Genomic DNA, 55,955 nt, shown 5'->3' on the forward strand with positions numbered 1-55,955 from the left:
GGTCGCGTTGGAGAGCACGTTTTTCACGTACAAGCGCGTTTCGGTAAAGGGAATGGTTTCGGCAAAAATAGCCCCTTCCACCGGAGTGTTCAAGCGCGAGCGCCACTGGCGGGGACGTCCTGGCCCTGCGTTATAGCCTGCCGATGCCAAGACCTGCGAGCCATCCAGCTGCCCCAGAACCATGTTCAGGTAATTGGTACCCAGCACCGTGTTCACCTCGAACTCGTTCACACGGGAGGGAGAGAAGTCGCGCATATCGATCTTGTTGGCCACCCATTTGGCGGTGGCAGGCATCAGCTGCATCAAGCCCGACGCCCCGACTCCCGAGCGTGCATCGGTAATGAAGCGCGATTCCTGACGGATCAGGCCATACACCCAGGCCGGGTCCAGATTGATGGACTTGGCCTGCTCGGTTACGCGGCCTTCAAAGGGCGCGATAAAGCGCTGGCTGAAGTCGATCTCGTTCTTGGTCAACAGGGAGGTATTCACCACGCGATCATAGATATGCTGCTCGCGCGCGAACTCGGCTGCTGCACGCAACTGTCTGTCGTTCATGCCACGCAAGGCAAAGTTCCACTCGGGTACCGCTTCCGGACGCCAACCCAGCTTGAACAGCTCCACCGCACGCAGCAAGCCCGCATTGGTACGGGCATCCTGCATGTCCAACGGCGTCAAAGGCTGTGGCTGAGGGGGCAAGGAAGGTGTCAGACCCAACTCTTCTGTGGCCAGCTGACCGTAGAAGTTCAGATCACCCACAATGGACTGGAACTTGGCACGAGCCTGATCTTTATGACCCAAGGCTTCATGGGCACGCCCCGACCAGTACACCCACACCGGCTCGGCCTTTTGCGCATCGTTCATCTTGTCGATGGCGGCAGAGACATGCTTCCACTCGATGGTGCCCTGACGCAACTCGGCGCGCACTTGCCAGGCATTGTTGTAATCCGTCATGGGGGTACGACCGGAGCGGCGATACCATTTGGCCGCATCGTCTTCCACCCGCAAGGCACTGATCAGACCAAACTGGCCCCACACCCAATTCAGGTTTTCCTGAGGGATTTTGCCGGCCCAGGTACGGTCGATATAGGCCGCTGCAGCATCACGCTGACCACGACCCAGACGGGACAAGGCCAAGGACACCAGCTCCGGATTGACCGAACTGTTGTTCACATTACGATCCAGCCACTTCTGCGGCGAAGCCATCAAAGCGGTGTAATCCTTCATTTGCGGCGCAGTGAAGATAATCGCAGCCAGGCGGCGGGCCTGGGATGTGCGGTTATTTTCCAGAGCATCACGCATCAGATCACGGACCTGATTCTTGCTGATCACTTTACGGGCGTACAACTGGTCCAGTGCCGACCAGCAGGCCTGGCTTGGAGAGAACGACGCCAGCAAGTCCTGCACATCCACAGGCTGACCGGCCACGTTCTGTGCCGACGCTACTGCACACTTCACAGCCGAGGTAGGGGCGTGAACGGGGGCCAGCTCACGCACCAAAGCATAGTTGCCGGTACGCGCGGCCGCCACAATCCAGTCGGACTTCAGGCGATTTTCCAGGTATTCATCTTGATTGCCGCTCAGGAACAAACGAATTTGCTCATCGGGCACGGGCGTGGTCGTGTCCTGCAAAATCCGACGCAAGCGCCAGTATTCGGCGTAAGAACCCAGAACAGGATCATTCGCGGCAACCGGAGCCAGAGCATCGAGCGCCGTCCAGCGCTTGGCCTGCATGGCATCACGGGCGTCAATCAAAGCCTGACGGGCCGTTGGCGGCACAGGCGGGACTCGATCCCAGCGGCGCACGGCTTCTTTGGCAGGCTGCAACACGACAGCTTGCTTGGCAACGGCAGGATCCGGGGAATGGGTCTGGGCTTGCGGCGACTGCGACCCCGCACAGCCGACCAAACCCAGAGCAAACACCACCAAAGCGCTCAAGGGCGGGCGAGGAAGCATGGATGCCATGCCCCAAGCTGGTGTTTTCTGGTACTTTAGCTGGTTGATACCCATAGTGACGGCCTTTAGAAAATCACCCATGATTCAGAACGTAGAGCATAACGCAGCCGCGCTGCGCACGCGACTAAAAGACCTGCGAGCCGGGCAGCCCTCCATCGACACCAACCGGGGCGCTTTGCTGATCCGGGGCCGTCTGTTTACCTGGCTGGCCACCAACCGCAGCCGCCTGCGTGAACAGGGCCGTGCCGAACCCACCACCATTGCCGCTTTCTGGCCTATGGCCCAGGAGCCGGACTTGCGCCCACTGCTGCTTCAATGGGTGGAAGAGGAAGGCATCAATGTCTGTCTGCCCGTTGTCAAAGAGGCCGATGCCCCTTTGAGCTTTGTCGAGTGGACACCCGAGACCGAAATGGAAAAGGGTCGCTACGGCATCGAAATCCCCATTTCCACTAAAACCATGCAACCGGATATTGTCCTGGTCCCCACCCTGGGCTACACCAGACAGGGTGATCGTCTGGGGTATGGCAAGGGTTACTACGACCGGACCTTGGCGGCGCTGAAAGAACAAAACCACGCTTTTACCAGCATTGGTATTGCCTGGGCAGTGGGCGATTTATCCGGCCAGGCCTACCAGCCCGCCCCGCACGACCAACGCCTGGACAGTATTCTGACTGATAAAGGCTGGGCTGTGCCCGCTCCGGAACTATAAGTAACCCGCTACCACAAACTGTTTAATCCAGAACTCTGTTTACCAAGCAGTTGATTAAACCGGGTCAGATGCTGGCTAGTCAGTTCCCCATGAAAAAACCCGCCACATTCATTTGGCGGGTTTTTTATCGCGACGCGAAGTGCTTAGCGCCAGGTCAGATTCGGCAAGATAGCCATGCTCGCATCTGCCCCGTTCAGGGTGTACATGTGAATGCCAGGAGCGCCGCCATCGAGCAGGTCCTGACACAAGCGTGCCACCACATCGATACCGAAAGCACGAATCGATGCACGATCATCACCAAAATCGGCCAGTCGCAGTCGAATCCAGCGCGGCACTTCTGCACCGCACATGGTCGAGAACCGCAGCAACTGGGACGAGTTGGTAATGGGCATGATGCCCGGTGTGATCGGAATCGTGACTCCTTGCGCCTGGGCTCGCTCAACAAAGCTGAAATACGAGTCCGGGTTGAAGAAGTACTGCGTGATCGCACCGTGCGCACCTGCCTTGACCTTGTTCACAAAGTGACCCAGGTCGTCGCTAAAGCCTGTGGCCTGAGGGTGCATCTCGGGATAAGCGGCCACTTCGATATGAAAGTGTTCGCCATAGTTTTCGCGAATGAATGACACCAGATCGCTGGCATAGCGCAGTTCGCCCGCGTCACCACCCATACCCGAAGGCAAGTCACCGCGCAGGGCCACGATACGTCGTATGCCCTGATCGCGGTAATTGTCCAGCATCTCGCCAAGCTGCGCGGGTGCCGTACCAATGCACGACAAGTGCGGTGCGACATCAAAGCCCAGTTTTTGCAGCAGTGCTACCGCATCGACCGTGCCAGCACGGGTGGAGCCACCGGCTCCAAACGTCATGCTGACATAGGCGGGGTTCAAGCCCATCAAGGACTTGGCGGTGCGCACCAGTTTTTCCTGCGCCGCGATATCTCGCGGCGGGAAAAACTCCAGGCTCAAGGTTTGCTTGTTGCTCATTTCATTAACAATCCCGACAGCAGCCCGGAAACCAGACTGTAGACGATCGCCCCAATCAAGGCCCACCAGAAGCCTTCAACCTGGAAGCCTTTGAGGATGGAGCCCGCAAACCAGAACACCAAGGCGTTGAGCACCAGAAGGAACAAGCCCAAAGTCACAATAGTGATGGGCAAGGTCAGCACAATCAGCAAAGGTTTGACCAAGGTATTGAGCAGACCCAGTACCAGCGCAGCGATCAGAGCTGAGCCAAACGAGGCAACCGTAATACCAGGCAGGATGTAGGCGACAACCAGCAGGGCAACAGCATTCAGGATCCAGACAAGTAGCAAAGTCATGATAGGGCTCCAAGAATAGGCGTCCGAAGACGCCGGTGCGTTTTAGTAGCGGTAGTGCTCAGCCTTGAAAGGCCCTTGCACAGGTACGTTGATGTAATCCGCCTGCGCCTGAGACAAGGTCGACAAGTTCACACCCAATTTCTTCAAGTGCAAACGAGCGACTTTTTCGTCCAGATGCTTGGGCAGTACATATACTTTACCCGTTTCGTAGTTCTCACCACGAGTGAACAGTTCAATTTGTGCAATGGTCTGGTTCGTGAACGAAGCCGACATCACAAAAGAGGGGTGGCCAGTAGCACAACCCAGGTTCACCAGACGGCCCTTGGCCAGCAGAATGATGCGCTTGCCATCAGGGAAAATGATGTGATCAACCTGAGGCTTGATCTCTTCCCACTCCAGATCTTCCACCGAGGCCACGTCAATTTCATTGTCGAAGTGACCGATATTGCACACGATGGCCTGATCTTTCATGCGTTCCATGTGAGAGCGGTCGATCACGTGGTAGTTACCGGTGGCAGTCACGAAGATGTCAGCCTTGTCAGCGGCTTCTTCCATGGTCACAACGCGGTAGCCTTCCATCGAGGCTTGCAGGGCGCAGATAGGGTCAATTTCGGTAACCCAAACCTGGGCGCGCAAGGCGGCCAGTGCTTGTGCGCAACCTTTACCCACGTCACCGAAACCGCAAACCACGGCAATCTTGCCGGCAACCATCACGTCGGTCGCGCGCTTGATACCGTCCACCAGGGACTCACGGCAGCCGTACAGGTTGTCGAACTTGGACTTGGTCACCGAGTCGTTCACGTTGATGGCAGGGAAAGCCAGTTCGCCTTTCTTGGCCATCTGGTACAGACGGTGCACGCCTGTGGTGGTCTCTTCGGTCACACCCTTGATTTGGGCCAGACGGGTGGAGTACCAGGTTTTGTCGTTTTGCAGACGGGCACGAATGGAGGCGAACATGACGCGCTCTTCTTCGCTGCCGGGTTTGTCCAGAACGGACAGGTCTTTTTCTGCACGGGCACCCAGGTGCAGCAACAAGGTAGCGTCGCCACCGTCGTCCAGAATCATGTTGGCCTGTTCACCTGGCCAATCGAAAATGTCGTGGGCGTATTGCCAGTATTCTTCCAGGGTTTCGCCCTTGACGGCGAACACAGGCACGCCAGATGCGGCAATGGCAGCGGCAGCGTGATCTTGAGTGGAGAAGATATTGCACGATGCCCAGCGCACTTCAGCGCCCAGGGCAGTCAGGGTTTCAATCAGAACCCCAGTTTGGATTGTCATGTGCAAACTGCCGGCAATGCGCGCGCCCTTCAGGGGCTGGGAGGCAGCAAATTCCTCGCGGGTGGCCATCAGGCCAGGCATTTCGGTCTCGGCAATGGTCAGCTCGCGGCGGCCCCATTCAGCCAAGGAAATATCGGCAATTTTGTAATCGGTAAAAGTCACAGTCGGGCTCCGTTATACGGCACGCAGACTGCAGGGAGAGCAAATGAATTCTCACCAGCAGCCCGCCATGCAGGTCGTGGTGAGCGTCGTTCTCCAAGGTGGATACCACCTATCCATGCCCCGAGCCTGGCAAGACCGTGAGTCTTGTCGCAACGCCCCTCGAGGATGGCAAATGAATGTGGGTGATTGTACTCGTTTGGATCGTCTTGGGAAGACAGCCCCACGGGTAAAAATCATAATTTCTTCTCATGAGACTGGCACTTGCCCGTCCCACCCAGCGTTGCTGGCTGACTGGTTTCCCGGCCCCGACAACGCTGTCAAACTGCAGCAAAGCGCCGCCCGCAAGCGGCCTTTGCCTATCCGCACATCGCTTAGATAGCCTGACGCAAAGCCTGGGCCTTGTCCGTGGCTTCCCAACTGAACTCCGGCTCGCTGCGGCCAAAGTGACCATAGGCAGCCGTCTTGGTGTAGATGGGGCGCTGCAGATCCAGCATTTCGATGATGCCGCGTGGGCGCAAATCGAAATGTTGGCGAACCAGCTTGGCGATCTCGGTGTCGGGGATCACGCCTGTGCCTTCGGTGTAGATGGTGATATTGATAGGCTCGGCCACACCAATGGCGTAGCTCAATTGCACCTGACACTGACGAGCCAAACCGGCTGCCACAATGTTCTTGGCCACGTAACGAGCGGCGTAGGCAGCGGAACGGTCCACTTTGGAGGGGTCCTTGCCGGAGAAAGCACCACCGCCGTGAGGGCATGCGCCACCGTAGGTATCCACAATGATCTTGCGACCAGTCAGACCGCAATCGCCTTGAGGGCCACCAATCACGAACTTGCCGGTGGGGTTTACCAGGAAGCGGGTTTTCTCGGTCAGCAGGTCCGAAGGGAAGCATGGACGAATGATGTGTTCGATCACAGCTTCGTGAATGTCTTTCTGGGACATTTCAGGCGCGTGCTGAGTGGACAGCACCACAGTATCCACTTCGGTAGGACGGCCATCCACGTAGCGGAAGGTCACCTGGGATTTGGCGTCAGGACGCAACCAGGGCAAACGGCCATCTTTGCGCAGCTCGCTCTGGCGCTGCACCAGACGGTGGGCGTACCAGATAGGAGCAGGCATCAGATCAGGGGTTTCGTCGCACGCGTAGCCAAACATCAGCCCCTGGTCGCCAGCGCCCTGGTTCAGCAACTCTTCTGGGCTGCGATCCACACCTTGGGCAATATCGGGCGACTGCTTGTCATAGGCCACCAGAACGGCGCAGGACTTGTAATCAATGCCGTAATCGCCATTGTCATAGCCAATGCGCTTGATGGTGTCACGGGCAACCTGGATGTAATCCACGTTGGCGTGCGTGGTGATCTCGCCAGCCAGCACCACCAGACCGGTATTGCACAAGGTCTCGGCAGCAACACGTGCCTGAGGATCCTGCTCGAAAATAGCGTCCAGGATGGCGTCGGAGATCTGGTCAGCTACCTTGTCGGGGTGGCCTTCAGAAACGGATTCGGATGTAAAGAGAAAGTCGTTGTTGTTCACAGCGTAGCTTCCTTGAATAAGGGCTGATAATCAGCACGAGGTTGAACAAACTGCGTTGCACCTCGAAGCCAGCGATGTGGATACGATAGACGGGGCGCGACGCTTTAGCGGTTTATAGTGGGCAGTTTGCTGCCCGATCGCTCCGCAAGTTGTCGTTTAACTCAGCGATACAATCCATTTTAAGCGAAAATACGTATTTATTTCAGCAAAACTTCACACTAAAGGATTGCCTGGCCCATGCTCGCGGCACTTTTACGTCTGATGGCTCGTCTGCCTTTACCCGTTCTTCATGGGCTGGGCAAAGGAATCGGACGCCTGATTTACGCTTTTCCCGGACGCTACCGCCGCCGTCTGCAAAGCCACTGCCGACAAGCGGGTTACGACTCCCCCGCATTTTTCCGGCAAGCGGCCGGACAAACCGGCGCCATGATTCTGGAGACACCGCGCGTCTGGTTGTATCCGCAAGCCTGTCTGGCCCGCTGCACCGTCGATGATGTGGCCTTGCTGGAAGCCACCCATGCCGAAGGACGCGGCGTGCTGTATCTGACCCCGCACTTGGGTTGCTTTGAGATTACGGCACGTTATCTGGTGGGTTTAGGCCCACTGACCGTGATGTTTCGCCCACCACGCCAGGCCGTACTGGAACCCCTGATGGTGGAGTCACGTGAACTGCCCGGCCTGCATGCCGTCCCCGCCAATATGAAAGGCGTGCGCGAATTTGTCCGCGCGTTTCGCAAAGGTGAATCGGTAGGCATGTTGCCCGACCAGGTTCCCAGTGGTGGCGATGGTGTGTGGGCCCCATTTTTTGGTCGCCCTGCCCTGACCATGACACTGGCTGGCAAGCTGGCCCGTCAGTCCAATGTGCCTGTGATTGTGACCGCTGCCGAGCGCCTGCCTAAAGGGCGCGGCTGGCATATTCACACCTTGCGCCTGCCCGAGCCGTTGCCCGAAGACCCGACGGAACTGGCCACCCTGATCAACGAATCCATGGAAAGCTTGATACGCCGTTTCCCCACCCAGTATCTGTGGGGCTATAACCGCTACAAGATTCCCCACGATGCGCCCCCTTTGCCTGGCGATACCACCCCATGAGTTTTAATTCTTACCCGCTGCTCAAATCCGTTTTCACCTACTTTGGCCGTGCCTCGGTACGCACGCGCCAGCGTTGGGGTGCTGTGCTGGGCGGGCTGGTGCATCGCTTTGCCTCCCGCCGCCGTCATATCGTGCGTACCAATCTGGATCTATGCTTTCCAGACACGCCCGAGAGCACCCGTCGCGAGTGGGAAAAGCAGCACTTTCGCCTGCTGGCCCAATCCTATCTGGACCGGGGCCTGCTCTGGTTTGGTTTGCCCAGCACTATTCTGAACACTCTGCACCTGACGGGCGAAGAACACATCACCCAGGCTCTGGAACAGGGCCGCAAGGTCATGCTGCTGGTGCCTCACTTTCTGGGTATGGATGCGGCTGGCACCCGCCTGTCCATGTCCATCTCGCCCTTGGTTGCCTTTTACACTCCCCAACGCGACCCCCATGTGGATCGCCTGATGTATGAAGGCCGTAGCCGCTTCTCCTCCGTCCCGCTGATTTCTCGCAAAGACGGCATTCGCGGTCTGATGCGTGCGCTGCAAAAGGGCCAGCCGATTTATTACCTGCCTGATATGGACTTCGGCACCAAGGGCTCGGCCTTTGTGCCCTTTTTCAATGTCCCGGCGGCCACGCTCTTGTCCACAGCCCAGATCGCACGCAACCAGGACGCGCTGGTGATTCCGGTTATTTCCCGCGTGGACGCCGAGACTGGTCACTACCATATTCAGGTGCTGGAACCCATGTCCGACTTTCCGGGTGAAGGCAGCCTGGAAGAAGCCACGGAACGCATGAATGCCCTGATCGAAAAATATGTGCGCGAAGACCCGCCGCAGTATTATTGGGTACATCGACGCTTCAAAACCCGTCCTGAAGGTCAACCCGGCATCTACTAGGCCCCATCATGCACAGCCCCACCACACCCCAGCCCGCTTCCTCGCTTTGGCGTTTCAGCAAAATGCACGGCGCGGGCAATGACTTTGTCATGCTGGATGGTGTCAGGCAAAGCATTGAAATGACTCCCGAACGCGCCCGCGCGCTGGCGGATCGTCACTTTGGCATTGGGGCGGACCAGATCTTGCTGGTTGAAGCCGCGACCGAACCCGGCGCGGATTTCCGATACCGCATATTCAACGCTGACGGTGGCGAGGTCGAACATTGCGGCAACGGCGCTCGCTGCTTTGTCCGCTTCGTACACGAACAAGGCCTGTCCTCGGCCAACCCTTTACGAGCACAAATTCGCACCGGCATCATCAGTTTGAATGACGATCCGGAGCTTGGCGTGGATGTCATGATGGGCACCACCCGATTTGCCCCTGCCGATGTCGCTTTTGACCCTAGCGGGCTAGAACAGAAAACTCAGGGCGAAGATACGCTGTGGCTTCTGCCCGTACCCGATCAAGCCGAACCTGTCGCCCTGTCGCTGGTGTCCATCTCCAATCCGCACGCCGTGCAGGTGGTAGACGATGTGCTGCAGGCGCCGGTTGCCAGCGTCGGCCCCTTCATCGAATCTCACCCGCGTTTTGCTCACAAGGTCAACGCCGGTTTCATGCAGGTTCTGGACGCCCATCACATCAAGCTGCGCGTCTACGAGCGCGGCGCCGGCGAGACCCTGGCCTGCGGTACAGGCGCTTGTGCGGCTGTGGTGGCAGGCATACGGCGAGGATTGCTCCAAAGCCCGGTTGTCGTTGATACTCGTGGAGGCAGTCTGCGCATTGAATGGGACGGACAGGCGCTACGCATGAGCGGCCCGGCCCAAACCGTCTTTACCGGACAAGTCGATATAGATGCACTGTGTGCGTCCCTAGCCAGAAAGGAAACCTTCTAGACATGGATACCCCCAACAGCCTTAGCGCCGTGGAAGTGGCCCAGTTTTTGAAAGCCAACCCTGATTTCTTCGACGCGCATGCCGATGTTTTTTCCAAACTGATGGTGCCGCACCCCCATCAAAGCCGCGCTATTTCACTGGGCGAGCGCCAGATCATGCTGCTGCGCGAGCGCGGCAAGAAAACCGAGCGCCAACTGGCCACGCTGGTCGCCAATGCCCGTGGCAATGAAAAAATTTCGCGCCAACTGCACCAATGGAACTGCCAGATGCTGGCCGAGTCCGACCCGGCAGCCCTGCCCGCACTGATCTGCAGCAGTCTGGAGCGCATCTTTGAAATGCCCGTTGTCCGTCTGCACTGCTGGAATCCGGACGAAGTGCTGGCTGACGACGCCCTGGTCAGCTGGGCCTACACCTTGATCAACCCCTATTGCGGCGCTCGACGCGAACAGGAGTTTCTGGCCGATTTGCAGCAAGACGCGCAATCGGTGGCCATTGTGCCCTTGACGTTTCCGGAGTCGAACACCCTGTTTGGTCTGCTGGTTCTGGGCTCGCCTGAAGCCACGCGTTTTACGGCCGATATGGGTACGGACTTTCTGGAAGGCATTGGCGAATTGTGCAGCGCCGCCCTGCAGCGTTTGTACAAGCCCAGCAGTGTTGATCAAAGCGAATGTCCGGCCTGAAAAAACAAGATCACTCCCCGTCCGGGGACACGCCTCAAAAGCAGCCAGCCGCCCCCCAGGCCCTCAGCCCGGCCATGCAAAGCTGGCTGCATCAACTAAGCCACGAAAAACGCTATTCGGAACACACCCTTAGTGCGTACCGTAATGATCTGCGCCACTTGCTGGCGCAGTACCCAGGCACCGACCCCGACACACTGACTCAAAGCCAGTTGCGACAGGCTGCCGCCCGCTTGCATGCGCAGGGCCTGGCACCACGCAGCCTGGCCCGCATTCTGGCAGCCTGGCGTGGCTACTATCAAGCGCGCACTAAAGAACTGGGTTGGCCCTTGAACCCTGCAGCCAGCCTGAAGGCACCCAAGATAGGCCGCCCTCTGCCCAAGGCCTTGTCCGTAGACCAGACCCAGCAGCTATTGGACCGCCCCACCGCCCCCATTCAGGACGACCCGGTCAGCTGGCGCAATCAGGCCATGTTTGAATTGTTTTATTCCAGCGGACTACGTTTGTCCGAGCTGGTCAGCCTGGACACGCACTATCACCAGGACGCGCACTACCAGTCAAAAAGCTGGTTACTGCTGGATGATCGTGAGCTGGTGGTCAGTGGCAAAGGCGGCAAGACGCGCCGCCTGCCTGTCGGAGAGAAAGCGCTGCATGCCTTGCAGCAGTGGCTGGAAAAGCGCCCGGCTTTGGCATCACTGGCGACCAGCGCAGATGCCAGTGCGGCCCTGTTTCTGGGTGCCCGTGGAGCCCGCATTCACCCACGCGTGGTGCAGCAAGAACTGGAAAACTATGCCCGCGCCAGCGGCCTGCCAGTGCATGTCCACCCGCACAGCTTGCGTCACAGCTTTGCCAGCCATTTGCTGCAATCAGCACAAGACTTGCGGGCGGTGCAGGAACTATTGGGTCATACCAATATTTCCACGACTCAGATTTATACCCGTCTGGACTTCCAGCATCTGGCCCAGGCTTACGATCAGGCCCACCCTCGGGCACAACGCAAGAACCGGGCCAGTGACAAGCCGGAGGAGTGAATCAGGGCTGCAAGGCCTTGACCAACTGGTCTGTATTTGAGCGCATCATGCCCAGGTAGGTATCCACGCCCGAGCCTGGGGCTCCCAAAGCATCGGAATACAAGGTGCCACCAACTTTGGCGCCGGTCTCCCGTGCCACTTGCTCGACCAGTTTTGCGCTGACCGTGTTTTCCACAAAAATGGCCTGAATCTGCTCGCTACGCGCTTGCTGGATGATCTGCGCAATATCACGGGCTGACGGCTCCGCCTGGCTGGATACCCCCACCAAGGGAATGAAACGGATGTCGTAGGCCTTGCCCATATAAGAGAAAGCATCGTGCGAGGTGATGACCTTGCGCTTTTCCACAGGCACCGCCTGCAGGCGGGTTTTGATGGAATCGTCCAGCTCCTGAATGCGCTGTGCGTAATCCTTGGCGCGACGCTGGTAGTACTCGGCATTGGCCGGATCAGCCTGCTCCAGACCTTTGCTGATATTACGAACATAGATCTGTGCCAGGCCCAGGCTTTGCCAGGCGTGGGGGTCCTGGCTGCCGTGCTGATGACTATGGTCATGCCCGCCGTGGGACTGTGTATCCTCTTTGGCGTGGGTCTGCTCATGGTCGTGGGCATGCTCAGGTTCGGAGTCGTGACCGTGGTCATGGTCATGGTCATGGTCATGGTCATGGTCATGGTCATGGTCATGGTCATGACCAGCATGATCCTCGTGTCCGCCACCTTCAAATGCCAAAGGCGTAATACCTTCTGTCGCCACGACTTGCGGCCCTTTATAGCCTGCTGCCTGCTGCAAGCGTGGCAACCAGGTCTCGAACTCCAAACCATTGATCACCAGCAGTTGCGCGTTAGCCAAGGTCTTTGCATCACTGGGACGCGGCTCAAACGAATGGGCATCCCCATTGGCGGGCACAATCGTGCTGGCCATAACCTTGTCGCCGCCTATCTCCTTGACCATATCGTTCAAAATCGAGAAGCTGCTGACCACACGCAAAGGCTCCGCCTGAACCGACAGGCTGGCCGCCAGCAAGCCCAGGGCCAGCACCGTGCGGCCTGAGTAAATGTCTCGCATTTTCATCAATCGTGCTCCAAGAGAGAGGCCATGCGCCGACGCCGTGCACGCCATTGGGAATAAGCACGCAGCAAACCGCCTTGGGGGCCAAAGGTGATAGAAAGAAAATAGAAGGCGCCGGCTGCCAAAATAATCGCGGGCGAAGCAGGCACGTTGTAGTAGTACGAGAACAGCAGGCCCAGATAGGCGCTGATCATGCCCAGCAAGGCCGCCACCAGCATCTGACGACCAACGGAATACACCCAGAATCGGGCCGAGGCAGCGGGCAGCATCATGATCCCCACCACCATCAAGGTTCCCAGCACCTGGAAGCCAGCCACCAGCGTGATGACCAGCATGAACAAGAACAACATATGAACGACGGAACCGCGCCCGCCTTGCGTGCGCAAAAAGATCGGGTCCATGCACTCCAGCACCAGAGGCCGGAATACCAAAGCCAGAATAATCAGCGTAACCGTGGTGCTGCTGGTCACCAGCAGCAAGGAGGCATCATCCAGGCCCAGCACCGTGCCAAACAGCACATGGATCAAATCCATATTGGAGCCGCGCAAGGACACCAGCAGCACTCCCAGCCCCAGGGATACCAGATAGAAGGCCGCAAAACTGGCGTCCTCCCGTTGTGGTGTCAGGCGGGCCACCAGTCCGGCCAGCAAGGCGACAACCAGGCCGGTAATCATGCCGCCTATGGCCATCGCGCTTAAAGACAGGCCCGCCGTCAGAAATCCAACCGCCACACCGGGCAGGATGGCATGTGCCATGGCATCACCCATCAGGCTCATGCGGCGCAACACCAGGAATACCCCCAAAGGTCCGGCCGCTGCAGCCAGGGCGAAAGAACCAGCCAGTGCGCGCTTCATGAAACCAAAGTCCATGAAGGGGCCAAACAGCACATCAATCAGCGCCATCATAGGTAGTCCCCCGCACACAAATGGCGAGCCAGATGCAGGTTCTCGGGAGTTAGCACCGCTTCAGTTTCCCCCCAACCCACTACCTGACCGGCAAGCAGCACGGTTTGCGGAAAACAGCTACGCACCATATCCAGATCATGCAGCACGGCCATCACGGTACGGCCCTGTTTGTGCCAGTCCAGAATCAGGTTCATCAATTCGTCCGAGGTTGCACGGTCCACCGCGGCAAAAGGCTCGTCCAGCAACAAGATCTGGGCGTCCTGCATGATCATGCGGGCAAACAGGGCTCGCTGTAATTGCCCACCCGACAAAGTGCCAATGGAGCGACGCGCAAAGTCGGCCAGCCCCACCTGCTCCAGCGCATGACCAATGCGTTCGTGCTCGGCTTTGGGGAAACCACCCCAGGCGCCCACACGCTTCCAGGCTCCCATGGCCACCAGATCATGCACCGTCACCGGAAAACTTTTGTCCAGATCGCCCATCTGCGGCAACAAGGCCAGCTGATTCAGAAAACCGCTGTCGACAGCAATGCGCCCTTTCAGGGGATTGATCTGCCCGGTCAGCCCTTTGAGCAAGGTGGATTTACCAGCACCGTTAGGCCCGACGATAGCCGTCAAAGAGCCTCGGTTAAAACAGCCGCTGATATCACGCAGAGCGATTTTGTCTTTCCAGCCCAGCGCGACATGCTCGAGTTCGATCAAGGTTTGATGTGAACTCATGCCCTTACCACGCGCCCAATGCCCAGGCGGTCAGTAGCCACAGGGCTCCTGCCACGCACAAAGCGCCCAGTACGCGCTGTCCGGCCGAGGCCAGCAAGAGCGAACGACGAGGTGCCGGACTGCGGAAAGTCGAGGGAAATTGAGGACAGGACATGAAACAGGGATAATGCGGCTAGATTGGGAATAATTTAATTTTCCAAAGATGTTATAACATAACAAACAACCCATCAAGCGCCATGCCTGTACATATTCTTACGCCCAACGCCATTGAAGATCAGCTCGCTACCGCTGAACAGCTTTGTCTGGAACGCGGTAAACGGCTGACTTCAATTCGCCGCCAGGTGCTGGAAATCCTGATTCAGGCCCAGCGCAGTTTGCGCGCCTACGAACTGCTGGATCTGGTTCGCGAGTTCCAGCCCGGCGCCAAACCCCCTACCGTTTACCGCGCCCTGGACTTTCTGACTGAAGAAGGCCTGATCCACCGCCTGGATGCCGTCAATGCCTGGACGGCCTGTGTGGATGCCGGCGGCCACCCGCACGACTTGCTGATTGTCTGCACCCAGTGCGGCACCGTGGTGGAGCTGTGCGCTCCGGACCTGAGTCAAAGGCTGGCCGACTGTGTGCGCGGAGCGGGCTTTGCCCTGTCCGGCCACGAAACTGAACTGCGCGGCCTGTGCCAACGTTGCGTTGCAGCTAAAAACGAGCGAAAACCCTTATCTGCCCCCTAAAACGTGGTATTTTGCCGCCAATCGGTATATATTCCCCGATCTATTGGCAAACCTCTGTGAATTTTTACAGATCACCGTTTGCCCAACAGGCAAGGCTGTGATGTAATCGCACGTTGTTTTCGTGCGGAGCAGATGGGTGCAGGAAGCCGCGGTTGGTGCCGTGCCTTGTACCTTTCGCCCGCCACTGCGAGGCATGTTTATGAACGCGGCATCAGATCTGAACAACATGGTTCCAGTCACTGTTCTGACTGGTTTTTTGGGCGCTGGTAAAACCACGCTGCTCAAGCGCATCCTGAGCGAATATCACGGTCGACGCATTGCCGTCATCGAAAACGAATTCGGGCCCGAAGGTATCGACAACGAACTGTTGGTGCAGGACTCCGAAGAAGAAATCGTTGAGCTGAGCAATGGTTGCGTATGTTGCACCGTGCGTGGTGACCTGATGCGCACCCTGAATGATTTGCGCGTTCGCCGCCAGGCAGGCGAACTGAAGTTCGAGCGCGTCATCATCGAGACCACCGGCATGGCTAACCCCGGCCCGGTCTGCCAGACCTTCTTCATGGACGATGATATTGCCGACTACTATCGGCTGGACGCGGTCATCACGGTCGTGGATGCCAAACACGGCATGGCCACACTGGACCAGCAAGAAGAAGCTCAAAAACAAGTTGGTTTTGCGGACCGCCTGCTGATCTCCAAAAAAGATCTGGTCAACGACGTGGATTACGAGGCCCTGCGTGCCCGTCTGATCCGCATCAACCCGCGAGCCACGATTACGCCGGTTCACTTCGGTGAAACCGACATCAAGGATTTGCTGGAAGTCAGCGGTTTCAACCTGAATTCCATTTTGGACATTGATCCTCAATTCCTGGCAGAGCAACACCCCGATGCGGCGGACGGCCATGATCACCACCACGATCATGCCCACGGCGACGAAGGCGAGTGCGGTCCGGGCTGCGGACACGATCACCATCATCACCACCACGAGCACGCAGCTCACAATGACGAGATCGGGGCTTTCGTGTTCCGTTCGGACCGTCCTTTCGACCCCGAGCGTCTGGAAGATTTCCTGTCGGGCATTGTCCAGGTATTTGGACCAGATCTGATGCGCTACAAGGGCATCCTGTATCTGAAGGGCATCAATCGCCGTATGCTGTTTCAGGGCGTACACATGATGATGAGCGCCGAGCCTGGCAATGCCTGGCTGGCCAAAGATAAAAAGGGCACCAAGCTGGTCTTTATTGGCCGCAAATTGCCACAAGACATATTCACCCAGGGCCTGGAGAATTGCCTGGTTTGAATTAATAATTATTCAGTAAATGCGGAGCGATTGCGCGTGACGACAGTTACAGGCTCCCAGACGTCAACAAGAGGTAAGCATCATGGCAACTAAGTCACATGACAGTACTACAACCCTGCTGACCGAGCAGGAGCTTTTGGCGATGCCTGAGTCAGACTACATGAACGCCGCCCAGCTGGAGTTTTTCAAGCATCGCTTGCGCCAGCTGGAGCAAGACATTCTGGCCAACGCGGGTGCTACAACGGAAAACCTGCGTGAAACCCAGTTCGTTCCTGACCCGGCTGACCGTGCCACGATCGAAGAAGAACACGCTCTGGAGCTGCGTACCCGCGACCGCGAACGCAAACTGCTCAAGAAAGTGCAACAGTCCATCGCCCTGATCGATTCGGGCGAATACGGCTGGTGTGAGGAAACTGGCGAGCCCATCGGCCTGCCACGTTTGCTGGCACGCCCAACGGCTAACCTGTCTCTGGAAGCCCAGGAGCGTCGCGAGAAGCGCCAAAAGATGTTTGGGGATTGATAGGCGGCAAGGCCCATCACCCTGATAAAAAGCCCGCCCGATCATTCTGGCGGGCTTTTTTGTGGGTCACCCAACTCGATCCAACCCACTTGTGTACGCTGCTGAAAATAAGCAGGCTCAAAAAAGCCGGCTGCGTCTACCGCTAGCAGGCCAACAGGCTGCTTGCACGCCAAGAAGCCAGGCGACATACGAGAACCCCTGCAGCAGCCCCTGCCAAGGGAAGCCACCCTGTTTCAGCCCGGTTTCCAGGCACGACCCTCAGTCGGCAAAAACTTCCTGCTGTCATGCGCTTGAAATTTCCTGCCCGGCCCCCAGATGGGAACCTTAAAGGAAGGAAATCATGGAACAATTTCACGCCACTACTATTGTCTGTGTACGCCGCGGAGATCAGGTCGCCATTGGCGGCGATGGTCAGGTCACCCTGGGCAATATCGTCATCAAGGGCACGGCCCGCAAAATTCGCCGTTTGTACAACGACAGCATCCTGGCCGGTTTTGCCGGTGCGACGGCTGACGCCTTCACCTTGCAAGAGCGCTTTGAAGCGAAGCTGGAAAAGCACCAGGGCAACCTGCTGCGCGCCGCCGTCGAACTGACGCGCGACTGGCGCACCGACCGCGTTCTGCGCCGTCTGGAAGCCATGCTGTTGGTGGCGGACAAGGAGCACACGCTGGTGCTGACCGGCAATGGCGACGTGCTCGAACCCGAACATGGCCTGGCCGCCATCGGCTCGGGCGGCTCCTATGCCCAATCTGCCGCCATGGCCTTGCTGCAAAACACCGATATGGCTCCCGCCGACATCGTCAAGAAATCGTTGGAGATCGCAGGTGATCTGTGCATCTACACCAACCAGAACCATATCGTCGAAACACTCTGACAGCCGGATACACCACCATGTCTACACCTAATATGACTCCCGGAGAGATCGTCTCCGAACTGGACAAGCATATCGTTGGCCAGGGCAAGGCCAAGCGCTCCGTGGCCGTGGCCCTGCGCAATCGCTGGCGCCGCCAGCAGGTTGCCGAGCCCCTGCGTAGCGAGATCGTCCCCAAGAACATTCTGATGATCGGACCCACCGGCGTGGGTAAAACCGAAATCGCCCGTCGTCTGGCCAAGCTGGCCAACGCGCCTTTCATCAAGGTCGAAGCCACCAAGTTCACGGAAGTGGGCTATGTAGGCCGCGACGTTGAAACCATCATTCGCGATCTGGTGGATATTTCGGTCAAGCAAACCCGCGAAATCGAAATGCGCCGTGTGCGCACCCAGGCCGAGGAAGCCGCTGAAGACCGTATTCTGGACGTGCTGGTGCCCCCTTCGCGCGATGCTCACGGTCAACCCCAACGCGAGGACAACTCTGCCCGCCAGGTGTTCCGCAAGCGCCTGCGTGAAGGCAAGCTGGACGATACCGAGATTGAAATCGAGATGGCCCAGGCCATGCCTCGCATGGAAATCATGGCCCCTCCCGGCATGGAAGAGATGACCGAGCAGTTGCGCGGCATGTTCTCCGGTCTGGGTCAGGAAAAGACCAAGGCTCGCAAGCTGACGGTCAAGGAAGCCTTCAAGCAACTGACCGAAGAAGAAGCGGCCCGCCGCGTCAATGAAGACGATTTGCGCACTGCTGCAGTGGCCAACGCCGAGCAGAACGGCATCGTGTTCCTGGACGAGATCGACAAGATCACGGCGCGAGGCGAGAGCCAGGGCAGCGGCGGCGATGTGTCCCGCCAAGGTGTGCAGCGCGACCTGCTGCCTTTGGTAGAAGGCACCACCGTCACCACCAAATACGGGGTGGTACGTACCGACCACATCCTGTTTATTGCCTCGGGTGCGTTCCACCTGTCCCGCCCATCGGATCTGATTCCTGAACTGCAAGGCCGCTTCCCCATCCGTGTGGAACTGGAATCGCTGAGCGCCCAGGATTTTGTACAGATTCTGTCCACGACCGACGCTTCGTTGACCAAGCAATACGCAGCCTTGCTGGGCACCGAAGACGTACAGCTGGACTTCCGCCCCGACGGTATCCAGCGTCTGGCCGAGTTGGCCTTTGAGGTCAACGAGCGTACCGAAAACATTGGTGCCCGTCGCCTGTACACCGTCATGGAAAAACTGCTGGAAGAGCTGTCCTACAGCGCTGGCAGCCACGGAGAGCAAAACGTGGTCATTGATGCGGACTACGTGAACAAACAGCTGCAGGAAACCGCAGCCAGCCAGGATCTGGCGCGCTACGTGCTGTAAGCCTGACTTCGGTCGGACATGAAAAGGGGGCAGATTTCTCTGCCCCTTTTTTTACATTCCGCTTGCAGACCACACCCAACACGGCAACAGGCTCTACCCTGTCAACGTAAACGCGATGGTCATCACATCACCCTGTCATCTCGACCACGAGCCCACGCCAGTGTTTCGCCTGCGTCGGAGATGAAAAAAACCGGGCGAACCCGGCTTTTATCAACCCACTCAAGCAGGCTTACTTGCTGATCTTGGTGACCACGTAATCACCACCGTCACGTTTGGCAGTGAACTTTACCTTGTCACCCGGTTTGATGTTGGCCAGCAAGGCGGGATCAATTTTGTACACCAATGTCATGGCGGGCAGTTCCAGGTCGCTGATCTCACCATGCTTGATGGTAATTTTGCCGGCCTCGGCATCCAGTCGGCGCACTTCACCCGAGGCGCTGGCCTCCTGAGCCTGGGCGACCACGACATAGGCCGAGCCAGCTACCACACCCAAAGTTCCCAACGCCAAGGCTGCGCTTCGTTTCGTCCACGTCATTTTTCACTCCTGCAAATTGGGCAGAGCCAGACAATTAGCTCATAATGCCTACTTTCGGACGCCTGATGCGTCTGTTTCCGATCAAGCATAACGCTAAACCTTTGCAAAAGCATGAGCGAATTTATTAAAGGGTATGTGCTGCGTCCAGCCACCCCCGCAGACCTTCCCGCCATTTTGGGCCTGATGCGCGATATGGCCGCGTTTGAGAAACTGGAGCATATTTTCAAGGCCAGCGTTGAGTCTCTGCGCAACAGTTTCTTCTCCGACGAGCCCAGTGCCTACTGCCTGGTCATTACTCCCGAAGATCAGCCCGACGCACCAATTTCTTACATTATGTGGTTTTACAACTACTCCAGTTTCCTGGATCGCCGCGGCATCTATCTGGAGGATTTGTATATAGACCCGGCCCACCGCAAGCACGGTCTGGGCGCTGCGGCCCTGCGCCATCTGGCTCAAATGGCCGTGGCCCAAGGCTGCGGCCGCCTGGAGTGGGTAGTACTGGACTGGAACCAGAACGCCATCGACTTCTACAAGTATCAGGGCGCTCAAGTACTGGAAGACTGGCGCGTGGTACGCGTCACTGGCGATGCCCTGGTCAATTTGGCTCAAGGCACCCCTACTCCTGCCGAAACATAAGGCTTCTTCATGTCCACACGACTTTCCATTATCAGCACCCGCACCGGCGACGATGGCACAACGGGCCTGGGCGATGGCAGCCGCCTGCCCAAGACTGCCCCCCTGATTCATGCCCTGGGCGACGTGGATGAACTGAACAGCCATATCGGCGTCTTGCGCAGCATGGCACTGCCCGAGGATGTTGATGCCCTGCTGTCCGACATTCAGCACGACTTGTTCGATATGGGGGCCGAGCTGTGCATCCCTGGCCATCAGGTCATAGGCAGCGTCCATGTGGAACGTCTGGACCAAGCGATTCGTCACTACAACGAGCCCTTGGGCATACTCAAAGAGTTCATTTTGCCCGGTGGCAGCCCGGCAGCCGCACAAGCACATGTACTGCGTTGTGTGGCGCGTCGTGCAGAACGTAGCGTCGTGGCGGTGCCCTCAGAATCCTTGCCACAAGAAGGCCCGCGCCTGTATCTGAACCGCCTGTCGGATTTGTTGTTTGTGCTGGCGCGTACCTTGAACCGCCATGCAGGCCGCTCTGACGTGCTGTGGGAACCCAAGCGCAACGAGCCTGGCAAGGGCTGAGCCTCATCGCGACTGCGACTGCGACTGCGACTATAAGAATAGGGCCCTGCTTTAGCAGGGCCCTATTCCTTTTCAGGCTAGATCAATGCGAGTGGTATCCGCAAACTTCAGCACAGGCTCGTCCGTGGGGTCTTCGTAGACCTGCCACTTCAAGGACTGGCTGCCCACCTGAATATCCACAGTAGCCAGGGTGTTTTCCGCGTCACTGTCCGCCGGGTCACAGCGCCAGATCGGAAATTCCGCATGGTGCTGATCCGCCAGGACAGTCAAAGGATCAAGCGCAGCACCGGCTTGTGCCAACAATTGATCCCCACGCTCCTGCCGCAGTTCGGACGACCGGGTAATACGCTGTTCAAAGCCTTTCATGGACGGATGTACCGCATGGTTGGCGTGCAGATGGTTTTGCTCAATGGTCTGCACAGAAACGGCCTCGGCACTGAACTCCACGCTCAGCAAGCGTGGATCGCCACGCTGCGCCAGGCTCAAATGAAAAGCGCCGGAACGCGGATGATCCCGCAGGATACCCACCGCCTGATCCAGATCGGGCTGATCCAGCATGGCGCGGGTCAGGACCATGCGCGGCACCCCAGGTGCCACATGACGAGCCCGCACATTATTCACCGTCATGGCCAAACCGGCCTGGGTCACTGCAAAGCTATGGCCCGGCAAGGAAGCAGGGTAAAGAAAGGAAACAAAGGACATGCCGCTGTCGGGGATGAATTTGGCCACCCCGCAGTAACCGGCAAAACCTGGATCACCATCTTCGTTATGCACCAGACGAGGCTCGCCCTGGGCGGGCATTTGCACGGTGGTGCAACCATCGGGAGCCATGGCCCACAAGTCGCCCCGGCAATTCCACAAGAAAACGTCTTCAAAGGGGAGCTCCAGACCCAATGCCAGGCCCTGGAGCTCGGTCCATATTCGGGGGAAATAACGCTCGGTGTACTGAGCCAGCTGACCGGCTACAGCCGTCCCCTTCGATTGCATGATGCCTTGCCACGCTGCTGAGTTCAGCAAGTAGGCATGCACGGCGGGGGCTCCGAAACGTCCCAAAGAATGGCCAATTTCTTTGGGACCACCACTTAACTCCAGATAGGACAACTTAGCCATTGCGTCTATTTCCAGTAAGCACCGGACTGGTGCAATTGATTTTCAACCAACTCAATACCGCTGACAGCACGACTGCCCGCCTTGGCCAGAACCTGTTCCAGCAAGACCTCCACCAGTGCCTGTGCAGCAACCAGAGAAGGAAAAAAAGACGGACTGTCGGTTCCAAACAATAATGTGGCATCTGCCTGCTGCGCAATAGGGGCAAGCAAGCTGTCGCAAATCGCCAGGATTTGTGCATCTGCCTGTCGGGCCGCTGCATGGGCCAGCACGGCTTCCTGGGAATACGGTGCAAAACCGAACAAGACCAGCACATCCCCTTTTTGCAGCGCCCGCAGATCCATATCCAGAGTACCGGACTCGCCACGCAACAAGCCAATCGAGGGCCGGAACAGACGGTACTGATAATGAAAGGAAAAAGCGGGTGCAAAAGAGGCTCTGAACCCGGCCACAAAAACCCGCTTGGCCTTGTTCAGCAATTCCACAGCCTGTGGCAAGCGTGCTTCATTCACCTCGCGCAGCAGCGCCAGAGTATCCATTTGTGCTGTCAGCGTCTGCGCCAGGCGATCTTCTTTATTTCGATTGCGTACCACCGCCCGGGCCTGATCGGCATAACGCCGTGCACCCTGTCCATGCAGCGCCTGGGTGAACACAGCCTTGAATTCCGCCCAACCGCCAAAGCCCAAAGACTGGGCAAAGCGCAGCAAGGTGGCAGGCTGCACCTGTGCCTGCGCGGCCAACTGACGCATGGACATCAAGGGCACCTGTTCGGCATGATCCAGCACATAGCGCGCGCTTTGCTGGAACTGCGGCGACATGGTGGCAAACGCTGCCTGAATACGCTCGGTCAGATTGCTCAAGGAGTTCATGGGCCAACACGCTTAAAAAGGGGACACCAAGTATATATCGGGCGCAAATGCAGTCTGGGCGCAACAGTGAGGCCTTTATCCACCTGTCCCGACAAATCAATGATGATTTATTTGTTGAGAGTATTATTATATATTCAACATACGTTGAAAATCCTTCCGGGCCTACTTTCTGGATCTGCGCCATGACACATGTCTTTCATCGCAACCCCAAACAAACCTTGCCCTGCGCCGTCAAAGGCGATGGTATCCGCATCGTGGACAGCAATGGCAACACTTATATAGACGCCAGCGGTGGCGCGGCCGTATCCTGCCTGGGCCATAGCCACCCTGTTGTGATCGCTGCCATCAAGCAACAGCTGGACCAGATTGCCTACGCCCACACGTCCTTTTTCAGCAGCCAGGCTGCCGAGGACCTGGCAGATTTTTTGACCAGCCGATCCCCCGGTGACCTGGACCATGTGTACTTTCTGTCCGGAGGCTCGGAGGCCGTAGAAGCCAGCCTGAAGCTGGCACGGCAGTATTTCGTGGAGATTGACCAGCCCGAGCGTCATATTTTCATCGCACGCCGTCAGAGCTATCACGGCAATACGCTGGGGGCTTTGGCCATTGGCGGCAATGAATGGCGTCGCAAGCCGTTCCTGCCTCTATTGGCTCCGGCCCAGCATGTCTCGCCCTGCTACCCCTACCGCGACCAAGGCAGTGATGAAAGTGCCGAGCAATATGCCGACCGTCTGGCTCAGGAACTGGACGACATGATTCAAAGCCTGGGTCCCCAGAACGTCGCGGCCTTTGTCGGCGAGACTGTAGTGGGCGCGACCGCTGGTGCCTTGGCGCCAGTAGGCGATTACTGGAAAAAGATCCGTCAGGTCTGCGACAAGCACGGCGTGCTGCTGATTCTGGATGAAGTCATGTCTGGCATGGGGCGTACCGGCTATCTGTTCGCCTGCGAAGAGGACGGAGTCGTGCCGGACATCATGGCCATTGCCAAGGGTCTGGGCGCGGGCTATCAGCCTATTGGTGCGATGCTGGCCAGTGACCGGATTTACCAAGCCATCCTGAATGGCTCGGGTTTTTTTCAGCACGGCCATACTTATATGGGTCACGCCACAGCCTGCGCTGGTGCTTTAGCCGTGCAACAAGTGATTGAGCAAGACCAGTTGCTGGAAAACGTCCGTCAGCGCGGCGAACAATTGCGCCGGGAGCTGCATCAGGCGTTGGACAGCCACCCCAATGTGGGTGATATACGTGGTCGTGGCCTGTTTGTCGGAGTCGAACTGGTACAAGACAAGGCCAGCAAGCAAGCGCTGGACCCTGGCTTGAAAACCCACGCCAGGATCAAGCAGCATGCGTTTTCCCAAGGTTTAATGCTCTACCCTATGGGTGGCACGATAGATGGAGTTCACGGCGACCATATCTTGCTGGCACCGCCCTTTATCTGCACCGAGGCCGACATTCACGAAATCGTGACACGTCTGACCCAAACCATCGAACACATCCTGCCCCGATAAACCCGTCGAGCAGAGCGTCGAACAAACAGTCAGAACGCTCTGCTGACTGCGCTGCGGCAAGCCAGCCGCAAGAGGCACCGCTAGTTATACATAAAGGAGAACCATGGCCCGCCTACCCTATGCTGACCTGAAAGCCCCCGACGCCGCCCCACTGGTAGAGCAGATCATTGCAGAGCGCGGCAGCGTCTTGCACCTGTACCAGATGCTGCTGCACAGCCCACCCATTGCCAAAGGCTGGCTGAATCACCTGACCGGCATACGCCACAACAGCAGCCTGCCGGGCGATCTGCGCGAACTGGTCATCATGCGCGTAGCCCTATTGAACCGCGCCCCTTACGAGGCCGATCAACATGCCCCTATCGCGCTGGCAGAGGGGCTGAGTCAAGCCCAACTGGATGCCCTGCCCGACTGGCAAGACTCCGATGCCTTCACGCCCATTCAGCGTGCTGTGCTGGCTTACACCGATGCCATGACTCTGAATGTGCAAGTGGAGCCCGCTGTTTTTCAGGACGTACGCCAGTATTTTGATGAAAAACTGATGGTTGAGCTGACCGCCACCATCGCTACCTACAATATGGTGTCGCGCTTCCTGGAAGCCTTGCACATTCATTCCGACGACTCGCGTTAAAACGGCACCCTGAGCGCCTCCGTCCGGCCACCTCCCAGGCGCCCCGCCAGAAACTCCACAAACAAACGCAGTTTGGGAGGCAAATGGCGGGTGGGCGGATACAAGGCCCACAAGGCACCACAATACTGCGTACGGAACTCCCAATCGGCCAGCACGCGCACAATACGCCCTTCCAGCTCCGGCTCCCTGGCCACAAAGCAGGGCAAACTGCCTATCCCCAAGCCGCGCTCCACCGCATCCAGACGCACACCCGTATGGTTAGCCGCATAGCGCCCGCTAACCGACACATTCAGTACCCGCCCGCCTTTATTGAAACGCCAACGTGAATCGCTGGGTGCCTCGCCCAGGTAGATGCAGCTATGTTCGCGCAACTGCTGGGGATGAACGGGCAGGCTGTGTTCGGCCAGATACTCCGGACTGGCGTACAAGCCATGCCGAATATCCGTCAGATGACGCCCCATCAAACCGGGCGGCGGCTGATCCGTGATGCGTATCGCCAGATCCAGCTGATCGTCGATCAGGTCTGCATAGCGATCATCCAGATTCATCAGCACATTCACTTTGGGGTGCGCCGCCAGGAAATCCGGCATATGCGGATGAATCAGAAAATGCCCCACGGCTTTGGGAACACTCAAGCGTATCTGCCCCTCCGGCTCGGTCTGGAACTGCCCCGAGATCTCCATCGCGGCCTGGGCGCAGGACAGCATGTCACGGGCATGCTCGTAAATTGCCTGGCCACTGTCGCTTAGCCGTAATTTACGCGTCGTGCGCTGCAATACCCGCGTTCCCAAACCTTTCTCCAGACGCGCAATGGAACGGCTGACTGCCGACGGGGTATAGCCCAGTTGGCGAGAGGCTTCGGAAAAGCTGCCTGTCTCCACCACTTTGACAAAAACCACCATATCGCTCATCAGGGATGTGAGATTACTTGTGCTCATAGGGAATAAATTATTTCAATGAATTGCAATTATCAGGACTGCTCACTATGCCTACAATGCCTTAAAACCAACCTACAGGTAATAAAATGCAAGATAAATTATATTTGACTAGCAATAGCCTTACCTGCATAGCGAAAATCCTGGAGTGTTATCACTCCGAAAATGAGCGTTATGCTGTCAGGCTGGATAAAACCTTATTTCATCCCCAAGGCGGGGGTCAGCCTTGCGACAAAGGCATGATAAATGGGCACGAGGTCCTGCATGTGGCTCAAAACCGCGACGGTCACGTGCTGCACTACCTGCATGTGCGCCTGCCCCTGGGGCCCGTAGAACTGCATATTGATCGCGCTCACCGACTGGAGCACGCCCGCCTGCATACGGCCGGCCACCTTATCGGCCATCTGGTTGAACGCATAGGTTGGCAGGCCGTAAAAGCGCATCACTGGCGGGGCGAGTCACGGGTGGTCTTTCGCAACCCCAAGGATGCTCTGCCCCCCTTCCTGGATGATTTGTCCAATCGTTGTGCTGAACAGATTCAATTGGCTCAGCCAATTTCCATCAGTTTTCAGGAAGGGCGCCGCGAGGTTGCGATTGGTAGCCTGGGGTGCTACCCCTGCGGCGGCACACATGTTGAAAACACATCCGAATTAAATGGACTGAAAATAATCCGTATAAAAAACAAAAAAGATGAATTGAGCATTCATTATGAAATGATGAATTAATAAATAATAAAAATCATGGCAGTTTATTAGCTCTGGCTATTATCGGAAAAGAAAAACAATTCTTTTAGAACCCCCAAGGGAAGTGAGATATGTACTTAGAGACCGAACGATTGCGGACTGAGCATATGCAGTCCCTGCTAAATGGCGAACTCCTGGCTATCCGCCTCTCCGGCTTCATTGATGCGCCCACCTCACAAAAGCTGGGCGAGCAAATCATAGATAAAGGCTTTGATCGCTATGTGAACGCTCCGAGCATCGGCCGTATTGGCATGGCTTTTTACGAAGCCGAAAACCAGCCCGAACGCATGGCCTCCTATTTCGAGGGGGTTTTTGACAATATCGACGAACTGCGCCGCCGCTGCGCCCCCTACCTATCCCCGATTGATGTGCTGCGTTGCACGCTGGATGAAGTCTGGCCTGCCGGAGCCACACTGGAGACCTTGTACGGAAAGAAAATGTATGTGGGCTTGTCGCGCGTGGTGCAACCCGATGTGCGCTTTCTGGCGCATCACGACATTTTGGCCAAGGACGCCCCCGGTAATTACCAGGCCATCAGTCTACAAGGCCAGTTGGCCGCCAATGTCTATTTGAAAATGCCCGAACAAGGAGGTGAACTGCAAATCTGGCAAACCGAACTGAGCCCGGATGAATTTGATGAAATGCGTGGCGACAGCTATGGCATCCATCCTGATTTGTTGGGCACCCCCGAAGTACAGATACGCCCCGGTCCGGGCGATCTGATTATTTTCAATTCTCGCAAAATGCATGCCGTCACCCCCGGCAAGGGCGATTTGCGCCTGAGCCTGTCTTGCTTTGTGGGATATCGCGGCCCGGCCATGCCGCTGACCTTCTGGAGTTAATGTGTTGCAAACCTATTGGCCAGAGTTCGCTACTCTGGCTTTGATTCATTTTTTGGCCGTTATTGCCCCTGGACCAGATTTTGCTGTCACCATCCGCCAAAGTGTGCGGCTAGGCCGCCAGGCCGGTATTGCCACTGCCATTGGTATTGGCGCCGGAATCTCCGTGCATGTGATCTATACCTTGATGGGCGTGGGAGCCCTGCTGCACTCCACCCCCTGGCTGATGAGTGTGGCCGAGGTATTGGGAGGTGCCTACCTTCTCTATATAGGCTGGGGATTCCTGCGCCAGGCCAGCACACCGATGGAAGTGAGCCTGGCCGAGTCCGACAATGGCAAACCCGCTGCTGTCAGCGTGCGCCAGTCCTTGACGCTGGGCTTCATGACCAATGCCACCAACCCTAAGGCGACGCTGTTCTTTCTGGCCGTGTTTACTACCGTGGTCAGCGCCAGCACGCCTTTGACGATCCAGATGCTCTACGGCGTCTGGATGTGCCTGGTTAATGCGGGCTGGTTTATTGTGGTCAGCCTGATCTTTACCAATCCTCGCGTACGTCAGCGATTCCTGCGTATGGGAACCTGGTTTGAGCGCGTGACAGGGGTTCTACTGCTGGGGTTTTCGCTGCGCCTGCTGATCCATGCCGGTCAGCGCATCCTGTTTTAAGCCCGCCGACAAGCCATGGAGCCCAAGGCTACGAGTGATAAGGTCTGCGCAGCAGAACCATCAGACGCTAAACAGCACACAGGTTTGACTTCATGCCTGTACTCACCATCTTGGCCTGAGCACCGTCTGGCACCTGTGCGGCGCTTTGGTCTTGGCTTGGGCTCTGCACACCATAAAAAAATCCCCGCCCTGAACACAGGGCGGGGATTTTTACTCCTTAGACCATGGACTCACCCGTCTTGCGGGCGTTGCGCCAGTCACGGACCAGGTTACCGACCAGCAGAACCAGAATGATGGCTGACATGACTGGCCAGACCAGAAAGTAAATCGTCATAAGCATAGTGTTCTCCTTTTAACGTCTTGTCTCATACCCTCAAGCACGAGCCGAGGCTGGCTCACCTTGTTTCGACTCCCGAACTTTCTGCTTGCTCGGTGCAGGTGTGTCATCGTAGTGAAACGACTGCACACGCTCGGCAAGCACAGAGAAATCAAAACGTTCCTGACTACGCAAGCTGATGGCCACACACACCACAGCGCTAACGCCATAGGCGGTCAGGGAACCCATCAAAACAAGGTACTCACGCAAAAAGCCAATGAAGTTGGGCAAAAGAATCGCAGTGGCAATCACCCCCACCGCAATCGCAATACGGCTGCGGAAGAAGGCAAAAGCCATCAAACCGGCAACCACACCGCCACCAATCGAAGCGGTAATCTCATAGAACACGGCCACCGCACCTTCGATAGGAATCAACTCAAAACGCACGATCGTAAACAGCACGACGGCACACAACACCGACCAGCTAAAGGCTTTGTTGGTAACACGATCCCAGTAAAAGCTGACAATGACCGGGAACACAATCGCGCCCCACAAGGCACCCACAAACACCAGCATGACCAGAATATCCAGCTTCAGGCTGGCGAAGATCACCCCCACCATCGTGGCAACCACCATGGTGATACGGCCCCACCACAACATGCGGGCTGGTTTTGGACGACCACGAGCAATGTTTTTGGCGTAGATGTCGGTCATCACGATAGCCGACAATGCAGCCAGGTCCGAGTCCGCCGTGGAGGACAAGGAGCCCACCACCAGGATGAAGAACAAGGCAATGCCAAATGGCGGCAAGTAGGTGGACGCCATCTGCGGGATGATGTTGTTCATGTTTCCATCCACAGGCTGCAAGCCGGTGAACAGAGCCAGCAAACCCAACATGCCCAGACCAATCACCACGGCACCATAGCCAATGGTGGCCGTCAGGAAAGTGGGTTTGATCAGGTCCTCGCGTACGGCGAACAGGCGCTGGGCAATGGTTTGGTTACCAATCGCATAAGCCAGCACCGCCACAAAATACGGCGCCCCCTGCTCCAGAATTGCCTTGGTGGAATAGAAGTTGGCTTGCTCGGAATCCAGACGCCACCAGTTGGCCTGCACCATCTCCGGGCCACCGGCGTTAAAGAAGATCAGCGGGATAATGACCACGGCCGACAAAATCATGGCAACCAGCTGGGCAAAGTCCGTCATCACCGAGGCGCGGAACCCCGACCACAGGGTATAGGACAAGACGCCCAGACCCGCAATCAGCACACCTTGAATAAATGTCAGAGGGCTAAGGATCGAGACCAACGCACCTGCCGCGGTGAAGTTCACCATCAGGCTGATACCACTGCCTACCACGTTGGAAATCGCCATAATCATCTGGCTGGACGAGCCGTGCCGTGCATGCAGCACCTCGGCCAGGGTGTGCGCCTGCGGGGCCAACTGGCGAAAACGTCGCCCGAAGGGGTAGATGAACAAGATCATCAAGGCTCCCCATAGCCCGTAATGCAGAGGGCCGGATAGCCCGTACTTGAAGCCCGAGGTCGCGCTGGCATAAAACGACGCCGCCCATACCCAGGTGGCAATCATGCTGGCCGCCGACAGGCCAAACCCCACCGCACTGTTGGATACCATGTATCCGTCCACGTTTTCTTTCTTTTGACCAATCATGAGCGACATCAGGAACGTCGCGCCATAAAAGCCGACCAATAACAATATGGCCGTCGTGGTTGAAAGCGTAAAAAACTCCGCCTCTTGCATGTCTTTCCTTTTCTCTTCTGCGCGAGAGCCACTTGCACCACCTGGCTCACTCGCATGCATGCCGATTCCGCATTAACGCGCTGGGCGACACCCATCCCAGGACCAGAACCGAAACACTTGAACCGAACGCGCGCACAAACGCCCCCGCCCTTGGCACAAGCCAAAGCGAGAAAAAAGCAAGACACAGCGCAAAGTGCCTCACATTGCGGCGAGTCTGCGGGCCTTACAGCAAATAAACATGGCCAGAGACAAGCCGCTCTGTTGCAGGCCGATGTCGTGTGAGACAGTCGGCTGGTTGTTCCGCGACCCAAGGGCCGGGCAAGGTGTTTCGGGCTAAAGCCGGGTTGTTGTGCAACAACCTGTTGAAGAACGAGCCGCCATTTTGTTATGCAATTTTGTCGCACCTGAACGGCCTGTTCGAGAAGCTGATTCAATGAACCAGAGCGATCAATTATACATATTTAAAATTTAAGGGTCTATATCATGCTGTTTCAGCATCGAGAAAGGGCGTTCCAGCCCTTTACTAATCATTCGTAGACCTCATCATTGCTAAGGCTCACGCGTGTCAGCTCCTGACATGCAGCGGGTACTTTGCCCACAAAAGCGTAGCCTTCCCCGCGCACCGAACGAATGGGCAGCTCCTCTCCCATCGCGGTTAATTTACGTTTCAAGCGACTGATCAAAACGTCCACAGAACGGGCAGTTGCCTCCCGCCCCTCTTCCAGCGGAAAAAGGCGATCGCGTTCTACGGTTTCTGGACAGACGGAAAACAGAACCTGAACAATCCGACGCTCACCGCGGGTCAACATGACAGAATGGCCTTTAGGCGTCATCATGGTCCAGCCGTTTTCGGTCAAATCCCATAACTGGGACTGCGGTTTCACATCCTGTTTTCGCATGAAGGTGATGGCTGGAGGCAAACCGTCTTGCGCACCGCGCAGACTCTGTTGCAAGGCAAAACCACGACGACGCAAGGCTTGTACGCAGGCCACCACCTCTACCGGCAAGGCATCTTGATCGAAGCAGGCATCAGCTCCCACCAGCAGCAGATGACCCCGTTCCAGACCAGCCATTTTGTCGCGCCGCACAACAATCACCCCCGCAGCCGGAAAATCCATACGCAAGCGATTAATGTGCAGGAAAACGTTGTCAGCATGACACAGCAAGGCCAATACCATTTCGCCTGCGGCGATGTGCGCCAGCGACAAGCATTTCTCCATGGTTTCAACTGTCTGAACTCTCACCCCCCACTGCTCCGACTCCAAAACGATCTGCCGCAAACTGGCATTGTCGTCATGCAACAGGAAAGTCTGTTCAACCGTCATAGTCCTCATCCTTGCAGGCCCTCTAAGGCACCTGTATTTCTTCTAACCTTGGACCTGCCTTAACAGACGCTGAGCAGCATCAGGCATGGATAGGTAAAGCATTCCCTGTTTCAGGGACTCATCAATTCGGGCAACCTGGGCTATCCGATCTTCCATGCCTAAAATCCGCGAGGCTCCCACATTAGCAAAGCCAACGTCAGCCAGTCTATGCGTGGCCAATAAATTAATTTGAAAGTTCGCTAAACACTGGCGCTGATAGGCTCAAACTGCCCTTAGCCGTGAAATCATTGATTTGACAACCACAAAGACCACTTCCCCTCCTCAACAGACCTTGACGACAAACCTAAATCCCCATTCATGGAAACCTCAATTAAATTCTCTCCATTATTCTATAATTTGATGTTTTCTATTCCCATCGAGACCCATTACGCCCTTCCAAAACAAAAAATATAAAATAAATTCCCTATTTTAATTTTGTTTTAAATTTCAGTACCATTTCACTATCAACGAACGAAACAGCTAACAGGCACACCACCGTGCGCATAAATGTATCGCCCCACAAGCAGGGCAGATAGTATTCACTCAGCACAAAACCCAGCTACAAAGACCAACACCGTGCCAGCCCCTGCTGCGCGCCCAAGGCAAAACCAATACGTAATAAAACCAGCAAATTCTGGAGCAATAAGAAAAACATGAGCTTCAGACGAAACATACTTAAGCAATTCACCTCTTGAGACACAAAAATTTACTTTCACTCAAGCTGATGTAATTCTAATAATTAAAACCGCGCATACATTAACACTCTGCGTCTCAAACACGCTATATTTCTATTTAGTCCCACAACAAAAGTTACATTATTTCAGTTCATTTCTTTTTAAACCCATTAAACGCCGCCTCAAATCGCAAAAATGCGAAAAGGAGGACTCATTACATTCAAATATTTGTCTTTTGTTTCAGATTAGTAAATGAAGCATCCAAACAATACGCAAACACACAAATAAAAACCCCGCCGTAGCGGGGTTCATCATGTCCAGCAGACTCAAGGGTCAGGCACGGCGGGCATAGCCTGCACGAGCCAACACACCCAGTGGGCCAATTTGGCGGACCAGATCTATTTGCTCGGGGGTGCGCACATAAATGCAGCCTGCATACGACAGTGCATTGACCGAAATACCGTCAACTAACTCCACGCTGCGGGGCACCACCAGCATCCACCCCTGGCCTGCCAACATATTATGTGGCGGCAGCAAGCCATCTTCTGCCGGTTCCAATCCCAACTCATTGCAGGCAGTTCGGTACGAACTCAAAAGACTGGCTGCCAAGGCTTCCGGCTCCTGCGCATCCTGCAAACGCACAAAACAGTGTTCAAAAGCCAGCGCGGGATGTTGATGCGCACTGCCTGCCGCAGCCTGGGTGGGGAGCTTGTCCAGATACAGGGCCAGCGAGCCGTTGCTAGCCGCCTGTGGAATCCATTGTGTATGTTTATGACGCTGACTGGCCCCAGCCGGGCCACCGCCGTTATAAAAGCCCAGACCGCCTTGCACGGCCAGGAAATCCGCCAGAATTCGGAAATCAATCTCGCGCAGCGGGCTGAGCTGTTCGGAAAACACCTTGTCGGCCAGCACCAGATGCAGATCACAGACGGCAAACTTGTTCAGCACGATATTGTGCGTACTACTGGCGTCATCCACTGTCAGTGCCGGGGCAGGTGGCAAAAAGGGATTGAAGTTGGGGTCACGTGGCCCACCTGGAATCGAGACGCTGGCGGCATCCTTGGCCGCCAGAGTGGATACCCAACGCACAAAAAATGTCAGCCCCTGATCGTGCATCAGCTCTTCCTGAGCTTGCACGGGCAACAAATCACCGCTGGCCAGCGCGGCCTGGCTTAGTTGGTCCAGGCGTTGCAAAATTTCCTTGCTCACGTCGTCTCACTCCTCATTTGAAGTTGTATAGTGACGCCTTATTGTAGGCAAGAGACGCGAATAAACGCGCATTGCTGCCTAGTCCGAATTTTCCACCATCCCTATCAGGAGTATTCCATGTCCGGTATCCGCCGTATTGCCAGCCCACTGCCACTGCCCTTCTCGCGTGCCACCATGGCTGGCGGCTTTCTGTTCTTGTCCGGCCAGATTCCTTACGACGCCCAAGGTGAAGTGGTACGCGGTTCCATCCAGGACCAGACCCACGCTGTATTTGATCGCCTGATCGAAGGCCTGGCTCTGGCTGACGCCACTCTGGCCGATGTAGTCAAAGCCACTGTCTGGTTGTCCGACATGGCCTTGTTTGCCGACTTCAACAAAGTCTACGCCGAGCGCTTTGGCGACACCCTGCCTACCCGCTCACTGGTTGAAGCCAAGCTGGCCAAAAACGTAGACGTAGAAATCGAAGTGCAGGCCTGGCTGGGCGATCGCGCCTAAGCAGCCTTAAGGCCGACGGGCCGTCACACAAATTAACGCTGCCTGGCCCTGGCTATGGCACACTGAATTCCCCTAGTCCAAGGAGAATCCTGATGCGTTTTTTTGCTTCGGCCCGTCACATTTTGCTGGCTTGTTCTGCCTTAGGTCTTGGCGCCAGCAACCTCGCCTATGCCGCCAACACGGGCAAAACCGCAGAACCGACTGCGATCAAACGCTATCTGGGCGACTCGGACATGCCTTTTTCCCGCGCCGTGCAGGCCGGGGACTTTCTATTCCTGTCGGGACAAATCCCGCTGAATGAAAAAGGCGAAATCATACGCGGCAGCATTGAAGATCAAACCAATGCCACGCTGGACCGGATTGAAGAGACCCTGAAGCTGGCAGGTGCCGACTTCAGCCATGTCGTCAAAGCCACGGTCTATTTATCCGATATTGCCTTGTACGAGCAATTCAACAAAATCTATAAAGAACGCCTGGGCAGCAACTTCCCGGCCCGCTCTCTGGTACAAGCCAAACTGGCGGGTGGTGTGGATGTGGAAATCGAGGTTCAGGCCTGGATGGGTGCGCAAAACAGCCCCGCCAAGCATTGATGCAGGCCACTTACTATAGGTAATTCGATATAAGCAGCCCGCTTACAGCCTGGCTATCTTGTATGGCACACTAACACCCTTAGCCAGACCCTTTACCCACGCCAGGCTTGCCGCCTGGCGTTTTCGTGCCTTTACGGAAACTCTCATGATCTACGCGATTACTGCCCTTTTCGCCTTTCAGCTATTAGGCGAGATCCTGGTGCAGACCTTGTCCTTGCCATTGCCAGGCCCTTTGGCCGGCATGCTGCTTCTGACTGCCGCCTTGCTGATTCGAGGCGGCGTGCCCAGCTCTTTGGAGAGCACGGCCAGTGTCATGCTGCAGAACCTGATGCTGCTGTTCATCCCCGCTGTCACTGGCGTGATGTTGTATTTTGATCGGGTGGCCGAGGAATGGCAGCCCTTTTTGATCGCCACCCTGGGTGGCACCGTCATCACCATGGTGGTCACAGCCCTGGTGCTCAATCGTCTGCTTAAGAATCGTCAGGAAGAAGAATAATGACGGACGGACTTTTTCAAATCTGGGTCTTTTTATCCAGCTCGCCCCTGCTGTGGCTGACCTTGACCTGCTCGGTCTACGCAGGCTCGGTCTGGATGTACCGCCAGTCGGGCAGTAGCCCCTTTTTGTTGCCGATTCTGGTCTCGGTCGTTGTGATTGTGGCCCTGCTCTTGCTGACCCGCACGCCTTACCCCGTTTACTTTGAAGGGGCCAAGTTCATTCACTTCCTGATTGGACCGGCAACCGTCGCCCTGGCTGTACCGCTCTACAGTCAACTGCGTCAGCTGCGCAAGATCTGGAAGCCGCTGACCATTGCCCTGATCATTGGCTCGGTTACCGCTATTTTCAGCACGGTCCTGATTGCCTGGGCTTTGGGCGGATCAATTGAAACCATCATGTCGGTTGCCCCACGCTCGGCCACCATGCCGATTGCCATGGCCTTGGCAGAACAATTTGACGGTCAGCCTTCCTTGGCTGCTGTAGCGGTTGCCATTACCGGGATTGCGGGCACGATCATGGCGCGCCCGCTGTTGAACTTGCTGCGCATTGATCGCCCCGAGGCTCGGGGTTTTGCGGTGGGTGTAACGGCACATGCCATTGGTACGGCACGTGCCTTGCAGGTTCACGAAACGATTGGGGCATTTTCCGCCATTGGCCTGAGCCTGAACGGGATCATGACCGCCGTGCTGGTTCCTTTTGTTCCTATAGTCCTGCGCTGGTTAGGCGTGGCCTGACCTGGCAAGACAGGCTGGCTCTAGCGCCATTCGTCTCGATAGACGAAGCGGGGCATCTGCCAATTGCGGTGCAGAGCCAGCATACGAAAACTCAAGCCGATGATCATGGGGCCCAGCAGGGTCACATACGGGTGCCAGTCCAGATGCTGGGCACCCAGATACAAAGCGCCGGTCAGCATGGATACGCTGGCATACATCTCCTTGCGTAGCAGCAAGGGGATGTCATTACACAAGATGTCGCGCAAGACGCCACCGGCACAACCGGTAATCATGCCGCTTAGCAGCACCACCGTAATGGGCAACTTCATTTCCAGTGCGATCTGACAGCCAATCACGGTAAAGACCACCAGTCCCATGGCATCGAGCAGCAGGAACAGGCTATGCAAGCGCCGCATGATCGGAGCGATCAAAGCTGTGAGGATGGCCGCGCCTGCCGTGATCCAGAGGTATTCAGGATGCTGCACCCAGGTCAGCGGGTAATGCCCTAAAAGCACATCCCGCACCGAGCCACCGCCCAGAGCGGTGACACAGGCGATGGTACAGACCCCCACCCAATCCATGTCACGACGGCCCGCGGCCAGCGCTGCGGTCATGGCCTCTGCAGTGATGGCGATAATGTAGAGAACAAGTAAGAGCATGATATTTTTTACGCATCAAGCTGTTGAATAAGACCCCGGTAACAACGCAGCATCAGCAAGCCAGGCACAGCAATAAAAACGGTACAAATAAAAAAGCCTGGCCAACCCAGGGATTCGACCAGCACAGGCGTCAGAGGCCCGGCCAGATAGGTACGCCCCACTGCCGACAGGGCCGACAGCAGCGCAAATTGAGTGGCGGAATAGGTCCGATTACACAAAGCCATCAGCAAAGCGACAAAAGCCGCTGTGCCCAGGCCACCACACAGGTTTTCCAGTCCGACCACAATCCCCATCAGCCACATGGATGGCGCGGTTTCAATCGCGATCAGCCAATAGCCCAGGTTGGAGACGGCCTGCAAGATACCAAAAATCATCAAGGCCCGGTATAGCCCCAGGCGGGCCATGATCGCCCCACCCATCAAGGCTCCGACGACCGTAGCAGCCAGACCAAACACCTTATTGATAGTGCCGACCTCGGACAAGGTAAAGCCGGCTGCACGAATCAGAAAAGTGGTGGACAAGGCACCTGCAAAAGCATCACCCAGCTTGTAGAGCACAATCAGCGCCAGAACACTCCAGGCACCTGGACGCGAGAAAAAATCGGCCAAAGGCGCGATCACGGCTTCTGACAAACTGCGCGGTGGACGGCTTTGTTCCTGTGGGTCGGGTGAAATCAGGGTCACCAGCGCGCACAGCGCCATGAAGGCACCCATCAGAAAATACGTGTTGGACCAGCCCAGCCAGCGGTCCGCCAGAATCAGGGCCAGGCCGCCGGACACAATCATGGCAATGCGATAGCCCATGACTTTGACCGCCGCCCCCGCCGCTCGCTCATGTGCTTGCAGCACGTCCGTGCAATAAGCATCGAAGGCTATGTCCTGCGTGGCCGACAAGAAGGCCACCCACACGGCCAGCAAGGCCAGTGCGGTCAAATTCACCGAGGGAGAAAACAGGCCTATGGCCGCAATGGAGGCGGCCAGCAGCAGTTGAGTGACCAGGATCCAGCCGCGCCTGCGCCCCATGAACGGCGGCGCGTAGCGATCAATCAGGGGAGCCCAGAGAAACTTCAGCGTGTAGGCCGAGCCGACCAGGGTCAGAAAACCAATCTCGGTCAGTGAAACATTTTCAACTGTTGCCCAGGCCTGCAAGGTGCCTGAAACCAGGGCCAGAGGCAGGCCGCTGGCGAACCCCAGAATCAGCAAAGGCAAGACTCGGGGACTGGTATAGACACGTGACACGTCAGGCCTTATTAGCGCTAAGCAGCAAGAAAATGGGGAGACTCGAAACGATACATGGCCAAGGTACTGCGCCAGCCCGGCAAAAAACGCACCGTGTCGCGACCATTGAAGGCAGCACGATCAAGAATACGTACGCCCACCGCCTGGGCCAGATCCTGAAAGTCTTTCATGGTGCACAAATGGATGTTGGGCGTGTTGTACCACTGGTAAGGCATTTCGCCCGTGACTGGCATGCGCCCGCGCAAAATACTCCAGCCATGCGGCCAATAACCGAAGTTAGGAAACGAGACGATACCATACCGTGCCACCCGCGCCATCTCGCGCAGGATGTGCTCGGTATGGTGCATGGATTGCAGTGTCTTGGACAGGACAACGGTATCGAACTGCTGGTCGCTGAACAGCGCCAGGCCTTTTTCCAGGTCCTGCTGAATGACATTGACGCCGCGGCGTACCGAAGCAATCACAAACTGATCGTTCAGCTCCACCCCCGTTCCGACAACCTGGCGCGTGTCACGCAAATGCGCCAACAAGGTGCCATCGTTACAGCCCAGATCCAGCACACGCGAACCTGGCTCAATCCACTGCGCAATACGCAGCAAGTCCGGTCTTAACATGGCGGCATCCACCTGAGTTTGCGGCTTAGTCATTCTGCCAACACCCCTGTAGTACGGGTGCGCGCAGGCAAGCCCAAATTAGCGGCGATCTGGTCATAGTATCCCTGCACAACGGCATGGTAACGGGGGTCTTCCAACAAGAAAGCGTCGTGCCCGTGCGGAGCATCAATTTCGGCGTAAGTGACCTCGCGCTGGTTGCGCAACAAAGCCTGCACGATTTCGCGCGAGCGCTCGGGCGAGAAACGCCAATCCGTGGTGAAAGACACCAGCAGGAATTTGGCCTGCACCTTTTCAAGCGCCTTGACCAGGTCCCCCTGGTGCTGGCGCGAAGGATCAAAGTAATCCAGCGCACGGGTGATGATCAGATAGGTATTGGCGTCAAAGTAACGCGAGAACTTCTCGCCCTGATAACGCAGATAGGACTCGACCTCGAATTCCACGCCGTAGTTGTAGTGGTACTCACCGCCCTGGGCTGGGGCACGCTGGTTGCGGCCAAACTTCTCGGCCATGACGGTGTCGGACAGGTAAGTGATGTGGCCTACCATGCGAGCAACACCCAGGCCAGCCTTGGGCACCACCCCATGTTCGTAGTAATTACCACCGTGAAACTGTGGGTCGGACAAAATGGCGCTGCGGGCCACTTCGTTAAAAGCGATGTTCTGGGCCGACAGGCGCGGGGTACTGGCAATGACCACGCAGTTTTCCACGCGCTCCGGGCAGCTGATGGCCCAGCTCAGGGCCTGCATGCCACCCAGGGAGCCACCCATAACGGCCGCAAACTTGCGAATGCCAAAGTAGTCGGCCAGACGGGCTTGGGCACGCACCCAGTCTTCTACCGTCAAAACGGGAAACTCGGAGCCCCAAGGTTTGCCAGTGGCCGGATTGATGCTGGATGGGCCGGTAGAGCCAAAGCAGGAGCCGATATTGTTGACACCGATGACAAAAAAACGATCCGTATCAACGGCTTTGCCGGGGCCGACCATATTGTCCCACCAGCCAGTGCTTTTAGGATCGTCGTCGTAATAACCGGCAACGTGATGCGAGGCATTGAGTGCATGACACACCAATACCGCATTGTTGCGCTCTTCGTTCAGGGTGCCGTAGGTTTCGACCGCCAGCTCGTAGCTGGGCAGCACTTGCCCGCTGCGCAGATGCAGGGGTTCGTCAAAGGCGATTAGTTCGGCATGTACAGGGCCCACAGAACCTTCGGGGATCAAACCGCAGGATGGGCTAAGGGCGCCAGTGTCGGCGCTAGGGACGGAATCAGTGGCCATCAGGACCTCTTTAGCTGGATTTATGGAGCGCCCGCAAGCGGATCAGGCAAATCGGCGCAAAACGTATAAGGCAAAATTCTAGCATCGCTGCGGCGCGGCGTCCAAATCGACCAGCCAGGATCGATTCAGAACTCTGGGCAACGGTAACGTCATAGAAAAGCCAATGCTTTGATTTACATCATTATTTTCATGCACATTTGTCTGCCAGCTAAGCTAAATTTGAGTACATTGGCCCGACGTCTACCACGAATGCATGAGGAATGGCTTTACCGTGACGCACTTAACTTCACGCGAGCAGTCCTGCCTGAACTGGGCTGCCCATGGCAAGACCAGCTGGGAAATCAGCATCATCCTGGGCATTACTGAACGCACGATCAACTTCCACTTCCAGAACGCCTACGCCAAGCTTGGAGTCTATAGCCGCCAAGCTGCCATTACCCTGGCCTTGCAGCAGCACCTGATCAGCGGCGACCCGGCTAGCGAGCTAAGCCGTCAAAGAAAACCTTTGCCTGAGCCGCGTCCGGGGCCTTCCCGGAATCCGTCATAACAAAGCCCTGCACCAGCCAGCCCGGCTCCATGCGTATCATCGCTTCCAGGCGCAAGGCCACACCGCCCACATCGCGCGTCATGAAGAAAATCTGTCCGGGTGGTGGCAACTGTATCTGGTTTTTCTCGCTGACTTGCCCATCGGGTATGAATTTCTCGCGCAGGGAATCGTGCAGTGCCTCGTACAAGCGTTGGCGAGCGGCCTCGTCCTGCTGCAGTTCCTTGGGCAAAATCACATGGCCCACGGTATAGCTTTGCCCGCCCGCCGTGGCGGTGGTCAGGTAAAAATCCAGTTGATGCTGCTCGAAATCCAACAATCGGTGACTGGTCGTGGGCTTGCCGGGCAGCATGGCCGACAGGCCCGTTTGTTCAAGCTGAACCTTGCGCCAGTTAAACTCTGGGCTGCAGGCTGCCAACATCAAGAAAGCCGCCAGTACCGCGGTAATGCGCCTGATCATCATGGTGCTAATCCCATATCCCGTTTCATGCTTTTCATCGGCTGGCTAAACAGCCGTCTTATACTCGCCCTGCCCGATACGCCTTTTGGCGCAACTTAACAAAGCAAGTCTGGTCGGACTACTATTTATAGACGGGGCCAGGCCCCCTTGAACAGTCTCGTATCTTGCACCCGATTTCGAAAGTGGGAAACACCACCATGAACACCAGCCACGAACGCCGCCTTGCCCTGCAACAGAATCCCGAGATTTTGACGGGAATCTTGCGCGGCATCGAAAAAGAAGGACTGCGCGTCGATGCGCTGGGCCAATTGGCAAACACCCCCCACCCGCAAGCCATTGGGTCGGCCCTGACCAACGGCCATATCACGACCGACTACGCCGAGGCCCTGCTGGAGCTGATTACCGAGCCGCAAGCCCGGGTCGAGGACGTGCTGCAGGAGCTGACCGACATCCACACCTTTGTGGCCGGCAAGCTGGACCAGGAGATTATCTGGAACCAGTCCATGCCCGCATTGCTGCCCGCCGAAAAAGACATTGCCATTGCCTGGTACGGCAAGTCCAACACGGGCATGCTCAAGCATGTATACCGCCGTGGCCTGGCCGAACGTTATGGCAAGCCCATGCAATGCATAGCCGGCGTGCATTACAACTTTTCCCTACCTGATGGCATCTGGCCCTTGTTGAATGTCTGTGGCGACAATCTGCAAGATCAGCGCTCCAATGGATATTTGGCGTTGATCCGCAACTTCACGCGCTATTCCTGGCTACTGATGTACTTGTTTGGTGCCTCGCCCGTGCTGGATGCGAACTTCCTGCAAGGTCGCCGCAACAATCTGGACAAGATCGACGAGGACACCTTGACCATGCCCTGGGCAACCAGCTTGCGCATGAGCGATCTGGGCTATCACAACAAGGAAGCCCAGGCCGAGCTCCAGCTTTGCTATAACGACCTGGACACCTTTGTGATGCGCATGTATCACGCTGCCGTAACTCCTTGGCCGGATTACGAAAAACTGGGTACCCACCGCGATGGCGAGTGGATTCAACTCAACACCCATATCCTGCAGATTGAAAACGAGTACTACTCCAGCATTCGTCCCAAGCGCACCACCCAGCGCAGCGAGCGCCCGGCTACAGCCCTGGCCCAGCGCGGTGTGGAATACATCGAAGTTCGTTGTCTGGATATAGACCCTGAATCGCCTACTGGAATTTCCGAGCAAACCTGCCGCTTCCTGGATACGTTCCTGCTGTTCTGTGCCGTGCAAGACAGCCCCTTCTTCCCGGACGGCGGCTACTGCCAGGACAGCAAGAACAACTTTGCGACTGTTGTGCGTGAAGGCCGCCGCCCCGGCCTGATGCTGACCAATCAGCAAAAAGAGAGCGTCAGCCTGCAAGACTGGGGGCACGAAATTCTGGAATCGCTGCTGCCGTATGCGCAAATGCTGGATCAGGCCCTGGATACCCAAGGTCACACCGAAGCCGTGCAAGCCCAAATCCGCAAACTGGAAAACCCGGAGCTGACACCGTCGGCTCAACTGCTGAACCGTTTGCGCGAAACCGGTTTGAGCTTTCACGACTACGCCTTGCAACGCAGCCGCGAGCATCACCAGACCTTGCTGGCCCATCCCTTGCCTGCCGACAAGCAAGCCACTTTCGAGCAACAGGCCAAAGACTCTTTGCAAGCCCAGATTGATATCGAAGCACAGGATCAGGAGTCCTTTGAGGACTACGTCCATCGCTACGAACGCAATCTGATTCCGCCTGAACTGGAAAACAGCTAAGCGACACACAACGACAACAAGCCGCCGCCCCAGGGCGGCTTTTTTTTGACCGTTACCTGCAGGCTCATACAGCAAGAAGTTTCTCTTTCTCCCTGTTCTCAAAATGGCTTTTCCTCTATTTCAAACACTTATTGTTATGTTATAACATCTCGAAAATTAACAAACCGGAAGATGAGATGCGTTTCCAACCCCGCCCCCTGCCACTAGCCCTGGCTCTGCTTTTGTGCGCCTCTGCCCAAGCCAATGAAATTGAAGAAGCTGTCCCTGAACTGGCCCCTATCCGAATCTCTGCCAGCCCCCTGGCCTTGCGACAAACCGAGCTGGCCACCGCCAGCACGGTCCTGCAAGGCCCCAAACTGGATTTGCGCCGCAGCAGCACCTTGGGTGAATTGCTGGACGGTGAAGTCGGCATCCATGTAGACAGCTTTGGTAGCGGTGCCAGCCGCCCCGTCATTCGCGGCCAAACTGCACCCCGCGTCAAAGTTCTGAGCGATGGCGCAGAGGTCATGGACGCGTCGGCCATCTCGCCCGACCACACCATCACGGTCGATACCTGGCAAGCGGACCGCATCGAGGTGCTGCGCGGCCCATCGGCCCTGCTTTACGGAGGCGGTGCTATTGGTGGCGTGGTCAACGTGCTGGATCGCAAAATCCCCACAGCCATCCCCGAAAAAGGTTTTGAAGGCTCGGTACGTGCCCAGGGCTCCACGGCTGACCGTGGCAGAATCGGCGCAGTCGAGATGACAGCCGGCGAAGGCAATATCGCCTTGCACGTAGAAGGTGCCTCGCACCGTAGCCGCGACTATCGCGTCCCCAACTGGACCGATGGACGCGTCAAGGACTCCGACTCCAGCACGGACACAGGCAGCGTTGGCCTCTCCTTTATTGGGGACCGTGGCTATATAGGCGCGGCCTACTCCTACCGTGAAGGCAGCTACGGTCTGCCCGGTCACAGCCACGAATACGAGGACTGCCACCCGCACGGTGCCACTCTGCATTGCGGCGGCCACAGTCACGATCACGGCCATGACCACGATCATGGGCACAGCCACGACCACGGTCATGAGCACGAACACTCGGCCACCGCTCACCTGCGTACTCAGCGTTTCGATATCCGTGGCGAACTGCGAGACCCTCTGCCCGGCTTCAAACGGGCTCGCCTGCGCGCTGGTGCGACCAACTACCAGCACGTTGAAAAAGATGGCGATATTGATGGCACCCGCTTCACCAATCGCGGTTACGACACGCGCCTGGAGCTGGAACACAACCCTTGGGGGCCGTTTGAGGGGGTCATCGGCCTGCAAACCAGCCAGTCTGATTTTGCGTCCCGCGACGGTACTGAAAACTTCATTCCGCCCACCCGTACTCGCAGCCAGGGCCTGTTCCTTCTGGAAAGCGTGAACTGGGACGACTGGCGTCTGGAACTGGGCGCTCGTCAGGAATGGCAAACCGTCACACCCGACTCGCAAACTCTGGAGCGCCGCAAAGGCACGGCCACCTCCTTCTCCTTGGGCACCGTCTGGGACTTTGCGCCTGAATACGCCGCCAGCCTGTCCGTGTCCCGCTCTCAACGTCTGCCCACGGCTCAGGAACTGTTTGCCAAAGGCGTGCACTTTGCCACGCTGAGCTATGAGCGTGGCGACCCAAACCTGGATCGTGAGACCAGCCATACTGTCGACCTGGGGCTACAAAAACACCTGGGCGATCTGCGCTTTGATCTACGTACCTTCTACACCCGTAGCTCGAACTACATTTATGGCCGCAGCCTGGACCGTCACGAAGACTTTCAGCTGATTCAATACAGCCAGGACAAGGCCCAGTTCTGGGGCCTGGAAGCAGAAGCCTCTTACCCCGTCACTTCCTGGGCCTCGGTCAGCGTGTATGGCGATCTGGTGCGCGGTAAACTGCAAGATCCTGGCCGCAACCTGCCCCGCATGCCCGCCGCCCGCCTGGGTATTCGCACGGATCTGAACTGGCAGAACTGGTCCGGCTTTGTCGGCTACACCCACACCTTTGCCCAGGACCGACTGGCTGAACATGAAGAGCGTTCGCCGTCTTACGGTTTGCTCAGCATGGGTTTAAGCTACCGCCTGCATATGGATCAGAACACCTACACCCTGTACCTGAGAGGAAATAACTTGCTGAACAAGTTGGCTTACCGCCATACCTCCTTTATTGCCCGTCAGGCCCCGCTGATGGGGCGCAACATCCTGGCCGGGATACAGGTGGAATTTTGAGCAAGACCGCCATACACACGGGTAGCCGTCTCTACCAGATCGTGGCCGACATGCAGGGCGACCGTCCCTGGGGCAACTTTCTGGATGCCGGCACCGGCAAGGGCTCCCTGCGCTGGTTGCTGACGCTGGACACAGAACGCTGGACGGCCATTACCGCCTCCCCCGGTATGGCCGAACAGGTTACCCGTGAGCTGGGCGATCAGAAACGTCCCGAGGACCGTCTGCTGGTGGGCAACTGGAGCGATCCGGAGTTTTTGCAGGGTGAACGCTTTGATACGGTTTTGGCGGACTATCTGCTCGGTGCCATAGACGGCTTTGCCCCTTACACCCAGGACCAGCTGTTCAGCCGCCTGCGGCCACTGACCGGCCAGCGTCTCTACATTATTGGTCTGGAGCCCTACGTGCCCTATAGCAGCACGGACCCGGCGGGCAAATTGATTGTGGAAATAGGCCGTTTGCGTGATGCCTGCCTCCTACTGGCAGGCGAGCGCCCGTATCGCGAGTACCCGATGGACTGGGTTTTGCGCCATCTACGGCAATCCGGCTATCGCTGTGTGGATGCGCAACGCTTTGGCATTCGTTACGGCGACAGCTTTATCCACGGTCAACTGGATATGTGTGACGGGCGCTTGCGCCGTCTGAAGGACCGCAACCTGGCCATGGCCTTGTCCGAGCATGTCCAAGCCTTGCGCAAGCAAGCTCTGGCCTTGAACCAGACCTTGGGTGGTCTGCGTCATGGCCACGACTATGTGATTTGTGCCGAAGCTGTTTAAAAACCAGAAAGCTGCTCAGGAAAAAGCAAAAGGGGCTTCGGCCCCTTTTGTCTTGCATAGACTTCGATGGCAGCACATCTGGTTGTAGCGACGGCCACAAGTTCAAGACTCCAGGCACTGCCTGTCCAGACATCGCCACTGCCTATACGCCTGATCGTTATCCCGGCCAAACTCCCAAGCGCAAGCTAGCCTGTCACCGCAGGCGAATACGCAATTTCGTCCCAGGCCAAATGATCAGGATCAATAATTAGCCCACTTCACCTGAACCGCGCATGAGACCGTGTTTTGACAAACAACAGACACAAAAAAAGCAGCCTTTGGCTGCTTGCATCGCGACACTTTATAACTGGAAATTTAAACCAGGTCTTGAAAAGCAGCCCTAAAGAGCCGTATAAACAAGAAGTTCTGGCGCGTCCGACAGGAATCGAACCTGTATCGAGGGCTTCGGAAACCCTAATTCTATCCATTGAACTACGGACGCCAAGCTCGCTATTGTAGCGCGAGTTTGGAGTTTTTTTCAGCATCTATCCGGCAATTATGAGTGCGCTAAATCAAGAGTCAGATACAAGAGCGACACACTCCGCTATAATCCATGGTTGCGCGATCTGGGTCGGTGGCTTGGTAGACACGTCCTTGCGCACACCCATTAGGTAGGCGCAAGCCTTTATTGGTGGCCTTTTAAGGCCCTCCCGTCATTTCTTGTACGAACTCGCAGGATCCGATAATGAGCAACACGGAACAAAAACCCGAAGAACACAACGAGGGTCACTCAGCCATGATCAAAACCCCTAAACAATTGCTTGTGACCGTGGCTCTGGCTTTCTTGGTGCCCATCGCGATTATTGTCATGCTGGTCAGCCTGGTTACCTCCACCATGGGTGCAGGTGCTGGCTCCGCCGCCCTTTCCCCTGAAGCCATTGCAGCCCGCATTCAGCCTGTTGCCGGTTTCAAACTGGTTGACGCCAATGCCGTCAAAGAGCTGAAGACTGGTCAGCAAGTTTACGAAACCACCTGTACCGCCTGTCACGGCGCCGGTGTAGCCGGTGCGCCTAAATTTGGTGACAAGGGCGCTTGGGGCGAGCTGATCAAGCTGGGTCAGGACGAGTTGGTCAAGAACGCTATTCACGGTATCCGCGCCATGCCTGCCAAGGGTGGTAACCCTTCGCTGGACGACATCGAAGTGGCTCGTGCTGTTGCTTACATGGCTAACGCTGCTGGCGCTGACTTCAAGGAACCCGACGCTCCCGCACCAGAAGGTGAAGAAGCTGACGCCAAGCCTGAAGCCACTGCGGCTGCCGATACCAAGCCTGCTGAAGAAACTCCTGCTGCAGAAGCTCCCAAAGCAAGCCAAACCGCTGCTGCGGATGACAACAAGGTCGACCCGGCCGGTATCAAGCTGTACGACACCATCTGCTTTGCCTGTCACGCAGCCGGTGTTGCTGGCGCGCCCAAGTTTGGCGATCAAGCGGCCTGGAAGCCATATATCGAATCCGGTATGGACACTATGGTTCAAAAAGCCATTCACGGTGTAGGCGCCATGCCTCCACGCGGTGGCTCGCAAGCCTCCGACGACGAAATCCGTGCTGCCATCCAGCACATGGTTAACGCCGCCAAGTAAGACTGCGACAAGGTTCTGGCACCGTACAGAGCCTGCGAATACAAAAAGCCCGATGAATATTCATCGGGCTTTTTTATTGCCTGAAACGGTTTGCAGGTGACTGATGCAGAAGCTGCCCCCTACAATCTAGCCCTCGGATCACTGCACCCTGCAGCTATCAAACAGCTGCGGATACTTACCATGACACGTATTACTTCCGCTGCCCGTCTGGCCGTGACGGGCGTCTTGTCAGCCCTTGCCGCTTTAATTTTTCCTTCGGCCCAGGCCTTCGCCAATGAGTCGACAACGGCAGCCACACCGAGCATAGCGCAGGCTACCAGCATCCTGAATCGAGATAGCCTGGAGCAGGCTATGCACACGCTGCTGCAAGCCACCATGGCCAGAGACCTGGAAACAATTCTGCAATTTCAGTCGCCGCGCAAGATTCAGAAAATTTCAAAGGCAATGGGCAAGGACCATGCAGAGACCGTTGCCGAACTTATCCGGGTAGGCCGCTCTATGGATGAGCATCAGCCCGTACAGATTCTGTCTGGCCACTACGACGTGGATACTGCACAGTTCGGCAAAACCAGCACAGGACGCGACTACGCCGTGCTGATCTACAACCGTACTTTCAAGAAAGACGGCAAGACCTTTGAGCTTAGCTATCCCACATTGGCCAGCGTAGATGGCAAGACGATTTTCATCATCCCGCTCAGCGAGGATGCGCTGCTGCCCGAACTGATCGAGCTGTATCCCGATCTGGCTTCGGTGAAAATACCCGCGACCAAAACACAGAAGTAATAGTCTGCTCTCCTGGAGCCCTGAGCCCGGCCTAAGCATCTGTTTATTGAGCACCTGGTTCAGGCTGCCAATAAAAAAGCCTGAGTCCGGTGTCATCCCGGACTCAGGCCGACTCATAAGCTTGTAGGCTGATCTACCTCTAGAACACGCTATAAAGCGTCCAAGAGAGCAATCTCAGGCCTTACTGCGCCTTGCACTGAGCCAATGCCGTCAAGGACATACCCAGTTGGACACGGCGTTGCAGCCAGGGGCTGGCGCGGTAGCGCATATCGCCCGTGACAGCTTGCAAGGTGTTCAATACATCCAGCAAATCACGCGAGCCGACGGCATCACCCATGGACAGCGGGCCATTGTGCGGATAACCCAGGCCCAGACGCACAGCGGCGTCGATATCTGATGGGGTCGCTATCTGCTGCTGAGCGATATCGCTGGCGATGTTCACGATGGTAGCCACCAAACGCTGGGCCACAAAACCGGCAGAGTCTTCGATCACGCTAACCGCCGTACCATCGCTGGCCAGCATGGCCCAGGCTTGATCGCGCCATTCTGGTGTGGTCGCAGCCGAGCACATCAGCACGCGGCGGCGGCCTTTCTCCAAGCCGAACAAGGTATCCAGCGCGACGGTGCGAGCTGGGTCCAGGCCATGCAAGGACACCAAAGTCGCCACGTCTTCACCGTACGGCGTCAACAGAATCAGCGCATCAGCCGGTGGCTGGTCGCCTTCCACCACTTTCACGCCCAGTTCGCTCAGCAATTGCAGCGCGCGCGCCTGACCTTGCTCATGGTAAGGCGAGACCCACACAGGAGCAAAGGTCGTGACAGCGGGAACAGCAGGCTCTTGAGGAACCTGTTTCTTGCCATCTTCATACTTGTAGAAGCCTTCGCCGTTCTTGCGACCAAACAATTTACCGGCGTGACGCACGGCGGTAATGGGCGAAGGACGGAAGCGCGGCTCGTCGTAGAACTGACGGTAAATGGATTCCATGACCGGATGGGACACATCCAGCGCGGTCAGATCCAGCAGTTCAAAGGGCCCCATGCGGAAACCGGCCTGCTCGCGCATGATGGCGTCGATCTGGTAGAAAGGCGCCACGCATTCCTGGGCGATTTTCAGGCCCTCGATGTTCATGCCACGACCGGCGTGGTTCACGATAAAGCCGGGCATATCCTTGGCGCGCACAGGCGTGTGGCCCATGTCGCGCGACACTTGCATCAAGGCATCGCCCACTTCCGGCGAGGTGCGCAGGCCGTCGATAACCTCGACCACTTTCATCAGCGGTACGGGGTTGAAGAAGTGATAGCCAGCCACACGCTCGGGGTGACGGCAGGCTTGGGCAATGGCAGTAATGGACAGCGAAGAGGTATTGGAGGCCAGCACGCAATCGGCCGACACAATCTCTTCCAGCTGTTGCAGCAAGCCTTGTTTAACGTCCAGGCGCTCCACAATGGCTTCCACGACCAGATCGGCAGGGGCAAGAGCTTGCAGATCGCTGGCGGTTTGCAGACACGCTTTGGCCGCGTCCACCTGTTCAGCCGTCATGCGGCCTTTTTCTTGCAAACGACTCCAGACGGCGTGTACATCCGCCAAAGCAGCCTTGACCGAGTCCGCATTCAGGTCATACAGCAAGACCTGCTTGCCAGCCTGGGCAGCAATCTGGGCAATGCCCCTTCCCATAGCACCTGCGCCAACAATAGCGATGGTTTGTATCTGTTTCATGATTCACAACCTGATCGAAAAGCAATAAAAATTAAGCCTGTGCAGCGGAGCCGGACATCAGGGCCTCGACCTTGTCGGGCGACAGCTCCAGCACTCGTGCCAGGACCTCGCGGGTGTGTTCTCCCAGACGCGGGGGCGCACGGCGATACTGCACCGGCGTGGCCGACAAACGTAAAGGACTGGCTACCGAAGGCATGCTCCCCCCCTGCCCGGTCGGCAAGTCCAGGCGCAAGCCGCGCGCCAGCACCTGCGGGTCCTGATAAACCTGTTCCATCGTATTGATGGGCCCGGCTGGAATACCCACGGCTTCCAGCGTCTGCAACCAGCTATCGCGCCTGCGGCTTCGCATGATCTGCGCCAGCATGGGCACCAACTCATCCCTATGCATGACTCGTCCGGCATTGCGCGCAAAACGGGGATCATCCGCCCACTCGGGGTGACCCAGCTCCCGCGCAAAACTGCGAAACTGAGCATCGTTGCCCACCGCCACAATCAAATGCCCGTCACTGGCCTCAAAGACCTGATAGGGCACCAAATTCTGATGTGCATTACCGGGGCGCTGTGGCGCCTGTCCGGTACACAAGTAATTCATGTTCTGGTTAGCCATCATGGCCACCTGACAATCCAGCAGAGCAATATCCAGATGCTGACCCAGGCCACTGCGATGGCGCTCCACCACGGCCGCCAGCACAGCCACGGTGGCGTACATGCCTGTCATGACATCGGCCACAGCCACACCCGCTTTTTGCGGTTCACCACCTGGCTCACCTGTCAGGGACATCAAACCACCCAGCCCCTGGATCATGAAGTCATATCCAGGACGACTTGCATAGGGGCCAGTCTGCCCAAATCCGGTAATCGAACAATAAATCAGGGCCGGGTTGATGGCTTGCAGGCTTTCATAGTCCAGTCCGTACTTTTTCAGGCCACCGACCTTGAAGTTTTCCACCAGAATATCGCAGCGACTGACCAGCTGACGCACCACCTCAGCACCTTGTGCAGTGCCTATATCCAGGATGATGGACTCTTTATTACGGTTGGCAGCCCCAAAATAGGCCGCATCTTCCGTGTCCGCTCTGTGACCATCCTGCAGATACGGCGGCCCCCAGCCTCGGGTGTCGTCCCCGGCACCGGGACGTTCGACCTTGATGACTTCTGCACCAAGATCAGCCAGGTTTTGAGTACACCATGGCCCGGCCAGCACGCGCGTCAAGTCCAGAACACGCAATCCTGCCAAGGGCGCTTTTCGTTCAGTCGTGGTCATAGCAAACAAAAATCCTTCAAGTCGCTTATTGTGCACTACGTCTTCTTAGTCCGGTCTACGGACAGAAAAAAGTGCTCAAACCATGGTCATTTTCGAGGCCGGAGGAATTTGTGCAGCGCACCAAGCCGGGCGACGATAAACCGTCCTAGAATAGGTGACGATAGATTATCAGCGGCAGATCTTCCTTGCAGGACCCCGCCCCTTCAAGAGGCAGGGCACTTCTTTCGATAACAGGAGACCGACCTTATGCCATCGGCATTAACGCAGCAGCTTTATCAATCTATGACCCTGCCTGTAATGGCAGCGCCCATGTTCATTGTTTCGAACCCCGCCCTGGTGATTGCACAATGCGCCAGCGGCATCATCGGTTCCGTCCCCGCCTTGAACGCCCGCCCCCAGGAAAAGCTCAAGGATTGGCTGGACGAAATCGACGACACCCTGGCCGAACTACGCGAGCGCCATCCCGAGCGCCGCATCGCCCCCTACGCCATCAACCACATCATCCACCAGTCCAACGACCGCCTGGAGCAGGATTTGCGTGTGTGCGCCGACCACAAGGTGCCACTGGTGATTACCAGCCTGCGCGCCCCGCAAGACATCGTGCCGCATGTGCACGCCTGGGGTGGCAAAGTCTTCCACGACGTAACCACCTTGCGTCATGCTGAAAAAGCGCTGGAAGCGGGTGTGGATGGCCTGATCGTGGTGGCTGCAGGTGCTGGCGGCCACGCCGGTACCTTGAGCCCCTTTGTGCTGGTTAACGAAATCCGTCAGATTTTTGATGGCCCGATTGCCCTGTCCGGCGCCATGAGCCGGGGTCGCGACATTCTGGCGGCCCAAGCCATGGGGGCCGACATGGCCTACATCGGCACGCGCTTCATTGCCAGTACCGAAGCCAATGCCTCGGACGATTACAAGAACATGATCGTCAAGGGTCGTGCCGCCGATATCGTCTACACCCCGCTGTTTACCGGCATTCCCGGCAACTACCTGAAGGACAGCATCCGCGCGGCAGGCCTGGACCCGGACAAGCTGGACAGCGAAAAAAATGCCGACACCGCCTTCGGTTCGGGCATGAGCAAAGCCTGGCGCGACATCTGGGGCGCTGGTCAAGGCATTGGTGGCATTGACTCGGTGGAATCTACTGCCGACATCGTGGCCCGTTTGCATCGCGAATACCAGGAAGCCAGGGCAGCACTGCTGGCCTCCCCCTTCGCCTGAACAGGAGCACGCCATGATACGGACTCATGACGCAGGTCATTGGCTGGAAGTCATTCTGGACCGCCCGGAACGACGCAATGCCTTGACTGGCCCCATGTACGAAGAGCTGGCCGACATCATCGACCAGGCCAATCAGAACCAGAAATATCGTGCCCTGATTCTGACCGGCGCTGGCGAGCATTTCTGTGCCGGCAACGACATCTCGGAGCTGTCCAATGTGCGCAATAGCGACATGCCGCCACCGATCAAATTCCTGCGCAGTCTGGTCCAGGCCGACATCCCACTGATCGTGGCCGTAGAAGGTCACGCGGTGGGTATTGGCGTAACCTTGCTGCTGCATGCGGACTTTGTGTACGCGGCCCGTGACGCGCGTTTGCGCATGCCTTTCACCGCACTGGGCCTGTGCCCGGAAGGCGCCTCCAGCCACCTGCTGGCGCAGTACGTGGGGCCACGCCGTGCCAACGAATGGCTGCTGCTGTCACAAGCCTTCAGTGCCGAGCAAGCCATGGAAGACGGCCTGCTCACTGAACTGACCGACCACGGCAATAGCCTGGAAGCCGCCCGTGCCTGCGCTCACGCGTTGTCCGAGCAGCCTCCCATTGCCTTACGCACCAGCAAGCGTCTGCTACGAGAACCCCAGCGCGAAGTTTTGCTGGAGGTTCTGGAACGCGAGCGCAAGCTGTTTTCCGAACTGCTGGAAGGCGAAGAAGCTCTGCAGATTCTGGGGCAAATGAGCCAGAACCGCAGCGGCAAATAGCGCTTGTGTGGACCTGATTTCTGCGCAAACCCGCATGTGCAGCGATCTTGCCACACTGCACCCGGTTCAGACGGGTGATAAGGGGCCTGTGAGAGCAGGTCCCTAATTTTTTTTACCGTATTCGCAAAAAAATCTTGCGTGCAAAAAAAAAATCGCTGTATTTTATTTTTTGCGCTGCAACAAATGCACCGCTTTAACACGTTCTTTGCGGATACGCCCATGACACACTCCTGTCCCCCCCAAGCCCAAGGCTTGTACCTTCCCGCTAACGAACACGACGCCTGCGGCGTCGGATTTATCGCACACATCAAAGGCCAGGCGAGCCACGCCATCATCACCCAAGGCCTTAAAATCCTGGAAAACCTTGATCACCGCGGCGCTGTAGGCGCAGATCCCTTGATGGGCGACGGTGCAGGCATTCTGATCCAGATCCCCGACCAGCTTTACCGCGAAGAAATGGCCGCTCAGGGCGTGACCCTGCCGCCCCCCGGCGAGTACGGCGTAGCCATGGTGTTCCTGCCCAAGGAAACCGCTTCCCGCCTGGCCTGTGAACAGGAGCTGGAACGTGCGGTACGTGCCGAAGGCCAGCACATGCTGGGCTGGCGCGATGTGCCGGTGGACAGCACCATGCCCATGTCGCCCACCGTCAAGGCCAACGAACCGGTGATTCGCCAGCTGTTCATTGGCCGCGGCCCGGATGTGATGGTGCCCGATGCGCTGGAGCGCAAGCTGTACGTGATCCGCAAGACCGCCAGCCACGCCATCTACCGCATGGCATTGGCCCACGGCCAGGAATACTTTGTGACCTCGGCCTCGGTGCGTACCATCGTCTACAAAGGCCTGCTGCTGGCTGACCAGGTTGGCCGCTACTACCGCGATCTGGCCGACCCTCGCGCCTGTTCCGCCCTGGCCCTGGTCCACCAGCGCTTTTCCACCAATACCTTCCCCGCCTGGCCTCTGGCTCACCCCTACCGCCTGATCGCTCACAACGGCGAGATCAACACGGTACAGGGCAACTTCAACTGGCTGCGTGCCCGTGAAGGCGCCATGGAATCGGCCGTGCTGGGTTCGGATCTGCAAAAGCTTTACCCCATCGTGTACGAAGGCCAGTCCGACACGGCCACTTTCGACAACTGCCTGGAACTGCTGGTGATGGCCGGCTACTCGCTGCCGCACGCCATGATGATCATGATGCCGGAGGCCTGGGAGCAACACGCCGAGATGGACGAAAGCCGTCGCGCTTTCTACGAGTACTACGCCGCTCAGATGGAACCATGGGATGGCCCTGCTGCCATCGCCTTTACTGATGGCCTGCAAATTGGTGCGCTGCTGGATCGTAACGGCCTGCGTCCCGCCCGCTACGTCATTACCGACGACGACATGATTGTGCTGGCCTCTGAAGCCGGTACCCTGCCTATTCCCGAGCACCGCATCGTCAAGAAATGGCGTCTGCAACCGGGCAAGATGCTGCTGATCGATCTGGAACAGGGCCGCATCATTGACGATGCCGAGATCAAATCCCAACTGGCTAACACCCACCCCTACAAGCAGTGGATTGAACGCCTGCGCTTGCGCCTGGACTCCCTGCCCAGCGTGCCCGGCGTGCGCCCCCAATTGGCCACACGCGACCTGCTGGATCAGCAACAAGCTTTTGGCTGGACCCAGGAAGATATCAAAGTCGTCCTGCAGCCCATGGCCAGCAAGGGCGAAGAGGCCACCGGCTCCATGGGCAACGACGCGCCGTTGGCCGTGCTGTCCGACAAGTCCAAGCCCTTCTACAACTACTTCCGCCAGCTGTTTGCTCAGGTTACCAACCCGCCTATCGACCCGATTCGGGAACAGATGGTGATGTCGCTGGTGTCCTTTATTGGCCCCAAGCCCAATCTGCTGGACATCAACAACGTCAACCCGCCGCTGCGCCTGGAAGTGTCCCAGCCCGTGCTGAGCCCGGCTGACATGAACCAGATCCGGCGCATTGAAGCGGCCAGCAATGGCAAATTCCGCAGCCAGGAACTGGACATCATCTACCCCAGCGCCTGGGGCCCGGAAGGCATTGAGGCCAGCGTGGCCGCACTGTGCGCCCGTGCGGCAGATGCCGTGCGCGATGGCTACAACATCCTGATCCTGACAGATCGCCGATGTGACGCCGAGCATGTGGCCATCCCCGCCCTGCTGGCAACCTCGGCCATTCACCAGCACCTGATCCGCATCGGTCTGCGTACCCGCACGGGTCTGGTTGTGGAAACTGGCTCGGCCCGTGAAGTGCATCACTTCGCCCTGCTGGGTGCGTATGGTGCCGAAGCCATGCACCCCTGGCTGGCTTTTGAAAGCCTGCAGCATCTGGCCCAGGACCCGATCAACCAGATCGACGCCTCCCAGGCCGAGGGCTACTACATCAAGGCCATCAACAAGGGCTTGTACAAGGTGATGTCCAAAATGGGCATCTCCACCTACATGTCCTACACCGGCGCGCAGATTTTCGAGACCATCGGCCTGTCGCGCTCGCTGGTGGACAAATACTTTGTGGGCACCTCCTGTCCGGTAGAAGGGATTGATATCTTCACCGTGGCTGAAGAAGCGCTGCGTCAGCACCGCGCCGCCTACAGCAAAGACCCCGTGCTGGAAAACCATCTGGAAGCCGGTGGCGAATACGCAGTACGCGTGCGCGGCGAAGCCCATATGTGGACCGCCGACTCCATCGCCAAGCTGCAACACGCCACCCGCAGCCAGAACTACAGCACCTACAAGGAATACGCCCAGCTCATCAACGAGCAAAGCCGCCGTCACATGACACTGCGTGGTTTGTTCGAACTGCGTCTGGACCCGGCTCAAGCGATTCCTTTGGAAGAGGTGGAACCGGCTAGCGAGATCGTCAAACGCTTTGCAACCGGCGCCATGTCGCTGGGTTCGATTTCAACCGAAGCCCACGCCGTACTGGCCGTGGCCATGAACCGGATTGGCGGCAAGTCCAATACTGGTGAAGGTGGCGAGGACGAGCTGCGCTACCAGCATGAAATGCAGCACGGTAAAAGCGGCATTCGCCAGGGTGACACCTTGGCCAGCGTCCTGGGACAGGATCGCGTATTTGCCGACATTGAGCTGCAAGAGAACGATTCACTGCGCTCGCGCATCAAGCAGGTTGCGTCCGGCCGCTTTGGCGTATCCGCCCAATACCTGTGCAGTGCAGATCAAATTCAGATCAAGATGGCACAAGGAGCCAAACCCGGTGAAGGCGGTCAATTGCCCGGTCATAAAGTGTCCGAGTACATCGCCAAACTGCGTTACTCCGTTCCCGGTGTGGGCCTGATTTCTCCTCCCCCCC

General features: G+C 57.1%; 55 protein-coding genes, 1 tRNA gene and 2 riboswitches (2 of these 58 only partly in view). Of the genes, 31 read left to right on the forward strand and 25 right to left on the reverse strand.

Translation table 11 applies throughout. The features are described from left to right. Nucleotides 1–2,034, reverse strand: partial view of a lytic transglycosylase domain-containing protein gene (locus ACLPGZ_RS05245; RefSeq protein ID WP_230940618.1) — the 5' portion only. Its footprint begins 69 nt before the window's first position; the window shows 2,034 of its 2,103 coding nt (coding positions 1–2,034); it begins with the start codon at nt 2,032–2,034; its stop codon lies off the left edge, out of view. Between ACLPGZ_RS05245 and ACLPGZ_RS05250 the strand changes: the two genes are divergently transcribed. Further along, nucleotides 2,033–2,662 (forward strand): 5-formyltetrahydrofolate cyclo-ligase, encoded by a 630-nt coding sequence (locus ACLPGZ_RS05250; protein ID WP_035273579.1) that lies wholly within the window; start codon nt 2,033–2,035, stop codon nt 2,660–2,662. The two genes, ACLPGZ_RS05245 and ACLPGZ_RS05250, sit on opposite strands and share 2 nt — an antisense overlap. Nucleotides 2,663–2,805: 143 nt before the next feature. Here the strand turns inward: ACLPGZ_RS05250 and metF are convergent, their stop codons facing one another. The 4 genes from metF to metK form a co-directional block, all read right to left on the reverse strand. Then, entirely contained in the window at nt 2,806–3,645 is an 840-nt protein-coding gene (metF, locus tag ACLPGZ_RS05255) for a methylenetetrahydrofolate reductase [NAD(P)H] (protein WP_021447042.1), read from the reverse strand. After that, nucleotides 3,642–3,980, reverse strand: a complete 339-nt coding sequence (locus tag ACLPGZ_RS05260; protein WP_203145157.1) for a phage holin family protein — start codon at nt 3,978–3,980, stop codon at nt 3,642–3,644. The genes metF and ACLPGZ_RS05260 overlap by 4 nt, the downstream gene beginning before the upstream one ends. Nucleotides 3,981–4,022: 42 nt before the next feature. Next, nucleotides 4,023–5,420, reverse strand: coding sequence for an adenosylhomocysteinase (ahcY, locus tag ACLPGZ_RS05265; protein WP_026484121.1), 1,398 nt, complete (start codon nt 5,418–5,420; stop codon nt 4,023–4,025). 74 nt (nt 5,421–5,494) lie between these two features. Then, a riboswitch (S-adenosyl-L-homocysteine riboswitch) is annotated at nt 5,495–5,587 on the reverse strand. Between the two features lie 204 nt (nt 5,588–5,791). Next, nucleotides 5,792–6,955, reverse strand: coding sequence for a methionine adenosyltransferase (gene metK / locus ACLPGZ_RS05270; RefSeq protein WP_026484120.1), 1,164 nt, complete (start codon nt 6,953–6,955; stop codon nt 5,792–5,794). Nucleotides 6,956–7,192: 237 nt separating this feature from the next. On the opposite strand from metK, the gene ACLPGZ_RS05275 reads away from it, so the two are divergent. The 5 genes from ACLPGZ_RS05275 to ACLPGZ_RS05295 are packed head-to-tail and all read left to right on the forward strand — an operon-like array spanning nt 7,193 to nt 11,574. Further along, nucleotides 7,193–8,047: a lysophospholipid acyltransferase family protein gene (locus tag ACLPGZ_RS05275; RefSeq protein ID WP_035273572.1), complete on the forward strand. Its 855-nt coding sequence runs from the start codon at nt 7,193–7,195 to the stop codon at nt 8,045–8,047. Next, nucleotides 8,044–8,934, forward strand: coding sequence for a lysophospholipid acyltransferase family protein (locus ACLPGZ_RS05280; RefSeq protein WP_009462598.1), 891 nt, complete (start codon nt 8,044–8,046; stop codon nt 8,932–8,934). Before ACLPGZ_RS05275 ends, ACLPGZ_RS05280 begins: the two co-directional genes overlap by 4 nt. Before the next feature lie 8 nt (nt 8,935–8,942). Next, the gene (gene dapF / locus ACLPGZ_RS05285) at nt 8,943–9,866 is read left to right on the forward strand and encodes a diaminopimelate epimerase (RefSeq protein WP_429641033.1); all 924 of its coding nucleotides are present in this window, start codon (nt 8,943–8,945) and stop codon (nt 9,864–9,866) included. 2 nt (nt 9,867–9,868) lie between these two features. Further along, complete coding sequence (locus tag ACLPGZ_RS05290) at nt 9,869–10,546, forward strand: DUF484 family protein (protein ID WP_083054275.1); 678 nt, start codon at nt 9,869–9,871, stop codon at nt 10,544–10,546. Continuing rightward, complete coding sequence (locus tag ACLPGZ_RS05295; protein WP_009462602.1) at nt 10,534–11,574, forward strand: tyrosine recombinase XerC; 1,041 nt, start codon at nt 10,534–10,536, stop codon at nt 11,572–11,574. Before ACLPGZ_RS05290 ends, ACLPGZ_RS05295 begins: the two co-directional genes overlap by 13 nt. Nucleotide 11,575: 1 nt before the next feature. On the opposite strand, the gene ACLPGZ_RS05300 is transcribed toward ACLPGZ_RS05295, so the two are convergent. From ACLPGZ_RS05300 to ACLPGZ_RS05315, 4 genes are read right to left on the reverse strand one after another with little or no spacing between them, the layout of a single operon-like run. Further along, entirely contained in the window at nt 11,576–12,643 is a 1,068-nt protein-coding gene (locus tag ACLPGZ_RS05300) for a metal ABC transporter substrate-binding protein (RefSeq protein ID WP_429641034.1), read from the reverse strand. Continuing rightward, nucleotides 12,643–13,542 carry a metal ABC transporter permease gene (locus ACLPGZ_RS05305; RefSeq protein ID WP_031232761.1) on the reverse strand — a complete coding sequence of 300 codons (900 nt, stop codon included), beginning with the start codon at nt 13,540–13,542 and terminating at the stop codon, nt 12,643–12,645. Before ACLPGZ_RS05305 ends, ACLPGZ_RS05300 begins: the two co-directional genes overlap by 1 nt. Next, complete coding sequence (locus tag ACLPGZ_RS05310; RefSeq protein WP_035273564.1) at nt 13,542–14,264, reverse strand: metal ABC transporter ATP-binding protein; 723 nt, start codon at nt 14,262–14,264, stop codon at nt 13,542–13,544. The genes ACLPGZ_RS05305 and ACLPGZ_RS05310 overlap by 1 nt, the downstream gene beginning before the upstream one ends. Before the next feature lie 4 nt (nt 14,265–14,268). Then, nucleotides 14,269–14,418 carry a hypothetical protein gene (locus tag ACLPGZ_RS05315; RefSeq protein WP_165589481.1) on the reverse strand — a complete coding sequence of 50 codons (150 nt, stop codon included), beginning with the start codon at nt 14,416–14,418 and terminating at the stop codon, nt 14,269–14,271. An 82-nt stretch (nt 14,419–14,500) separates the two neighbouring features. Here ACLPGZ_RS05315 and ACLPGZ_RS05320 point away from each other — a divergent pair, with 82 nt between their 5' ends. The 5 genes from ACLPGZ_RS05320 (at nt 14,501) to hslU (ending at nt 19,041) form a co-directional block, all read left to right on the forward strand. After that, a complete protein-coding gene (locus ACLPGZ_RS05320; protein ID WP_009462608.1) occupies nt 14,501–14,992 on the forward strand; it encodes a Fur family transcriptional regulator in 492 nt (163 codons plus the stop codon). Nucleotides 14,993–15,191: 199 nt separating this feature from the next. Then, nucleotides 15,192–16,292, forward strand: coding sequence for a CobW family GTP-binding protein (locus ACLPGZ_RS05325; RefSeq protein ID WP_009462610.1), 1,101 nt, complete (start codon nt 15,192–15,194; stop codon nt 16,290–16,292). Between the two features lie 82 nt (nt 16,293–16,374). Beyond that, the gene (gene dksA, locus ACLPGZ_RS05330; protein WP_026484112.1) at nt 16,375–16,812 is read left to right on the forward strand and encodes an RNA polymerase-binding protein DksA; all 438 of its coding nucleotides are present in this window, start codon (nt 16,375–16,377) and stop codon (nt 16,810–16,812) included. A gap of 340 nt (nt 16,813–17,152) precedes the next feature. Further along, nucleotides 17,153–17,686: an ATP-dependent protease subunit HslV gene (gene hslV, locus ACLPGZ_RS05335; RefSeq protein ID WP_009462614.1), complete on the forward strand. Its 534-nt coding sequence runs from the start codon at nt 17,153–17,155 to the stop codon at nt 17,684–17,686. 17 nt (nt 17,687–17,703) lie between these two features. Next, the gene (gene hslU, locus ACLPGZ_RS05340; RefSeq protein ID WP_026484111.1) at nt 17,704–19,041 is read left to right on the forward strand and encodes an ATP-dependent protease ATPase subunit HslU; all 1,338 of its coding nucleotides are present in this window, start codon (nt 17,704–17,706) and stop codon (nt 19,039–19,041) included. Nucleotides 19,042–19,270: 229 nt separating this feature from the next. Here hslU and ACLPGZ_RS05345 read toward each other — a convergent pair whose 3' ends face one another. After that, entirely contained in the window at nt 19,271–19,576 is a 306-nt protein-coding gene (locus ACLPGZ_RS05345) for a copper-binding protein (RefSeq protein WP_009462618.1), read from the reverse strand. 111 nt (nt 19,577–19,687) lie between these two features. On the opposite strand from ACLPGZ_RS05345, the gene ACLPGZ_RS05350 reads away from it, so the two are divergent. Both ACLPGZ_RS05350 and ACLPGZ_RS05355 read left to right on the forward strand, forming a co-directional pair. Continuing rightward, the gene (locus ACLPGZ_RS05350) at nt 19,688–20,212 is read left to right on the forward strand and encodes a GNAT family N-acetyltransferase (RefSeq protein ID WP_080748114.1); all 525 of its coding nucleotides are present in this window, start codon (nt 19,688–19,690) and stop codon (nt 20,210–20,212) included. 9 nt (nt 20,213–20,221) lie between these two features. Then, nucleotides 20,222–20,785, forward strand: coding sequence for a cob(I)yrinic acid a,c-diamide adenosyltransferase (locus ACLPGZ_RS05355; protein ID WP_035273561.1), 564 nt, complete (start codon nt 20,222–20,224; stop codon nt 20,783–20,785). Nucleotides 20,786–20,857: 72 nt separating this feature from the next. Here the strand turns inward: ACLPGZ_RS05355 and ACLPGZ_RS05360 are convergent, their stop codons facing one another. Both ACLPGZ_RS05360 and ACLPGZ_RS05365 read right to left on the reverse strand, forming a co-directional pair. Next, nucleotides 20,858–21,895, reverse strand: coding sequence for a C45 family autoproteolytic acyltransferase/hydolase (locus tag ACLPGZ_RS05360; RefSeq protein WP_115635276.1), 1,038 nt, complete (start codon nt 21,893–21,895; stop codon nt 20,858–20,860). 5 nt (nt 21,896–21,900) lie between these two features. Then, nucleotides 21,901–22,761: a MurR/RpiR family transcriptional regulator gene (locus ACLPGZ_RS05365; protein ID WP_060186169.1), complete on the reverse strand. Its 861-nt coding sequence runs from the start codon at nt 22,759–22,761 to the stop codon at nt 21,901–21,903. Nucleotides 22,762–22,943: 182 nt separating this feature from the next. On the opposite strand from ACLPGZ_RS05365, the gene ACLPGZ_RS05370 reads away from it, so the two are divergent. Then, nucleotides 22,944–24,269, forward strand: a complete 1,326-nt coding sequence (locus ACLPGZ_RS05370) for an aspartate aminotransferase family protein (RefSeq protein ID WP_115635277.1) — start codon at nt 22,944–22,946, stop codon at nt 24,267–24,269. Nucleotides 24,270–24,372: 103 nt separating this feature from the next. Beyond that, the gene (locus ACLPGZ_RS05375; RefSeq protein WP_115635278.1) at nt 24,373–24,897 is read left to right on the forward strand and encodes a carboxymuconolactone decarboxylase family protein; all 525 of its coding nucleotides are present in this window, start codon (nt 24,373–24,375) and stop codon (nt 24,895–24,897) included. Here the strand turns inward: ACLPGZ_RS05375 and ACLPGZ_RS05380 are convergent. After that, the gene (locus tag ACLPGZ_RS05380; RefSeq protein WP_052159245.1) at nt 24,894–25,835 is read right to left on the reverse strand and encodes a LysR family transcriptional regulator; all 942 of its coding nucleotides are present in this window, start codon (nt 25,833–25,835) and stop codon (nt 24,894–24,896) included. The two genes, ACLPGZ_RS05375 and ACLPGZ_RS05380, sit on opposite strands and share 4 nt — an antisense overlap. Before the next feature lie 236 nt (nt 25,836–26,071). On the opposite strand from ACLPGZ_RS05380, the gene ACLPGZ_RS05385 reads away from it, so the two are divergent. The 3 genes from ACLPGZ_RS05385 (at nt 26,072) to ACLPGZ_RS05395 (ending at nt 28,078) form a co-directional block, all read left to right on the forward strand. Beyond that, nucleotides 26,072–26,557: an alanyl-tRNA editing protein gene (locus tag ACLPGZ_RS05385; protein ID WP_321387521.1), complete on the forward strand. Its 486-nt coding sequence runs from the start codon at nt 26,072–26,074 to the stop codon at nt 26,555–26,557. 125 nt (nt 26,558–26,682) lie between these two features. Further along, nucleotides 26,683–27,417, forward strand: a complete 735-nt coding sequence (locus tag ACLPGZ_RS05390) for a 2OG-Fe(II)-dependent halogenase WelO5 family protein (protein WP_009462634.1) — start codon at nt 26,683–26,685, stop codon at nt 27,415–27,417. Between the two features lies 1 nt (nt 27,418). Further along, nucleotides 27,419–28,078, forward strand: coding sequence for a LysE family translocator (locus ACLPGZ_RS05395; protein WP_321387525.1), 660 nt, complete (start codon nt 27,419–27,421; stop codon nt 28,076–28,078). Nucleotides 28,079–28,295: 217 nt separating this feature from the next. Here ACLPGZ_RS05395 and ACLPGZ_RS05400 read toward each other — a convergent pair whose 3' ends face one another. The 4 genes from ACLPGZ_RS05400 to ACLPGZ_RS05415 all read right to left on the reverse strand — a co-directional run bounded on the left by ACLPGZ_RS05400 (nt 28,296) and on the right by ACLPGZ_RS05415 (nt 33,402). Further along, the gene (locus ACLPGZ_RS05400) at nt 28,296–28,418 is read right to left on the reverse strand and encodes a putative transporter small subunit (RefSeq protein WP_009462638.1); all 123 of its coding nucleotides are present in this window, start codon (nt 28,416–28,418) and stop codon (nt 28,296–28,298) included. A 33-nt stretch (nt 28,419–28,451) separates the two neighbouring features. Beyond that, nucleotides 28,452–30,155 carry a sodium:solute symporter family protein gene (locus ACLPGZ_RS05405; protein ID WP_035269247.1) on the reverse strand — a complete coding sequence of 568 codons (1,704 nt, stop codon included), beginning with the start codon at nt 30,153–30,155 and terminating at the stop codon, nt 28,452–28,454. Between the two features lie 527 nt (nt 30,156–30,682). Then, nucleotides 30,683–31,480, reverse strand: coding sequence for a winged helix-turn-helix domain-containing protein (locus tag ACLPGZ_RS05410; protein ID WP_137430795.1), 798 nt, complete (start codon nt 31,478–31,480; stop codon nt 30,683–30,685). Between the two features lie 1,046 nt (nt 31,481–32,526). Further along, on the reverse strand, nt 32,527–33,402 hold the full coding sequence (locus tag ACLPGZ_RS05415) for an ATP adenylyltransferase family protein (RefSeq protein WP_137430796.1): 876 nt from the start codon (nt 33,400–33,402) through the stop codon (nt 32,527–32,529). Between the two features lie 117 nt (nt 33,403–33,519). Here ACLPGZ_RS05415 and ACLPGZ_RS05420 point away from each other — a divergent pair, with 117 nt between their 5' ends. From ACLPGZ_RS05420 to ACLPGZ_RS05435, 4 genes are all read left to right on the forward strand, one after another. Next, nucleotides 33,520–33,897, forward strand: a complete 378-nt coding sequence (locus ACLPGZ_RS05420) for a RidA family protein (RefSeq protein WP_009462650.1) — start codon at nt 33,520–33,522, stop codon at nt 33,895–33,897. Between the two features lie 92 nt (nt 33,898–33,989). After that, nucleotides 33,990–34,487: a RidA family protein gene (locus tag ACLPGZ_RS05425; RefSeq protein WP_115635281.1), complete on the forward strand. Its 498-nt coding sequence runs from the start codon at nt 33,990–33,992 to the stop codon at nt 34,485–34,487. 145 nt (nt 34,488–34,632) lie between these two features. Beyond that, nucleotides 34,633–34,983, forward strand: coding sequence for a CidA/LrgA family protein (locus tag ACLPGZ_RS05430; RefSeq protein ID WP_009462654.1), 351 nt, complete (start codon nt 34,633–34,635; stop codon nt 34,981–34,983). Continuing rightward, nucleotides 34,983–35,717: an LrgB family protein gene (locus tag ACLPGZ_RS05435; protein ID WP_021447054.1), complete on the forward strand. Its 735-nt coding sequence runs from the start codon at nt 34,983–34,985 to the stop codon at nt 35,715–35,717. The genes ACLPGZ_RS05430 and ACLPGZ_RS05435 overlap by 1 nt, the downstream gene beginning before the upstream one ends. A 20-nt stretch (nt 35,718–35,737) precedes the next feature. On the opposite strand, the gene ACLPGZ_RS05440 is transcribed toward ACLPGZ_RS05435, so the two are convergent. The 4 genes from ACLPGZ_RS05440 to metX all read right to left on the reverse strand — a co-directional run bounded on the left by ACLPGZ_RS05440 (nt 35,738) and on the right by metX (nt 39,481). Further along, nucleotides 35,738–36,355, reverse strand: a complete 618-nt coding sequence (locus ACLPGZ_RS05440; protein ID WP_009462658.1) for a trimeric intracellular cation channel family protein — start codon at nt 36,353–36,355, stop codon at nt 35,738–35,740. 8 nt (nt 36,356–36,363) lie between these two features. Beyond that, nucleotides 36,364–37,593 (reverse strand): muropeptide transporter, encoded by a 1,230-nt coding sequence (locus ACLPGZ_RS05445; RefSeq protein ID WP_239055042.1) that lies wholly within the window; start codon nt 37,591–37,593, stop codon nt 36,364–36,366. A gap of 17 nt (nt 37,594–37,610) precedes the next feature. Next, complete coding sequence (gene metW / locus ACLPGZ_RS05450) at nt 37,611–38,240, reverse strand: methionine biosynthesis protein MetW (RefSeq protein WP_009462662.1); 630 nt, start codon at nt 38,238–38,240, stop codon at nt 37,611–37,613. Beyond that, nucleotides 38,237–39,481: a homoserine O-succinyltransferase MetX gene (gene metX / locus ACLPGZ_RS05455; RefSeq protein WP_035269235.1), complete on the reverse strand. Its 1,245-nt coding sequence runs from the start codon at nt 39,479–39,481 to the stop codon at nt 38,237–38,239. The genes metW and metX overlap by 4 nt, the downstream gene beginning before the upstream one ends. Next, a riboswitch (SAM riboswitch) is annotated at nt 39,471–39,549 on the reverse strand. (Overlaps the previous gene by 11 nt.) Before the next feature lie 203 nt (nt 39,550–39,752). Here metX and ACLPGZ_RS05460 point away from each other — a divergent pair. Then, on the forward strand, nt 39,753–40,028 hold the full coding sequence (locus ACLPGZ_RS05460; protein WP_009462666.1) for a response regulator transcription factor: 276 nt from the start codon (nt 39,753–39,755) through the stop codon (nt 40,026–40,028). On the opposite strand, the gene ACLPGZ_RS05465 is transcribed toward ACLPGZ_RS05460, so the two are convergent. Beyond that, nucleotides 39,958–40,488, reverse strand: a complete 531-nt coding sequence (locus ACLPGZ_RS05465; RefSeq protein ID WP_026484092.1) for a hypothetical protein — start codon at nt 40,486–40,488, stop codon at nt 39,958–39,960. The two genes, ACLPGZ_RS05460 and ACLPGZ_RS05465, sit on opposite strands and share 71 nt — an antisense overlap. A gap of 194 nt (nt 40,489–40,682) precedes the next feature. Here ACLPGZ_RS05465 and gshA point away from each other — a divergent pair, with 194 nt between their 5' ends. The 3 genes from gshA to ACLPGZ_RS05480 all read left to right on the forward strand — a co-directional run bounded on the left by gshA (nt 40,683) and on the right by ACLPGZ_RS05480 (nt 45,276). Continuing rightward, on the forward strand, nt 40,683–42,266 hold the full coding sequence (gshA, locus tag ACLPGZ_RS05470) for a glutamate--cysteine ligase (protein ID WP_239055041.1): 1,584 nt from the start codon (nt 40,683–40,685) through the stop codon (nt 42,264–42,266). 176 nt (nt 42,267–42,442) lie between these two features. Then, on the forward strand, nt 42,443–44,503 hold the full coding sequence (locus ACLPGZ_RS05475; protein WP_266108240.1) for a TonB-dependent receptor domain-containing protein: 2,061 nt from the start codon (nt 42,443–42,445) through the stop codon (nt 44,501–44,503). Further along, nucleotides 44,500–45,276, forward strand: coding sequence for a class I SAM-dependent methyltransferase (locus tag ACLPGZ_RS05480; protein ID WP_429641035.1), 777 nt, complete (start codon nt 44,500–44,502; stop codon nt 45,274–45,276). Before ACLPGZ_RS05475 ends, ACLPGZ_RS05480 begins: the two co-directional genes overlap by 4 nt. 406 nt (nt 45,277–45,682) lie before the next feature. Here the strand turns inward: ACLPGZ_RS05480 and ACLPGZ_RS05485 are convergent. After that, nucleotides 45,683–45,757: transfer RNA gene (locus ACLPGZ_RS05485), tRNA-Arg, on the reverse strand. A gap of 243 nt (nt 45,758–46,000) precedes the next feature. Between ACLPGZ_RS05485 and ACLPGZ_RS05490 the strand changes: the two genes are divergently transcribed. After that, nucleotides 46,001–46,894: a c-type cytochrome gene (locus ACLPGZ_RS05490; RefSeq protein ID WP_429641036.1), complete on the forward strand. Its 894-nt coding sequence runs from the start codon at nt 46,001–46,003 to the stop codon at nt 46,892–46,894. 180 nt (nt 46,895–47,074) lie between these two features. Further along, nucleotides 47,075–47,677 (forward strand): hypothetical protein, encoded by a 603-nt coding sequence (locus ACLPGZ_RS05495; RefSeq protein ID WP_427975411.1) that lies wholly within the window; start codon nt 47,075–47,077, stop codon nt 47,675–47,677. Nucleotides 47,678–47,858: 181 nt separating this feature from the next. On the opposite strand, the gene ACLPGZ_RS05500 is transcribed toward ACLPGZ_RS05495, so the two are convergent. Both ACLPGZ_RS05500 and ACLPGZ_RS05505 read right to left on the reverse strand, forming a co-directional pair. Then, entirely contained in the window at nt 47,859–49,394 is a 1,536-nt protein-coding gene (locus tag ACLPGZ_RS05500; RefSeq protein ID WP_226349507.1) for a 3-hydroxyacyl-CoA dehydrogenase, read from the reverse strand. A gap of 31 nt (nt 49,395–49,425) precedes the next feature. Continuing rightward, nucleotides 49,426–50,658, reverse strand: a complete 1,233-nt coding sequence (locus ACLPGZ_RS05505; RefSeq protein ID WP_427975413.1) for a CaiB/BaiF CoA transferase family protein — start codon at nt 50,656–50,658, stop codon at nt 49,426–49,428. A gap of 246 nt (nt 50,659–50,904) precedes the next feature. Here ACLPGZ_RS05505 and ACLPGZ_RS05510 point away from each other — a divergent pair, with 246 nt between their 5' ends. The 3 genes from ACLPGZ_RS05510 to ACLPGZ_RS05520 form a co-directional block, all read left to right on the forward strand. Then, a complete protein-coding gene (locus tag ACLPGZ_RS05510; RefSeq protein ID WP_115635288.1) occupies nt 50,905–51,876 on the forward strand; it encodes an NAD(P)H-dependent flavin oxidoreductase in 972 nt (323 codons plus the stop codon). A gap of 13 nt (nt 51,877–51,889) precedes the next feature. Further along, on the forward strand, nt 51,890–52,633 hold the full coding sequence (locus ACLPGZ_RS05515; protein ID WP_021447056.1) for an enoyl-CoA hydratase/isomerase family protein: 744 nt from the start codon (nt 51,890–51,892) through the stop codon (nt 52,631–52,633). Between the two features lie 219 nt (nt 52,634–52,852). After that, nucleotides 52,853–55,955 carry the 5' portion of a glutamate synthase-related protein gene (locus tag ACLPGZ_RS05520; protein WP_429641037.1) on the forward strand. The gene runs 1,631 nt beyond the window's last position, so the window shows 3,103 of its 4,734 coding nt (coding positions 1–3,103); it begins with the start codon at nt 52,853–52,855; its stop codon lies off the right edge, out of view.

The organism is Alcaligenes sp. Me129 (genome assembly GCF_050487245.1).
Classification (GTDB): domain Bacteria; phylum Pseudomonadota; class Gammaproteobacteria; order Burkholderiales; family Burkholderiaceae_B; genus Alcaligenes; species Alcaligenes phenolicus.

Coding starts and splice junctions, on each gene's coding strand:
- ACLPGZ_RS05320 (WP_009462608.1), top strand. CDS start 14,501: ATGCCTGTACATATTCTTACGCCCAACGCCATTGAAGATCAGCTCGCT.
- ACLPGZ_RS05405 (WP_035269247.1), bottom strand. CDS start 30,155: ATGCAAGAGGCGGAGTTTTTTACGCTTTCAACCACGACGGCCATATTG.
- ACLPGZ_RS05420 (WP_009462650.1), top strand. CDS start 33,520: ATGTCCGGTATCCGCCGTATTGCCAGCCCACTGCCACTGCCCTTCTCG.
- ACLPGZ_RS05425 (WP_115635281.1), top strand. CDS start 33,990: ATGCGTTTTTTTGCTTCGGCCCGTCACATTTTGCTGGCTTGTTCTGCC.
- ACLPGZ_RS05380 (WP_052159245.1), bottom strand. CDS start 25,835: ATGAGCACAAGTAATCTCACATCCCTGATGAGCGATATGGTGGTTTTT.
- ACLPGZ_RS05260 (WP_203145157.1), bottom strand. CDS start 3,980: ATGACTTTGCTACTTGTCTGGATCCTGAATGCTGTTGCCCTGCTGGTT.
- gshA (WP_239055041.1), top strand. CDS start 40,683: ATGAACACCAGCCACGAACGCCGCCTTGCCCTGCAACAGAATCCCGAG.
- ACLPGZ_RS05410 (WP_137430795.1), bottom strand. CDS start 31,480: ATGACGGTTGAACAGACTTTCCTGTTGCATGACGACAATGCCAGTTTG.
- ACLPGZ_RS05345 (WP_009462618.1), bottom strand. CDS start 19,576: ATGACGTGGACGAAACGAAGCGCAGCCTTGGCGTTGGGAACTTTGGGT.
- ACLPGZ_RS05440 (WP_009462658.1), bottom strand. CDS start 36,355: ATGCTCTTACTTGTTCTCTACATTATCGCCATCACTGCAGAGGCCATG.
- ACLPGZ_RS05390 (WP_009462634.1), top strand. CDS start 26,683: ATGCAGTCCCTGCTAAATGGCGAACTCCTGGCTATCCGCCTCTCCGGC.
- ACLPGZ_RS05275 (WP_035273572.1), top strand. CDS start 7,193: ATGCTCGCGGCACTTTTACGTCTGATGGCTCGTCTGCCTTTACCCGTT.
- ACLPGZ_RS05375 (WP_115635278.1), top strand. CDS start 24,373: ATGGCCCGCCTACCCTATGCTGACCTGAAAGCCCCCGACGCCGCCCCA.
- ACLPGZ_RS05490 (WP_429641036.1), top strand. CDS start 46,001: ATGAGCAACACGGAACAAAAACCCGAAGAACACAACGAGGGTCACTCA.
- ACLPGZ_RS05295 (WP_009462602.1), top strand. CDS start 10,534: ATGTCCGGCCTGAAAAAACAAGATCACTCCCCGTCCGGGGACACGCCT.
- ACLPGZ_RS05325 (WP_009462610.1), top strand. CDS start 15,192: ATGAACGCGGCATCAGATCTGAACAACATGGTTCCAGTCACTGTTCTG.
- ACLPGZ_RS05300 (WP_429641034.1), bottom strand. CDS start 12,643: ATGAAAATGCGAGACATTTACTCAGGCCGCACGGTGCTGGCCCTGGGC.
- ACLPGZ_RS05515 (WP_021447056.1), top strand. CDS start 51,890: ATGATACGGACTCATGACGCAGGTCATTGGCTGGAAGTCATTCTGGAC.
- ACLPGZ_RS05280 (WP_009462598.1), top strand. CDS start 8,044: ATGAGTTTTAATTCTTACCCGCTGCTCAAATCCGTTTTCACCTACTTT.
- ACLPGZ_RS05365 (WP_060186169.1), bottom strand. CDS start 22,761: ATGAACTCCTTGAGCAATCTGACCGAGCGTATTCAGGCAGCGTTTGCC.
- ACLPGZ_RS05505 (WP_427975413.1), bottom strand. CDS start 50,658: ATGACCACGACTGAACGAAAAGCGCCCTTGGCAGGATTGCGTGTTCTG.
- ACLPGZ_RS05355 (WP_035273561.1), top strand. CDS start 20,222: ATGTCCACACGACTTTCCATTATCAGCACCCGCACCGGCGACGATGGC.
- ACLPGZ_RS05250 (WP_035273579.1), top strand. CDS start 2,033: ATGATTCAGAACGTAGAGCATAACGCAGCCGCGCTGCGCACGCGACTA.
- dapF (WP_429641033.1), top strand. CDS start 8,943: ATGCACAGCCCCACCACACCCCAGCCCGCTTCCTCGCTTTGGCGTTTC.
- ACLPGZ_RS05315 (WP_165589481.1), bottom strand. CDS start 14,418: ATGTCCTGTCCTCAATTTCCCTCGACTTTCCGCAGTCCGGCACCTCGT.
- ACLPGZ_RS05495 (WP_427975411.1), top strand. CDS start 47,075: ATGACACGTATTACTTCCGCTGCCCGTCTGGCCGTGACGGGCGTCTTG.
- dksA (WP_026484112.1), top strand. CDS start 16,375: ATGGCAACTAAGTCACATGACAGTACTACAACCCTGCTGACCGAGCAG.
- ACLPGZ_RS05350 (WP_080748114.1), top strand. CDS start 19,688: ATGAGCGAATTTATTAAAGGGTATGTGCTGCGTCCAGCCACCCCCGCA.
- ACLPGZ_RS05305 (WP_031232761.1), bottom strand. CDS start 13,542: ATGGCGCTGATTGATGTGCTGTTTGGCCCCTTCATGGACTTTGGTTTC.
- ACLPGZ_RS05430 (WP_009462654.1), top strand. CDS start 34,633: ATGATCTACGCGATTACTGCCCTTTTCGCCTTTCAGCTATTAGGCGAG.
- ACLPGZ_RS05510 (WP_115635288.1), top strand. CDS start 50,905: ATGCCATCGGCATTAACGCAGCAGCTTTATCAATCTATGACCCTGCCT.
- ACLPGZ_RS05290 (WP_083054275.1), top strand. CDS start 9,869: ATGGATACCCCCAACAGCCTTAGCGCCGTGGAAGTGGCCCAGTTTTTG.
- ACLPGZ_RS05310 (WP_035273564.1), bottom strand. CDS start 14,264: ATGAGTTCACATCAAACCTTGATCGAACTCGAGCATGTCGCGCTGGGC.
- metX (WP_035269235.1), bottom strand. CDS start 39,481: ATGGCCACTGATTCCGTCCCTAGCGCCGACACTGGCGCCCTTAGCCCA.
- hslU (WP_026484111.1), top strand. CDS start 17,704: ATGTCTACACCTAATATGACTCCCGGAGAGATCGTCTCCGAACTGGAC.
- ACLPGZ_RS05475 (WP_266108240.1), top strand. CDS start 42,443: ATGCGTTTCCAACCCCGCCCCCTGCCACTAGCCCTGGCTCTGCTTTTG.
- ACLPGZ_RS05435 (WP_021447054.1), top strand. CDS start 34,983: ATGACGGACGGACTTTTTCAAATCTGGGTCTTTTTATCCAGCTCGCCC.
- metW (WP_009462662.1), bottom strand. CDS start 38,240: ATGACTAAGCCGCAAACTCAGGTGGATGCCGCCATGTTAAGACCGGAC.
- ACLPGZ_RS05360 (WP_115635276.1), bottom strand. CDS start 21,895: ATGGCTAAGTTGTCCTATCTGGAGTTAAGTGGTGGTCCCAAAGAAATT.
- ACLPGZ_RS05465 (WP_026484092.1), bottom strand. CDS start 40,488: ATGATGATCAGGCGCATTACCGCGGTACTGGCGGCTTTCTTGATGTTG.
- hslV (WP_009462614.1), top strand. CDS start 17,153: ATGGAACAATTTCACGCCACTACTATTGTCTGTGTACGCCGCGGAGAT.
- ACLPGZ_RS05385 (WP_321387521.1), top strand. CDS start 26,072: ATGATAAATGGGCACGAGGTCCTGCATGTGGCTCAAAACCGCGACGGT.
- ACLPGZ_RS05500 (WP_226349507.1), bottom strand. CDS start 49,394: ATGAAACAGATACAAACCATCGCTATTGTTGGCGCAGGTGCTATGGGA.
- ACLPGZ_RS05400 (WP_009462638.1), bottom strand. CDS start 28,418: ATGCTTATGACGATTTACTTTCTGGTCTGGCCAGTCATGTCAGCCATC.
- metF (WP_021447042.1), bottom strand. CDS start 3,645: ATGAGCAACAAGCAAACCTTGAGCCTGGAGTTTTTCCCGCCGCGAGAT.
- ACLPGZ_RS05370 (WP_115635277.1), top strand. CDS start 22,944: ATGACACATGTCTTTCATCGCAACCCCAAACAAACCTTGCCCTGCGCC.